Here is a 57340-nt window from a genome sequence, read left to right on the forward strand (position 1 = left end):
TTTTGATTGCAAAAAGTATTCATTAAAACCGGAAATTTGTATTTTTTTTCTAATTTTTTATCAACAGGATTTTTAAAAAGCAAAGCCTTACCATTTTCTTCTTTTTTTGCCTCAATATAAGCTAAATGTGCGATTTCAAGATCTACATCCACAGGCTCTTCGATAATTTTTAATAAATTATTTTCCTTTAAAACTTGGATAAAATTTTTCATATCATATCCTCTGCTTTTTTTAATAGTTCTTTAGCTCCTTTGCTTATAAATTCTTTGGCTAAAATTTCACCAAATCCTTTAAATTCATTTTTCTTGATCATTCTCTTATCTTTTAAAATTTCACTCCCATCAGGCAAACCAAGTATAGCACGGACACAAATCATATCTTCATTAAGTTCAGCATTGATCCCTATAGGAACTTGACATCCACCCTCTAAAGTAGCGATAAATTCTCTCTCTATAGTCGTTTCTATTAAAGTATTTTCATCATTTAAACATTTTAATAAATTTAAAATTTTTACATCTTCAATACTCTCTATACCTAAAGCACCTTGAGAGGCTGCAGGAATGAGTTCATCCTTGCTAAATTCATAGATAAAATTAACCTCTTTGTCTAATTCCAAACGTTTAATACCTGCTAAAGCAAGTATAATAGCATCAAAATCACCTTTTTTTAATTTTTCTATGCGAGAATTTACATTTCCACGTAGAGAAATAATCTCTAAATCAGGCCTTAATAACAAAAGTTGCATTTTTCGCCTAAGACTTGTAGTGCCTATTTTTGCTCCTTTGGGTAAAGAGAGAAAATTTTCATATTTTTGACTCAACATGGCATCATTACTTTTTTCTCTTTTGCTAACTGCTGCTAAAACCAAACCTTTTGGAAAAAAACTCGGGACATCTTTTAAACTATGCACCGCTAAATGCGCTTCATTTCTAAGCATACTCTCTTCAAGTTCTTTTGTAAAAAGCCCCTTACCACCAATCTTAGCCAAAGGAGAATCAAGTAAAATATCCCCTTTTGTTTTAAACCCTTGCAATACAACATCTATATTGTGTTGATTTTTTAAAATTTGCGCGATGTGCTCACTTTGCCAAAGAGCTAAAGCGCTTTTTCTTGTGGCTATGATTAATTGATTCATTTTCCATCCTCTATAATTTCAACATCAATGATTTCTTCACTCGAATTTCGATTTTGTTTATGGGTATATTTTGTTTTAGTAGCTATTTTAAAAAAAATGCCAAATAAAAAAACCAAAAACCCTAAAAAACTTGTTAAAACCCCTGGAAAAACAAGTAAAAACCCAGCAATAACAAAAGAAAATTGTGTTAGCATATTTTTAAAGCCTAAAATTTGAAATTCAAGTATATTTTTCCAAAAAACCCCTAAAAGTATTACACCAAATATCATACTTGCTAAAATAAAAATTAAAAAATTTCCAAAACCAAAAAAGACGATAAATAATAGACTAAAAATAATTTCTACAGCAAATAAAGGACTTAATTTAAGCTTATAACTCATAATATTTTCTTTTTTATAATTTCTACAATATGTTCTGTTTTAATCACTTCTTTGCTTAGATTTTTTCTTTGTATGAGTTCTATTTCATTGTTTTGCAATCCTTTGCCGATCACTAAGGCATAAGGAAAACCCATTAATTCAAAATCATTCATTTTCACACCAAAACGTTCATTTCTATCATCAAGCAAAACTTCGATACCCAAATCTTGCAATTGATGATAAATTTGATGTGCAAATTGACAAGCTTCTTCATCTTTTATATTTGAAATGATGATATCGATAACAAAAGGAGCCAAAGTTTGATTCCAAATACAACCTTTTTCATCATGACTAGCTTCAATAGCAACAGCTACTAAACGAGAAACTCCAATTCCATAACATCCCATATAAAATGCTTGAGTTTTTCCATTTTCATCTAAAAAATGCGCATTCATAGCCTTAGAATATTTTTGTCCTAATTTAAAAATATGCCCTACCTCTATACCTTTACTTTTTCTTAGCTTTGCACCACATTTTAAGCAACAATCATTTTCTTTAACCTCTACTAAATCCTTAAAACGATCTTTATTGAGATTAACAACATCAATTCCTACCAAATGATAATCTTTTTCATTAGCTCCAATAATCATTTGTTTTTCATTTTCAAGCTCTTGATCAAGATAAAAATCTATATCTTTTAGGCCTACAAATCCAATAAAACCAGGAACTAATCCCGCATTAAGTAACTCACTTTCATCCGCATCAATAAGCTCTAAAGCCTTACAAGCATTTTGCGCTTTAACCTCTTGCAAATCATCACATCCACGTATAAAAAATACAACCAATTTACTTTCATTCTCGTAAATAGCTTTTTTTACAACCGCCTTAACAGTATAAAATTCATCGATCCTAAAAAAATCAGCCAATTCTTTAATACTTTTAATATTAGGGGTGTGAAATTTACTCGCATAACTGGCTTCTGGACGCTCTTTATCACAAGTTTTTTTAGCTCTTGTTGCTGCTTCAATGTTCGCAGCATAATCACAATTTTCACAAAGCAAGATATCATCTTCCCCATTTTTTGCCAAAACCATAAATTCTTTAGAGCCGCTTCCACCTATTGCTCCACTATCAGCCTCAACAGCCCTAAAATCAAATCCCATTCTTTTTAAGATACGAGAATAAGTTTCATACATCAAATCAAATTCACGTGTCAAATCTTCTTCATTTTTATGAAAGCTATAACCATCCTTCATTAAAAATTCTCTACATCTTAAAAGCCCGAAACGCGGACGCGCTTCATCTCTAAATTTCCAACCGATTTGATACAAATGCAAAGGAAGTTGCTTATAGCTTGTAATTTTATTTTTCACCAAAGAAACCATCGCTTCTTCATGAGTTGGCCCTAAAACAAAATCATTTTCTTTTCTATCTTTAAAACGCAAAAGTTCTTTTCCAAAAACATTATAACGCCCACTTTCCTGCCACAAACTAGCTGGAGTAACAAAACTAAGATTTACTTCCTGTGCGCCAGCTTTGTCCATTTCTTCTTTAACTATGGCACGAATTTTGTCTAAAACTCTTTTCCCTAAAGGCAAAAAATTATAAAGCCCACTACCAATTTGTTCAACAAAACCAGATCGAACTAAAAAAATATGACTTGGCAAACTTGCATCTTTAGGCGTTTCTTTTGTGCTTGGTGCATATAATTGACTAAATTTCATCATTATTCTCCATGTTAAAATCGCATTTGTATTGATTTAAACCCTCAAGATTATTTTTCAAATCAAAAACATAACGCATAGCATTAATCACTGTATCGCTTTGAATTTTTCCTTGAAGGTGTTTTAAATTTACAGTTGGATTGTGTAAAAAAGCTTTAAAAACTTGATGGATCAGTTTTCTTGCTTCATTCTTATCTGAATGTTTTAAGTAACCTTTCTTTAAAGCAATGTCAAGTTGTTTATCTGCACACTCTTTTGCTTTTAAACGTATAGCTTTAATAATTGGATTTAAAGCCAAATCATTTAAATATCTAAAAAAATCCGATGTTTCTTGCCCTATAATGCTATAAGCCATACGTGCTTCATTCTCCCTTAAGGCTAAATTTTTTTGGACAACAGCTTGTAGATCATCAACGGCAAAAACAAAAATTTTATCATTTTCTTTAATATCAATATCACGTGGCACTGCAATATCAAAAAAATATCTTTTATGAGGAACTTCTTCGATTAAAGCATTAGTAATAATAGCATGAGTCGCATTAGTAGCTGAAAAAAAGAGTTCATACTGGTTTAAATACAATTTTAAATTTTCCAAACTATCGTATTGATGCAAACCCTCTAATTTTTCACAAAGTAATTTAGCCTTTTGCATATCGCGATTTAAAATAATAATCTTAGCTCCACCAGCAATCAAATGCTTAGCTGCAAGTTCAGCCATTTCTCCAGCTCCTATAACCACAGCCTTTTTTTGACTTAAATCTAAAAGTTCCTTTGCTTTAGCCACAGCAACACTAGCAACTGAAATAGGATTTTTTGAAATTTGAGTTTCTGTTCGGACTTTAGCAGCACACTTAAAAGCACAATGCAATGCCCTTGAAATATGAGTTTTACAAAATTCATTCTTTAGAGAAAATGAAAAAGCATCTTTAATTTGTCCTGCAATTTGAGTTTCACCCACAACAAGACTATCTAAAGAACTTGCTACTGAAAAAAGATGGTGTATCGCTCCGCTATCCTCAAATATATCAGCTTTTTTTAGTAACTCATCCTGATTGACACCACATAACAAAGCTAAAGTTTTAATAATATATTCTGAACAAGCATTTTTAACAAAAGCAATAATCTCCACACGATTACAGGTACTAATTATCAAACTTTCTTCAATATTTTCATGTGCATTAATCATGCGTAAAAATTCATACTTTTTTGTTTCATCTGTAAAACTTAATTTTTCCCTTAAAAAAAGATCGGTATTTTTATGAGTAAAAGAAACGCAATAATACATTAAAAATTCCTATCTATCATTGCTTTAACAATATCTTTTAATTTTTGATTAGAATATTCTTCTATAGCATCAATTGCTCTTTTGGCGTATTCTTTAACCTCCAAAATTGATTTTTCCAAAATTTCTTTTTCTTTAAATTGAGTATTTATCCATATTTTTTCTTGCTCGTTTAAATCTTTTTTAAACATTGATTTTAATTGTTTTTTTCCTTCTTCATCTAAACTTTCAAAAAGATATATATAAGGCAAAGTAACCTTTCCTTCTTTAAAATCTGCCATAGAAGGTTTTCCTAGTGTTTTTTCATCTCCTTTAATATCTAAAATATCATCAATCATCTGAAAAGCAAGTCCTAAATTTTTTCCATATTCTCCAAAAGATTTTTCATCCAAACCAGCTAAAATAGCTCCGCATCTTGCACTCGCTTCAATTAAAACTGCTGTTTTATTATAAATCATACTTAGATATTTATCTTTATCGGTGTTAAAATCCTGACTTAAATTAACATCCATAAGCTCACCTATAGAAAGCTTGACAACTGCATCAGAAATAATGTTTGCAAATTGAGTGTTCATTTGACTTAATTCATAAAAAGCTTTAGAGTATAAAATATCTCCTAGCATTAAAGCATTTTTTGTCCCAAATTCTGAATTAACGGATTTTACCCCTCTTCTTAACTCGCTCTCATCAATAATATCATCATGCAGCAAACTTGCTAAATGTATAAGCTCAATAGTCGCACAAATGCTTATTGCCTCTTTACTTTCCCCTGAAATGGCTAAAAGTAATTTAGAACGCAATTTCTTCCCTGATTTAACATGCAAAAGCATTTCTAATATAGGTTGATAATTTAGCTCTTTTAAAAATTTTTGTATCAAATCATCTATTACTTGCACACTCAATTCCTTTTTTTGCTATTTATCCCAACTTGTCAATGGTTTAACTTGTGGTTGGTTAAGATCGATCATAGGGACAACTTGATTATTTTGCGGTGGATTTGGAAGTGGTGTTTTTCTCGGATCTAAAAATTCTACCATCACACGAGACTCCTTATCTTCAATATACACTGTAAAAGTTGCTAAACCCTTATTATAACCACTAAATTCTAAAATAAGCCTTGCTCTATCTATATGTGGATTTGTATAATCAGGAATTAAAGTTTGAGTAACCCAATCTAAATTTCTTCGCAAACTCATCACAAATTGCCTTGGATATTTACGAAATTTAGATTGAACGATGATGTTTGTATTATCAAATAAAGTCCAATAAAAATCAAAATTTTGAACCTTATCCTCATAACCAACTTCTTTAATTTGCACACTTGCTCTTTGATCTTTTTTAAGAACAAATTTATAAGTATATTCAAAGACTGGAGCCGCGTTTAAATGACTCTCGCACGCCAAAATAAATAATAAGACAAAAAATAATTTTAACAATCTTTGCATTAACCCTCATGTCCTAAAATTTGGGCACCCAAATCTATGTAAATATCATCTAATCTCTGTTTAATTAAATCTCCATTTTCAAGTATAAAATTTTTAACATCTATTTCATTTAAGCCTTGTTTCTCTAAAAGCTCAATCATACTTATATATTCAGCAAAAAAATTTTCAAATACTTTTTCTAAGGCTCCCAAATTACCATTTTGTATGATTTCTAAAAATTTTTCTTTAGGGGTTTTATTAAACATTTCATCAAAGATATCCATTATTTTCCTTGAAAATAGTAAGTTTTTGATTATAAAATTTTAATCGTTAAAAGTAGCTAAATTACAAAATTTTTAATTAATAAAATTTGGGGTAAAACCCCAAAAAACTATAATTGAACAGACTTACTCTCTTTGGCGTATTTAACACCCAAATCAAAAGCTTTTGAATTCGCATCGCGAGTTTTTGGTGGAACCATATGTAACATTGTTTCTTTTAAAACATCCAAATCAATACATTTACTCATATAAGCAGCAATGGCTAAAGCTACAACAGATTGCGTTGCAACATTCCCTACCTCATCTTTAGCTATAGTAATAATTGGAATTTCAAAAATCTGCCATCTTTTATAATCTTCATTTTCAGGATGTACCAAATTAGGTTCTACAACAATAATCCCTCCTTCTTTTACACCACTACGAAAACCCTTATAGCCCTTATCAGCAGTTGAAAGCATAAAATCAACTTCTCCTTCTACAGCATAAGGAAAAAGAATTTCTTTATCATCTATAATAATATCTACTTTTGTAGGACCTCCTCTTACTTGAGAAGTATAAGTTGATGCTTTAAAAGCCTGACGTCCTTCTTTAATTGCCGCTTCAGCTAAAATTTCTCCTGCAGTGATCACTCCTTGTCCGCCTTCACCGCCAAATCTTAATTGATATTTCATTTTAAAGCTCCTAAATCAACCATTCTTTTTTCTTTGGCTGCACGACGCACTTCTTCATAAGCTTGACAATATTCTGGTTGAGAATTATCTTCATGTAAAACCCCAATTGGAAATTTATCTTTTCTTTCTTCAAAATCCATACTTTCAAATTTAGCTTTTTCTACAACACGATTTTTAATCCAATCAAGCATTGCAGTTGCTTCTCCCATTTTATTTTTTCTTCCTAGATTGATATGACAATTTGAAAAAACATCAACAAAGCTATAACCTTTGTGCGCTAAAGCTTTATAGATTAAATTTTCAAGCTTATTTGCCTCTATCACATTTCCTCTTGCAACAAATGAAGCTCCTGCAGCTTTTGTTAATTCACAAGCATCAAAATTTGGATCAATATTTCCAAATTGCGCAGTTACGGTATAAAAACCTTTTGGTGTGGTTGGAGAAGTTTGCGAATTTGTAAGACCATAGATAAAATTATTGATCACTATATGTGTTAAATCTATATTTCTACGACAACCATGTATAGTGTGGTTTCCACCAATTGCTAAAGTATCACCATCTCCACTGACCACAATTACATGTTTGGTTGGATTTGCTAATTTTATTCCCGTTGCATAAGCAATAGCTCTACCATGTGTAGTATGCACAGTATTGCAATTGACATAAGAACTCATCCTGCCACTACAACCAATCCCTGAAACAAGACATACATCATCCATGCTCCAACCAAGTTTTTCAATTGCACGGATAATACATTTTAAAACAACACCATCTCCACAACCCCAACACCATTGAGTTGGAAGTTTATCAGTTCTTAAATATTCATCATAATTAAATGCCATTTATATATTCTCCTTCACTTTAGCAATAATTTCACTAGGGGTGATAGGACGGCCATTTGCACGATGCAAACTGATAAAATCACGGCGTAAGCTCACCCTTTCAATCTCTTCAAGATATTGACCCATATTTAATTCCGTAACCATAACTTTTTCAAATTGACTCACCACTTTAGCTATTTTTTTCTCCGCTACAGGATAAAGAGTGATAGGACGAAAAAGACCTACTTTAATTCCTTCTTCCCTAAGTCTTTGGATGGCTTCTTTTACTGATCGACTTACGCTTCCATAAGCTATGATTAAAAATTCAGCATCATCAAGCATGTACTCTTCATAAGTACAAATATCTTCACGATTGTTATTAATTTTACCCATAAGTCGCTCTATATTTTTTTTCACTATGGTGCCATCTTCTGTTGGAAAACCAATATCACCATGATGAAGTCCTGTTACATGATAACGATAACCTGTAAAAAAAGGATTAAGCGTTGCAGCTTCATTTTCACCAGCCGCATAAGGTTTATAATCTTTCTTATCGCCTTCAAATTTTTTGCGATTATAAATTTTAATATCTTTTAAATCAGGTAATATCGCTTTACCATTCATATGCCCTACTGTTTCATCCATGAGTAAAAATACAGGTGTCATATATTTTTCAGCCAAATTAAAAGCTCTAATAGTTTCTAAATAAGCCTCTTCAAGCGAAGCAGGTGCAATAGCTATGCTTGCAAAATCCCCATGAGTTGGAGCCTTTGCTTGAAACAAATCCCCTTGCGCTACGCGAGTTGGTAAGCCCGTTGAAGGCCCCCCACGCATAACATTGACTATCACTAGTGGAATTTCAGCTATAAATGCAAGTCCGATTTGTTCTGCTTTTAAAGAAATTCCTGGGCCACTACTTGCTGTCATAGCTTTTACCCCACTCATTGCCGCACCAATAACAACGCTTATCCCTGAAATTTCATCTTCCATTTGTATAAAAGTTCCATCATTAGCTGGGAGTAGATGACTTAACTCATGGGCAATCTCACTACTTGGTGTAATAGGATATCCTCCAAAAAACTTGCAACCACAATCAATGGCAGCCTGCGCAATTAAAACATTACCTGTTGCTATAATTTCTCTCATTATTTTTTCCTAAGCTAATTTTTTATATTGATTATTTCTAACCGCTAAAGCCCTATCTTTAGCTTCTGGTGTAAGTTTGGCAAATTTAAATTCATCTCTTTTGGCCACCATAATAGCAAAATCAGGACAATGCGTTTCACATTCAGTACAACCTATGCAAGATTCTGGATGCACTACCTCTATCATTTGTCCTAAAACAGCATGCACATCATCACGCATGGCTAAAACTCCTGCTGGACAATAACTTACACAAATATTACAAGCTTTACATCGATGCTCATCTACCCATACTGGAGTATCTTTTGGAGCTTTTATATTCATTATTTTTCCTTTTTTAATTTTTATTCTTGATTTATTATATCCAAAATAATCCAAACTCAACTAAGAAATTTCTAAAATCACTTTTAATTTTATTCCCTATAATGATGCTTAAGTAAAGATAATTCTAATTTTTGTTTTTCCTTGGCACTTAATTCAATATCCATAATCTCAACCACGCCTTCAAGACTTAATCTCGCCATCATTCCAAAAGCTTTATTTTTAATCCCAAATTTCGCATCTAAGATTATACTCATAGGCAGAAATTCTCCACTTCTAATCGATTCTATCATTCTAATACAAGCACTAGAAGGAGCTAAATAGGCCGAAGTTTTAAGATATTTAATAACCTTGGCTCCGCCTGTTTTAACTTCATTTTCTAAATCTTCAAATTCTTCTTCATTTAAATACTCGTCTATATTTTTACCATTAATTCTTGTATGAGATTTAACTAAAACCATATCATCATTATGAAAACCTATGAGTTTGGTGTCTATACTAGGCATTTTAACATTTAATTTTTTAGCCAACTCGTATTTAAAACGCGCATTATCCAAAACTCCCGCCATGGCAATAATTTTTTTAGACGAAAAAAGATTGCTTTGATATAAAATATTAAGCAATAAATCTACCGGATTAGTTAGAATGATAAAAAGGGGATCGGGATTAAATTTTTTAATCTCTTTTGCGCAAGTGAGTAAAATATCAGAATTAAGTTTTAATAACTCTTCTCTACTTTGCCCTTCTTTTCGAGTAAAACCCGCACTAAAAATAACTATATCAGAATTTTTAGTATGTGCATAATCTTGAGTGCAAACTAACTTAATATCTAAATTAAAAGCAGCTATGCTTTGAGATAATTCTAACTCCTTTGCGATCAATAACTCTTCATTGATATCAATCATAACAATTTCATGAGCTAATTCACGCAAAATCAAACCATAAGAAAGACTTGAACCAATGTTTCCTGAACCGATAATTGTAATTTTCATTTTCATCCTAATTTTATATTGTGTATATTTTTAATTAATTTTTAATTTTTGAGTAATTTTGTAACATATAGATTTTATTTTAATCTACTTGATAAATTAAATAATCTTAAATATAAATAAAAATTAAAATAAAAAAAATTATAAAAATGCGTGATAATAATTACCAAAAACTTATATAGAGTATAGTTTTTAAATAGTTATTATCTTTAGCTATTAAAAGTATATTATAAATAGAAAAAATTGCAAAGATATATTTAAAGTTTATTTTCATTTAAAAATAAACTTTAATTAGTCGAATAAATTTTTAGGCAATTGTATAATATTTTTAATCAAGTTAAATGGGGTTTTTAAAGTATCACTTAAAATTTGGGTATGAAATTTTGGATCATCGAGCTTTCCATCCACCTTGATATTTGTACTTATTTCTTGATTTTTTCCCAAAATAACATAATTTAAAATTGGAACTTTTGAAATAGTTTCAGAAGCTGATTTTAAAGTTTTTAACTCCAAATTTAAATCTATAGTATCAAGACGTAAATTAGCACTACCTAATCCATAAATATCAACACTATCTCCATTTAAATTAATAGCACTAAAACTCAATAAATCTTTTTTTCGGTTAAAAATAACTTTTCCATTTTGAAATTTTAAACCTTTTTGATTGAAGGTTGGAGTTTTAAACATCAATAAACTAGGAACCGTATCTATAAATGATATCAATTGATTAACACCTTTTAAATCCTTCACAAAAGTATTTTTAAAATCAAATTCTCCATCAAAATAATCAACTCCACTTCCAACAACACTTAAATTAAAAATTCCATCTTGCACTGCTTGTTTTTGTAAAAATTCATTTAAATATTGATCGTTTATGTTTTTAACAAAAAGCTTTAAATCATCCGGACTATAGTAAAAATTTAAATTTGTACCTCCTCTTGAACCTTGCACATTTAAAACACTTGCATTTAGATCTGCTTCTAATTTATCAAAAGCTAAAGTTTTATTCATATCAGCCAATACTAAAGCGCAATTAGCCCCACCAAAAATAATATTTTGTTTATTTTTACTGATATCAAAACTATTTGAAGAATCTTTTTCTTTCTTATAAACATAAGTTAAATTTTTTACCTGTATTTCTTTTTTAAGTGAAGATATTGTAGCACTTATAAGATCACTTTGAGTATTAATATATATAATATCATTTTTTCTTACAACACTAAAACTATCTTTATTATAAGGTGTTTGATTATTGATAAATAAATTATGATTAAAACCTACATCTTGGGCTTGCAAATCAAAATCTTTAAAATCTAAAGTTTTAAAATAAACACTTTTAGCCTCGTTAAAACCAAAATCCTTAAGAACTTTAGAATAGGAAATTAAAATATTGGGATTATTTAAATTAATTTCTAATCCATTTTTAAAATTAGCTATCAAACTCCATTCTGGTATAGTCAATACGTCTTGATTAAAATCCAAATTAAGAGTAATATTTTGATTTTTAATATCCAACAAATCATCATCAAAATACAATTTATAAAGCTGAGTATTAAAAATTCCTTGTTTTTCTTTTAAGTTGATTTTGGCATTTATATTGGCTTTAAAGTGCTGATTTTCCACATCGGCATTTTCTATACTTAAATTATCCTGCACTAATCTAATCAACCCTCTAGAAATATTCATATCGGCTAAAGATATATTGGCATTATTTAAATAAAAAATTCCATTATGAAGAAATTGACCCTTATCATGAAAATCGATTTTAAGCTCTAAATCGGTTTTAATGGATCCACTTTTTTGATAAAAAGGCAAGTTGAGATGATAATTTTGCAAAGCTTTTTCAAGTTTTTCATCTAATTTTAAATTATCTGATTTTATGCGCAAATAAATTCCAGCCTTTTCTTTATCAAAAAAATCATACAAATAAACTTCACTTTTACTCAAATCTGATCCATTGTAAGAGGCCTTATTAAATTGAAAATCCAATTTTTGCTGACTCAAATTTAAATCAACTCTTGGAATTTCAATAGCATTCATATTATCTTCTAAACGAACTTTAACTTTATTAACATATCCTAAAGCACTTATATTGTCTAAATAATAATTATTTTGTTTAAAATCTATAAAGCCTTGCAAAAAATCCAAATGATAAAATTCCCCAACAGCATTTTTAAATATCCAATGATCTAAAGTTTTATTTAAGGTAAAATCTTTTCTAATCATAGTCGCTATATTTTGTATATTTGTTGCATTAAGATCATTAATTTTGTAAAGCAATTTATTATCTTTATAACTGATTGTGCTTTTAAAAGTCAAATTATTGCCACTCGCATTTAAATTCAAATTATAAAAATTACTTTTTGTTTTTATTTCAAAAACACCATTTAAATTCAAATCATATTTTTTAAGTTTTAAGGAATTAATCATTCCTAATAAATCACCCTTATTCACAGTGAAAGAAGCTTTCAAAAAAAGATCGTCGCTATCTATAAAATAATCACCATCTTTAAATAAAATTTTTAATTTTTGATTCTTAAAAGATAAATTCTCAATATTTACCTCTTCAACAAAATTATATAAATATTTTAAATTTTTCATTACCTTTAGTAAGGTTTTAGAATCAAAATCAGAATTATCATTTGAAGTATCATTAATATTTAAAACAATATTTTTTGCGCGAAAAATAAGTTTTTTATCTAATTTAATATATAATTGCTGAACTTTTAAAAAATCAAATTGGATACTAGAAATGAATATTCCGTTTTTCAGCACTAAAAATATAATTGATAATAATACAAATAATACTGCTAGTGTATATAATATTTTCTTTTTCATGCGTAACTTCTTATTGATATTTATTTTGGGAATTTGTTATTATTTAACTCAACCTTTAAAAAGCGATTCTGTTATTTTTATACCAAAAGGCTCTATTACTCAGATTATATCATATCTTAAAGAAAAAAAATATGAAATGAGTATTATTGACAAATATATTTTATTTTTTTTAGGGCACCCACAATCTGGATGGATTAATATGAGTACGCAAAAACTAAACAGAATAGAATTTTTATACAAATTAACCGTAGCCAAAGCTGCACTTGAAACAATCACTTTAATCCCTGGGGAAACAAGCATTGTTTTTTTAGATCAAGTTTCCAAAAAATTAGGACTTAATAAAGAAATACTTTTATCCGAATTTCAAAAACAAGCTCCTTACTTAGAAGGAGTTTTTTTACCAGAAACCTATGAAATTCCAAAAGGAATTTCAGAAAGCTTATTGATAAAAAATTTACTTGCTATTTCTGAAAAATCAAATCAAACCACTTCTAAAAAAATTTTTGGACAATATAATCCCAAAAAATGGCATCAATATATCATCACAGCTTCTGTTATTCAAAAAGAAGCCGCCAATGAATCAGAAATGCCTATAGTTGCAAGTGTGATTTATAATCGTCTTAAAAAAGGTATGAAATTACAAATGGATGGAACTTTAAATTATGGTATTTATTCTCATGAAAAAGTTACACCTCAAAGAATCAGACAAGATAAAACCTTTTATAACACCTATAAATTTGAAGGTTTGCCAAAAGAAGCGGTTTGTAATGTTTCTTTGGCTGCAATTCGTGCAGCTATTTTTCCGGCAAAAACGGATTATTTATATTTTGTACGCGATAAAAACACTGGAGTTCATATTTTTACAAGCAATTTAAACGATCATAATAAAGCCATTAATTTACAAAAAAACAGATAAAAATTTGAAAAGTTGGAACGATATTTGCTTGTTAATTTGTAAAATTATAAATAAAAAGGATAAAAGATGATTGATCCATTTAAATCAAAAGAACTTGTTACTAGTGCTTTAGCAGGTAGAAATCTTAGAAATCAATTGATCAATGCTAATCTTGCAAATGTCGATACTCCTTTTTATAAATCAAGAGATATAGAATTTGAAACTGCTCTAATACATCGTGCTAATGAAATTTTTAAAAAGAGTGATGATAAAGAATTAAAATTAGCCGTAACAGAAAAAGGACATCAAGAACCTTGGAAATTTCCAGATCCTAATAAATCAACCATTTATTTAAGAGATGGACACTTAGCAAGAAATGATGGCAATACTGTAGATTTAGATGTTGAAACTACAGAAATGAGTAAAAATACAGTTATGATTACAGCTCTTGATGGAGTTTTAAGAAAACAAAGTAGTATATTTAGCTCCATACTTGATGCAAGTTCTAAATTAAGTTAAAGGTAAATTATGGCATACTTAAGTGATTTTGATATCAGCGGATATGGTTTAAGTGCTCAACGTTTTAGAATGAATGTTATTAGCTCTAATATAGCTAATGCAAATACAACTAGAACAGCAGAAGGCGGACCTTATAGAAGACGCGAAGTGATCTTTAAAGCGACAGATTTTGATAAACTTTTAAACGAACAAATTAGCAAGGATAATAATTTTTTAAAATATGAAAATCCTTTAAATGATCCTGACTCTCCAGAAGAAGCTAAACCAGCTATTCAAAGTGTAGTCGTGGATAAAGTTGTAAGAGATGATAAAGATTTTAGAATGAAATACGATCCAAGTAATCCTGATGCAAATGCTGAAGGTTATGTGGCTTATCCTAATATTAACCCTGTAATTGAAATGGCTGATTTGATTGAAGCAACAAGAGCTTATCAAGCGAATGTCAGTGCTTTTACAAGTGCAAAAACTATCGCGCAAAGTGCAATTGATTTATTAAGAGGATAATAACGAATGAATAATATTAATGATCTAAGATTAAATAATATTTCAAAAACAAATTCAAACCAAAATATACAACAAAATAATATTGGCGATGAATTTGCCAAAATGCTTAAAAATGAAATTGATGATTTAAACAAAACTCAAAAAACCGGTGAAGCTGCTATGACAGATATTGCCACGGGACAAGTTAAAGATTTGCACCAAGCTGCTATTGCCATCACTAAAGCTGAAAGCAGTATGAAATTTATGTTAGAGGTTAGAAATAAAGCCATTAGTGCCTATAAAGAAATTACAAGAACTCAAATTTAAATTTCTATGCAAGAAAATAAAAAAAATCGCGTTTCAAAAGTCGCCTTTGCCTACTGCATGGCACTTTTGTTTATGATTATTTTTTTAAGCTCAACCTTTATACTCACTTCTAAACGCCATATTCCTAATACTGAAAAAGATCAATATTCTTTAGCTTTGCGTGGCAATATTATCACAAAAGATAATTTTACCGTTACAACCTCGAAGCAAATTTATCGTGCTGAAATTGATCTAAGGAGTATCGATAGAGATAAGTTTGATCTTTTTTTAAAACTTTTTCAAATCTATAGTGGATTTAGCGATAAAGAAATTGCAGACATAAAAAAAAGGATGCAAAATCAAAAAAAACGCTCTTATAATTTCATCCTTTCTCAAAATTTAGACTCCAAACAGGCCAACTATCTTAAGGATCTTGCAAAAAAATTATACATACAAGGATTTTTTAAAGCATTTACTAATAGTGCTGGTAAAGTTGAAACCAGAGGTTTAAATATTATCGAACATGAAGAAGATAGAATTTATATGTCACACGATGCACTCACTCCTGCCATAGGTTATACAAAAGTTGTCTTGGATCCAGAAAGTGGGATTTTAAAAAATATCGGTGTTAAAGGCTTAGAAAAATACTATGATCAATGCTTAAGCCCCTTGCAAAATGAAAAAATTCAAGGTTTAAAAGATATCGGCGGAAATATCATTTTAAATTTAAAATCACTACAACAAAAAAAAATCAATGGTTGTGATTTATATCTTAATGTTTCTTTAAAACTTCAAAAAAGTATTGAAAAAGCCATCGATGAACGCAATGAAGATCTAAAGGCTAATGAAATTATCGTAGGAGTTATGGATAGTAAAACGGGAAAAATTTTAGCCCTAGCAAGCTCAAGACGTTACGATCCCGAAAATCGCAGCAAAGATTTATCGGTATTAAATGCTAGCGCTATTGAATACGGCTATGAAGCAGGATCGGTAATCAAACCTTTTATTTTTATCACCGCATTAAGACTTAATAAAATAACTCTTGATGAAATCATTGATACTTATGGCGGATCTTATAAATTAGGACGATTTACCATTAGAGATGATCACAGAATGGATAAAATGACCGCTGAGGAGGTTATAAGATATTCTTCAAATATAGGAATGATTCAAATTGCGCAAAGACTTAGCAATTTAGAAATTATCACGGGTTTAAAAACCTTCAATTTTGGAGATAAAAGCGGTATTGATCTTCCCTATGAACAAAAAGGAGAAATTCCAAACCCTAAACATCTAAGAGAAATAGAAAAATCGGTATTAAGCTATGGCTATGGACTTAAGACTACTTTTATGCAATTACTGGCTGCGTATAATGTTTTTAACAATAATGGAGTTTATATTACTCCGCGTTTGGCAGAAAAATATTATCAAGATGGGCGTTTTGTTAATTTAGATAATGATATAAAAAAAGAGGCTATTTTAAATCCACAATCAGCTCAACTTATGCAAAGAATATTAATCGACGTTATCGAAAAAGGAACTGGAAGAAAAGCTTTCACAAAAGGAGTTACTTTAGGAGGTAAAACAGGAACAGCTAGAATTGCTGAGAGGCAAGGTTATACCTCAAACCGTTATAACGCTTCATTTTTTGGTTTTGCCAATGATGCTACGCACGCTTATACCGTAGGAGTTTTAGTGAGAAATCCTACTAAGCCTTATAGTTATTATGCGGCTCAAAGTGCTTTGCCAATGTTTAAAGATGTGGTTAATATTTTAATCAATGAAGATTTTTTAAAACCGGCACTTGATAACAATCAAACGACTAAAAATTAATCGTTTGATTTAGATTTTAATCTTTGGAATTCTTGCATTAAGAATTCTCTTAAATTTTCTGCTTCCTCTTTGCCGTTTTCTAAAAAATGAATCAAAATATTTTCTAATTTTTCTAAAAATTCAAAAAGCTCATTTTCCCAAATATTATTATTTTTATTACTCAAATTCATTGTCTGGATAAAGGTAAGTTCTCTACTTGCATCACTAAGTTTTTCTAAAAATTGATCTTTATCAGTCTGATTTTTCAATTTCATTTCTTCTATGCGATCCTTAAAAGCTCTGATTTTATCATTAATTACTTCGCAAAATTCTGGATAAATATCCATCTTTATAGGCTCCAATAACGCTTTTTTATCAACATTTAAAATTAATTTTTTCACAGCAAAATAAAGAAATAAAAAAGACAAAGCAGCTATTAATAAATATATCTCTATCATTGATTTCCTTAAAGCGCTAACATTCCGCCATCTAAATTCACGCTATCTAAACCAAGTTGATCTTTAACATACTGTGCAGCTAACATACTTCTATGGCCACTGCGACAAATAAAAGCTATTTTTTTATCGGATTTTTGTTTAGCTTGAAATTCTTGCAAAAAATTTTCATTTAAAAATCCTTTATGATCATAAAATGAAACGCACTCGGCATTAGGTAATACACCTTCTCCCCATTCCAAAGGAGTGCGAACATCAAAAATTTGATATTCGCTTAAATCTTGTTTTGTCCAAACACTAGCTGGAATATTTTCTATCATGAAAAAGCCTTCGTGATGATTTTAGCCAAACTTGCATTAAATTCAGAAGCATTTTCAATTCCCATGCCTTCGCTAAGTTTAGCCATATTTAATACCAAAATTGCAATATCGCTATAGAATGTTTCATTATTCTTAAGTCCTGAAAAAATCGCATGTTTTGGATTGATCTCTAAGATAGGCTTTATATTTTGCTCTTGTCCCATTTGCTTTAAAAGCTGCTGCATAGCAAAATCAGGTTTATTTTTATCAAAAACAATACAGCTTGGACTATCTTTTAAACGAGTGGTTAATCTTACATCTTCAACTTCATCTTTTAAAAGTTCTTTAAATTTAGCCACAAGCGGAGCATATTCTTTTTTCTCTTCATCACTTAATTCGTTTTTATCTTCAACTTGATTAATGGCTACAAATTTTAACCCTTCATACTCTCCAAGCATAGGAGTAACCAAAGAATCAATCTCATCATCCATTAAAAGTACTTCTATATTTTTTTGTTTATACTCTTCCAATAAAGGTGAATTCCTAAGTAGGCTTTCATTATTTCCTGTAATATAAAAAATTTCTTTTTGATCTTTTTGTAAGTCATTTTTATATTCTTCTAAAGAACGTAAATTTTCACCTTTAGTGCTCTTATAAAACATAAGTTTTAATAAACTCTCTTTTTCTGTTCCAAAACCGTAAAGCCCTTCTTTTAAAACTTTTCCAAAGGTTTTGAAAAAATCTAAATATTTATCTTTGTCTTTATTTTTTAATTTTTCAAGTTCACTAAGTATTTTTTTGACACTTGCTTCTTTAACTGCTTTTAAAATTTGATTTTCTTGCAAAATTTCACGACTTACATTCAATGGTAAATCTTCAACATCAATAATCCCTCTAACAAAACGCAAATAAGTCGGTAAAAGTTCTTTATCATCATCGCTAATAAAAACACGTTTTACATAGAGCTTAAGTCCGCTTTGATAATCCACTCTAAAAAGATCAAAAGGAGCATTTTTTGGAATGAAAAATAAAGAACTATATTCTAATTTTCCTTCGCTTTTGGTATGAAGATATAATAAAGGCTTATTAGAATCATGGAAATTTTGTTCATAAAATTTTTCATAATCTTCGGCTTTAAGGCTTGTTTTTTGCATTCTCCAAAGAGCATTAGCTTTATTAATTTGAGTGATTTTTACTTCACTCTTTCCTTCTGTTTCGCCCTCTTTAGCAGGGATATACTCTTCTTTTTCCATAAAAATTGGAAATTGTATATGATTTGAATATTTTTCTATAATGCTTTCAATTTTATAAGAATTAGCAAATTCATCATCTTTTAAATAAAGTGTGATTGTGGTTCCTTGCTCTTCTTTTTTAGCATCTTCAATTTCATAACCATTTGCATCAGAAGTCCAAAGATAAGCTTTATCATCCAAAGCTTTTTTACTTAAAACTTCAATTTTATTTGCCACCATAAAAGCAGAATAAAATCCAACACCAAATTGCCCTATAAGTTGAGAATCTTTCTTAGCATCACCGCTTAAATTCTCTAAAAAGCTTTTTGTGCCACTCTTTGCAATGGTTCCTAAATTATTAATCAAATCTTCTTTATTCATACCTATACCATTATCACTAATGGTTAAAGTTTTTTTATCTTTGTCTATTGTAATTTCTATTTTAGGATCAAATTTTAAGCTCTTATAAGAATCATCGCTAACGCTTAAAAAATTCAATTTATCTAAAGCATCGCTAGCATTAGAGACGAGCTCCCTTAAAAAAATCTCCTTATTTGAATATAAAGAATGAATCATCAATTGTAAAAGTTGATTAACTTCAGTTTGAAATTGCATTTTTTCTCCTTTGTATTTTTCAAATGCGTTATTTTAGCAAAAAATACATAATTGTAAAAAAATTTATTTAAAAATTACAAAACCAAGCCAAACTGCCAATAAACACAAAATGACATTAAAAACAATATTAAGAAAAAGATGAAAATAATTTCCATTTTGCAAAAGCATTAAATTTTCATAAGAAAAAGTAGAAAAAGTTGTAAAAGCTCCTAAAAATCCTGTATTGATAAAATTTTTAAGTAATGGAGATAAACCTTTATTTTGTGCATAAGAAAAACAAAGTCCTATAGCAAAAGAGCCAAAAATATTTACAAAAAGAGTACCAAAATTAATAGCATGTGGAAAAATTTTATTGATAAAATTAATACTTAACATTCTAAATACAGAACCCAAAAAGCCACCTATGCCTACAATTAAAATCATATTGGGCATGATTTCATTCTTTCTTGATCTAATATTTCTTGCATTTTTTTTCTAGTATTTTCAAGCCATCTCTCATCGCTAGTATCCACTAAATCCATGCAAATAATCTTTAAATTTCCACCACTTCCCACGCTAAAACTTTTCGTATCTAAAATTTTAGCAGAATCTACAATCAAAATAGGCTGAACTTTCAAATTCAACTTTTCAGTTAAAACTTTAGCTCCGCTTTGGAATTTAAGCATTTTTGCTGTTTTTGAACGCGTTCCTTCAGGAAAAATGGCTAAAACTCTATCTTCATTTAGTCTTTCTTTGGCTTCTTTTAATACACGCACTAAATCTCTTGGATTTTTTCTATCGATACAAAGCAATTTTGGTTTTTTTATAGTGATTTTAAAAAGTGGAATTTCTCCAAGTTCTTTTTTTGCAATCCAGCATAAATTTTTAGGGTATAATTCCTCTAAAGCAATAATATCTAGGGCGCTTTGATGATTCATTAAAATCATATTTGCGCTAGGATTAAACTCACCCACAAGCTCAGTTTTGTAAAAAATAGTATATTTTTGAAATTTAGCCCAAATTCTACGAATTTTCCAAAGGGTATTTTGCGAATTTACAAAACAAAAGCAACATACTACAATTAAAATACTAAAAATAAAAAAAAACCAAAAATATAAAGCTTTAATTTTTTTGTAAATCTTCACGAAGTACCCATCCTATTTGGCCATTTTCAAGAATTACTTTAATATAATCTAATCTTTTTCCTAAAATTTTAACTTTTTCATTAGAATGAGCTGTATAGAAAAAAGTTGAAGGCTCTGTTGGCAAAATTCTTGCTCTTGAACCTGCTTTTAAAATACCGCTTTTTACGCTTGTATCTATGAAAAAACTTAATACAAAACATACTATTGCTAAAACCAAAATGATATAATTTTTTCTCCACACAAATACAAATGCAAAAACAAATGTAAAAAACCAAAGTGCATATTGTTTATAAATATTAAAATCTTTATTGGTAGGATTTAAATCACTTTGAGTGCTAATCTCATCATCACTAATAACAAGTCTAAAACTCATATTTTCAAGACTTTTAGTATCTTTATTGAAATAAGAAAAATCAAAATGGGTTTTAGATGATGGAAATAAAGCGTAATAAAAACCAGTAGAAGCGTTAAAATCACCTTTTAAATTTTCAACTCCTTGTTTTTGAACACCATCGATATAAAAACTTTTAAGATTTGTATTGGTAGCATTTAATTCAAGCATAACAATGATGCTATTATTATCAAAATTTTTAGTTTTTATCTTTTTTACTTCCAAAGAACTTGCTACTAGGTGTGAAAAATGATTATCACTTGGTGTGATTTCATATCTGATTGGATTTAAATTTAAAGCAGATTGCTGAAAAGCTTCTCCATTTCTAAGCAACTGAATTGAAATTTGCTCTAAAGAGGCATTAGAAGTTTTAGCTTCAAACCATAAAGTTGTTACATACTCGCCTTGTATATTTTTCCATTTTGCATCAGGATTTAGAAAAAGCAAGTCATCGTTCTTTTTTAGATTAATCTTAAAATCAAAATTAGTGTTTTCAGTTGTTTTTGCATGAATGGTAATTGGAAAAGCTTCTCCAACATAAACCTTGTGCGGATACTCATCATTAGTAAGCACCAAAGAGCTTTGCGGGATAAAAGGATCTTCAACATTGCTCGTATCGATATCAGTATTTTCATCACTTGGAGCAATATTTTGATAAATTTGCTGCTCCTCTTTTGGTAATTTTTCTAATTCTTTTTGCACCTTTTGAGCATCAAAAACAGAAATTTCTTTTTGAGCAAAAAGACTGCAAGAAAATAAAAATATAAAAAATAATATTCTCACATAAAACCTTCTAACATTTTTAAACCTATTTCATTACCTAAAACACTATCACAAGCTCTTTCAGGATGTGGCATGAGACCAAAAATCTTTTTATTCTCATCACAAATTCCAGCAATATCACAAACAGAACCGTTAGGATTTGGTTGATATTTTAATGTGATTAAGTCCTTATCTTCTAATTCTTTTAAAACATCCTCTTTTGCGTAGTAATTTCCTTCTCCGTGTGCAATGGGTAAATTAATAATATCATCTTTTTGAAAATTTCTTAAAAAAACATTTTGATTTGAAACCACTTTTAAATCTTGATTTTTTGAAATAAAGCTTAGTTTTTCATTGTGCTTCATTGCGCCTTTTAAAAGGCCACTTTCTAAAAGAATTTGAAATCCATTGCAAATTCCTAAAATATAGCCTCCTTTCTTAGCGTGCTCAAAAACACCTTGCATTGCAGGAGCAAGTTTAGCAATCGCTGCACATCTTAAATAATCTCCATAAGAAAATCCTCCAGGTAAAACAACCAAATCAGCTGTAAATTCTTTTTGCTCATGCCAGATTATTTCAGTTTTAGCTCCAAGTTTGTTAAATGCATATTCTGTATCAAATTCACAATTTGTTCCAGGAAATCGAATAATTGCTACTTTCATTATTTCTCGCTTATACTCAGTTCATAATCTTCAATCACATTATTAACCAGCAATTCTTCGCACATTTTCGCAATACGCTCTTTAGCTCTTGCTTCATCTTTTTCATCTAAATCAATGATGAGTTGTTTAGCCATTCTTACTTCTTTAACTTCATTAAAATTTAAAGAATGCAAAGCCTTTTCAATAGCCTTGCCTTGAGGATCTAAAACTCCATTTTTTAAAAAAATATTTACCACTATTTTCATCAATATACCTTAACTTAAAATTCTTTTTAAAACTTCTTCGTAAGCAACTTTTACGCTACCTAAATCTTGGCGAAATCTGTCTTTATCTAGTTTTTCATTGCTAAATTTATCCCAAAATCTACAGCTGTCTGGACTGATTTCATCAGCTAAAACAAGTTCATTATCTTTAGTTAAACCTAATTCTATTTTAAAATCAATCAATCTTAAATTTTTAGAATCAAAAAATGGAGTTAAGATGGAATTGATCTTTTTAGCGATATTTTTAATCTCTTGAATTTGTGCTTCATTTTGAACTAAATTTAAAATCAAACAATGATCATCATTGATAAAAGGATCGCCTAAAGCATCATCTTTTAAGCAAAATTCAACCAAAGCAAAAGGCAAAACTTTACCATCCTCTAAGCCCAATCTTTTTACAATCGAACCTGTGGCAACATTACGCACTATTACTTCTATAGGGATGATTTTGCATTTTTTTACCAATTGTTCGGTATCACTGATACGATCAACTAAATGAGTTTTGATGCCATTTTTCTCAAGCAAATGAAAAATTTCTGTACTGATTTTACAATTTAAAGCCCCTTTGCCGCTTTCATTCCCTTTTTTTTCAGCATTAAAAGCTGTTAAATCGTCTTTAAATTCACTGATTAATAAATTTTCATCATCAGTTTTAAAAAGCTTCTTTCCTTTTCCCTCATACATTAAATCTTTTTTTGTCATAACGCACCCTCCTTAATGTTTAAAATTTTCACCGCATCAATAGCAGATTTTAATTGCGCATCTTCATAAATTTGTTTTAATGTAATGATGTTTTTATCATTTTTGATTTCTTTTTTCTCTTCTTTTTTATCATTAGTTTTTTGAAGTTCATTTTCCAAATGCTGTTTTAATTCACTTTCTTTTAGATTAAAGCCTTCTTCTTGAGTGCTTACCTTTCCAGGAAAAACTTCAATATCCGGTTTTACGCCTATAGCTTGGATGGTGCGACCACTTGGCAAATAATATCTTGCTATAGTCAATCTTAATGCTTCAGTTTTATTAATAGGAATGATTTGCTGCACACTACCTTTTCCAAAAGTATTTTCGCCAACAATCACAGCCCTTTTTAAATCTTGCAAAGCCCCGCTAACAATCTCACTCGCACTAGCACTTCCACCATTGACAAGCACCACTAAAGGGGCATTAGAAATTTTATTTTTTGCTTCTGCTTTGTATTCTTGATTTTCACTAGCTATGCGTCCTTTTTGAGAAACGATCACGCCTTTATCTACAAATAAATTAACTAATCCTATAGCTTGACTTAAAAGTCCACCAGGATTATTTCTAAGATCTAAAATAATCCCTTTAACATTAGGATATTTTTTAAGCTCTTTACTTGCAGAATCGACTACATTTTTATCAAAATTAGTCACTCTTAAATATAAAATATTTTCTTTTTGGATCAATTTTGCATAAACACTCTCAACTTTTATAATATCTCTCATAAGAGTCACATCAAAAGGCTTAGTAGAACCTTTTCTAAAAATAGTTAAAGTGATTTCAGTTTTTGGCTTACCACGCATTTTTTCTACAGCGTCATTTAAATTCATACCCAAGGTTGCTTCATTGTTTATTTTTAAAATGATATCGCCTGATTTTATTCCTGCTTTATCTGCAGGAGTTCCTTCCATAGGAGAAACAACAGTTAAGGCTCCATCTTTCATGCCTACCGTAATTCCAAGTCCTCCAAATTCACCATTGGTTTGAATTTTCATATCATTAAAATCTTTTTCATTTAAGAAAGAAGAATGTGCATCAAGATTACTCAAAAGTCCGGATAAAGATTTATCCACCAAATCACTTATATTTTCATCATCAACATAATATTGTTCAACTATAGCTAAAGTTTTTGTAAGCTTATCTAAAGCTTGCAAGCGTTGTTCTAGTTTTTTATTATCGTCAGCTTTGGCGTGTAAATTTCCAACAAAAAAAACACAAAAAGCCAAAGAGCTTATAAAACCTATTAAAGTGGCTAAAGATCGTTTTATTTTCAAGTGAAACTCCATTAAAATTTTTTCATATTTTTAAAAGTAAATTTTAATAAAAAATGCTTAAGAAATTGTAAATTAAACACATAAAAATTTACATTGCGTTTTCTTTTATTTTTTATGCTAGAATGATTTTAAAATTTTAATTTAAAAAATCAAAGGATTTTTAGGAAGATAAATGCAAAATATAAAAAAACATCAGCATTCACAAAAACATATTAAAGCGATCAGCAATAGACTTAGTCGAACAATTGGACATTTAGAAGCAGTTAAAAACATGGTAAAAAGAGATGAGGATTGTAGCAAAATTTTAATACAACTTGCCGCTATTAAAGCAGCGGTTAATAATACCGCAAAAGCTGTTTTAAAAGAACATTTAGCTCATTGCATCCATCATACATGCTCTGAAGAAAATAAACAAAGCATAGAAGATCTTAATAAAGCTATTGATATGTTTGTAAAATAGCGTTTTTACTATAACTTTATAAAAATGAACTTAAATATATTTATAAAATATTATAAAATAACTTGACATTATATGACTAAAGTTATATAATACGTTTTATATAAATTAACAAAAAAGGAATCAATATGGCAAATATACAAGATTATTTAACAGACTCTATGCTTTCAAATGTTGAAAGTGCAGCATCTTTAGCAATATATTCTAAAAATAATGAAATTGTTCCTTTGCATCTTTTTTGGGCTTTATGCGTTGATAGCTCAAGTTTGCTTAATCAAATACTTAATAAATTAAATATTTCTAAAGAAGCTTTAGAACTTGAAATTAAAAGCAAAATTTCTAAATTACCGACAAGCTCAAATGTGAGTAAAGAAAATATCAAATTTTCAAATGAATTTATCAATTCTTTGGAGACAGCCAAAGGCTTAATGAATGCAAATGGAGATAGCTATTTATCTGTAGATACTTGGCTTATTAGTGAAAGCGAAAAAGATCCGATTAAAGAAATTTTATCTAAGTTTTTAGATCGTAAAGAATTTCAAAAAGAATTACAAAATTTAAGAGCCGGAAGAAAGGTTGATAGTAAAACAAGCGATGAAACTTTAGATAGTTTAAATAAATTCGGTATTGATCTAACTCAAAAAGCAACTCAAGGAGAGCTAGATCCAGTGATCGGAAGAGAAGAAGAAATAGAAAGACTCATGCAAATTCTTATCCGCAAAACTAAAAACAATCCTATTTTGCTTGGAGAACCTGGAGTTGGAAAAACCGCAATTGTTGAAGCCTTAGCGCAAAGAATAGTCAAAAAAGATGTGCCAACTTCTTTGCAAAATAAAAGAGTCATTGCGCTTGATATGAGTGCTTTAATAGCAGGTGCAAAATACCGCGGCGAATTTGAAGATCGCTTAAAAGCAGTAGTTAATGAAGCGATCAAAAATAAAAATATCATCTTATTTATAGATGAAATTCACACCATAGTAGGAGCTGGAGCGAGTGAAGGGAGTATGGATGCAGCCAATATCTTAAAACCTGCTTTAGCTAGAGGCGAACTTCATACCATAGGCGCTACCACTTTGAAAGAATACCGCAAATATTTTGAAAAAGACGCGGCTTTACAACGCCGTTTTCAACCTGTTAATGTTCCTGAACCTAGTATTAACGAAGCTTTAGCGATGCTAAGAGGAATCAAAGAAAAATTAGAAATTCATCACAATGTCACAATCAATGATAGTGCTTTAGTTGCAGCTGCTAAACTTTCAAAACGCTATATAGCGGATCGTTTTTTGCCCGATAAAGCTATTGACTTAATCGATGAAGCCGCCGCTGAACTTAAGATGCAGATTGAAAGCGAACCTAGTTCTTTAAGAAAAGTAAGAAAAGACATTGAAACTTTAGAAGTTGAAAATGAAGCTTTAAAAATGGAAGATAACAAGAAAAATGAAAAAAGAATAGAAGAAATCATCAAAGAATTAGCCAATCTAAAAGAAAAGCAAAATGCTTTAAATTCACAATTTGAAAATGAAAAAGGTGTTTTTAATGAAATCAGTGCAAAGAAAAAAGAAATTGATCTTTTAAAAAATGAAGCCAATCTAGCTAAAAATAGAGGTGAATTTCAAAAAGCGGCTGAATTAGAATATGGAAAAATTCCAAGCCTTGAAAAAGAAGTGCAAAACTTAGAAGAAAAATGGAAAAAAATGAGCGAAAATGGCGTTTTGCTTAAAAATCAAGTGGATGAAGATTTAGTCGCTGGAATTTTGAGCAAATGGACAGGTATTAGCGTGCAGAAAATGCTTACTTCTGAAAAACAAAAATTCTTAGAGGTTGAAAAGCACTTAAAAGAAAGTGTTATAGGACAAGATGAGGCCTTAAATGCTTTAGCAAGAGCTATTAAACGCAATAAAGCAGGACTTAATGCAGACAATAAACCTATAGGAAGTTTTTTATTTTTAGGACCAACTGGAGTAGGAAAAACTCAATCGGCCAAAGCTTTGGCAAAATTTTTATTTGATGATGAAAAGGCTATGATACGCTTTGACATGAGTGAATTTATGGAAAAACATAGCGTTTCAAGACTTTTAGGAGCGCCTCCAGGATATATAGGACATGAAGAAGGTGGAGAACTAACCGAAGCAGTGCGTAGAAAACCTTATAGCGTTCTTTTATTTGATGAAGTTGAAAAAGCTCATAAAGATGTTTTTAATGTGCTTTTAGGAATTTTAGATGATGGAAGAGCAACAGATAGCAAAGGCGTAACGGTGGATTTTAAAAATACCATTATTATTTTAACCTCTAATATCGCCTCAAATGCAATCATGACGCTAAATGGAGAAGAAAAAGAAAATGCGATCAAAAATGAATTGAAAAATTTCTTTAAACCTGAATTTTTAAATCGTTTAGATGATATCATTACTTTTAATCCCCTAGGACAAGATGAGGCTTATGAAATTGTAAAGCTTTTATTTAAAGATTTACAAAATAGTTTATCAAACAAAGGTATCAAAGCAAATTTAAGCGAAAATGGAGCGCTTTTAATCGCAAAAAATGGTTTTGATCCTGACTTTGGAGCTAGACCATTAAAAAGAGCTATTTATGATATGATAGAGGATAAATTAAGCGATATGATCTTAGCTGATGAACTTAACGAAAACGATAACATTTTAATCGATGCCGAAAATGATGAAATTGTGATCAAAAAAATACAAAATTGAAAGTAGAAATTTCTACTTTCAAATTAAAACAAAATCTCATTTTCATTTAAATTAATATTATTTCTTGGCAAAGGTGATTTATCTGTATAATAAGCACTTTTACCTTTATAAGTTCCTTGATAAACTCCATTTGGAATGCTGAATTTTCTTGTTGTATTTGGGAATTTCTCTATATATTGAGTTAAAAAGTCCTTAAATACTGGCGCTGCAGTTCTAGCTCCGCTTTCTGTATAACGCATTGGCTTATTATTGTCATTTCCATACCAAATCAATGCTTCAATCTCTGGAGTAATCCCACAAAACCAAGCATCGACATTTTTATTTGTCGTTCCCGTTTTTCCAGCTATATCTATACCTTTAACCTTAGCATTACGACCTGTTCCACTTTCTACAACATTTCTCATCATATCAAGCACTAAAAAGCTTTGTTCTGGATTACTCACTCTATGTTCACTTGAGTCAAATTTCATGATCACTTTGCCATCTTTATCTTGAACTTGCCTTATAATTTGAGGTTCTTTTATCACCCCATAATTTCCAAACATAGTATAAAATTTAGAATACTCCAAAGGAGAAATTCCAAAACTTCCCAAAACTATAGATAAATTCGGTGGAATATCTTTAAAACCAAATTCCATCAATTTAGAATAAAGCACATCAAGTCCGATATCAAGTGCAAGATTAATCGTGGCAAGATTTCTAGAACGCGTTAAAGCTTCTTTAAGAGTGATCAAACCTAGGAATTTTCCACCATCATTTTTAGGTTTCCAAACCTTACCTCCACCTGAAAAAATTCTAGAAATATCCGCAATTTCACTCATAGGAGAATAACCTAAATTAATCGCCACTTGATACACAAAAGGCTTAAAAGAGCTTCCTGGCTGACGCATACTTTGAGTAGCACGGTTATAATTGCTTTTTTCATAATCCACTCCACCAACAAGCGCCAAAACATCACCACTTTGATGATTAACAACCACCATGGCACCATTTAAAGTACTTAAATTTGCATCTTTATCACGCTTTACAATTTCATCATAACCAAATTTTAAAGCATTTTGTGCCATTTCTTGAACATCTAAATCAATATTTAAAGTGATTTTATAACCACCCGTTCTTAAATCCTTAATACTAGAACTAAGTTGCTTCATCACCTCATCAACAACATAGGGAGCGGCATTTTGTGTTAAGGTATCGTTATAAATTTTAGGCACCTCTTTCATAGCACTATCATAATCACTTTTAGAAATCCAACCTAAACTATACATTCTTGTTAAAACATTATTTGCCCGTGAAATAGAAAGATCTAAATGTTTGGTTGGATCATAGCTGCTTGGTGCTTTAGGAATACCAACTAGCATTGCAATTTCTTTAAGACTTAATTCGCTTAAATTTTTATGAAAATAGCCTTGTGCAGCAGTTTTTACGCCATAATATCCATGTCCAAAAAAGATAAAATTCAAATATCTTTCTAAAATTTGTTCTTTGGTTAGTAAGGTTTCAATTTTATAGGCAAGTAAAGCTTCTCTGATTTTCCTTGTGATGGTTTTTTCTGGAGTTAATTCTGTATTTTTTATAAGTTGTTGAGTAAGAGTAGAAGCACCTTCTACAGGCTTACCAACATTTTTTATCACCTTCAATCCTGCTCTAAAAATAGCATCAATATTAACACCATTGTGCTCAAAAAAACTCGTATCTTCAATCGCTACTAAAGCTTCAATCAGACGTGGAGGCAATTCATCATACTTTGCGTAAAAGCGATGCTGTTCAAAGATATTGGCGACTAATTTTCCATTTCGATCAAAAATTTGCGTTGTAAGCGGTGGTTTATATTCTTTAAAGGTATAATCTTGAGTATCCACACTTGCAAAGAGATATCCAACATAAATAACACCTGCGATTAACAATAAACCAAAAAATGAAAAAATATATCTTAAAATTTTCATAAATAAGCCTTTAAAGTTTGGGTATCAAGCCCTAAAGCTGTACTTGAATTTCCTATTTGTTTTTTTATAAATTGCCCATGAAAGCCTTCATGCATAATGCAACCTGCCTTACCTTGAAAAAGATTATTTTCTACATAATCTTTTAAGGCATTTTTATCAAATTCTCTAAAATAGAGCGTTGTTTTAGAAAGAGAAAAAACTCTTTTTTGAGTATTAACCAATAAAAAAGCACTCAAAATACTTGCACTTTTACCATCTTGTAAAGTGAGCATTTCATAAGCTTCATTTTTATCCTTTGCTTTGGTTAAAATTTTATCTCCTATACAGACAATGCTATCAGCAAAAAGCACAGTTTCATTTAAAAAATCTTTTTCAAAAGCAGCAAGAAATTGTTTTTCCTTTTGAAGAACGACATTTTGAACATATAAACTTGCTAAAATATTTTTATTTAAATTTTCATCATAATCAAAAGCAATTTGCTTAAATTTAATATTTTCCTCTTGGAGCAATTTTGCCCTCGAAGAAGAACTTGATGCGAGAATTAACATTGAATTGCTTTTTCTATATGATCCAAGCTTTGTTTTAAAGCTTCATCAAGTTTAGTTATATCTTTACCCCCTGCTGTGGCAAAATCATCTCTTCCACCACCATTTCCACCTAAAATTTGCGCCGCTTCTTTAACCAAAACTCCAGCTTTTAAAGGAGCGTCTTTTACTCCAGCTGCAAGAAGAACTTTACCCTCTTTTACTTGAGCAAGTAAAATCACAGCTTTACTAAATTTATTTTTAAAATCATCAATCATAGCTTTAATATCTCCGTTTTGGATACTTTCAACGCAAATTTGTATCCCATTAATATTTTTTGATTTTAATTCTGTTTTATTTGAATTTCTTAATTCTTCTTTTAAGATAATAATTTCGTTTTTAAGTTTTTTTATCCCATTTAAAACATCATTATTTTTTAATTCTTCTTTGATTTTAGCCATTTCATCAAGCTGATTTTTTACAAATTTTAAAGCCGCTTTAGATACAACCGCTTCTATGCGTCTTATGCCTGCACTCACGCCACTTTCTTTAACGATATAAAAACTACCAATCTGTGCTGTATTTAAAACATGAGTTCCACCACAAAGCTCTTTACTTTCTCCTAAAGTTAATACGCGAACATTATCTTGATATTTTTCATTAAACAAAGCTATAGCTCCGCTCTTTTTTGCTTCATCTAAAGACATACTTTCAAGCACTGCATCGCTTGAAAGTATAATCATTTCATTGACTCTTTTTTCAATGCATTCTAGCTCTTCTTTACTTAAGGCTTTAGGATGGGTAAAATCAAATCTTAATTTATTAAATTCTACCAAAGAACCTGCTTGAGAAACATGACTGCCTAAAATTTCTCTTAAAGCATGATGTAAAAGATGGGTTGCTGAGTGATGACGTGCGATTTGCTCTCTTTTTTCAAAATCAATCTTTGCTTTTATATTATCATTGATTTTTAATTCTTTATTAGCATTTACAAAACTAAGATTAAGTCCAAAGAATTTTTGAGTGTCTAAAACCTCACAATCATCTAAAAATCCCACATCAGCACTTTGCCCACCACTCGTTGCATAAAAAGGAGTTTTTTCAAGCATCACCCAACCTTTACCCTGAAGGGATGAAATTTCTTTAAAATTTTCATCTAAAAGAGCAAGAATTTTAGTTTCGCATTCTATTTTTTCATAACCAACAAATTCATTTTCTCCAAATTTTTCAAGTAAAATCTTAAAATCACCGCTCGCATTTTTACTTCCACTTCCTTTCCAAGAAGCCTTAGCACGCTCTTTTTGTTCTTGCATTAAGGTTTCAAATTTTTCCTCATCCACTTTAAGATTTTTTTCTCTAAGCATATCTTGAGTTAGATCAAGCGGAAAACCATAAGTATCGTAAAGCTTAAAAGCAACTTCTCCGCTGAAAATTTCTTGAGTGTTTTTAAGCTCTTCGTTAAAGATTTCAATTCCATTTTCTATAGTGCTTAAAAATCTTTCTTCTTCAAGCCTAATTTGCTCTTTAACAAATTCTTTTTTTTCATTTAAATAAGTGTAATGATCTCCCATCAAATGACAAACTATATCAACTAATTTATACATAAAAGGCTTTTTAAATCCCAACAAATAACCATGTCTTAGAGCGCGACGCAAAATTCGTCTTAAAACATAGCCTCTACCTTCTTTATCAAAATTTGTCCCTTGGGCAAGTAAAAACACGCTAGAGCGTATATGATCAGCGATCACTCTAAAACTTGCACCACTTTCATATATATATTCTTTTTTACAAAGTTTGGAAATTTCATCAATAATTGGCATAAATAAAGAACTATCAAAATTACTGAATTTTCCTTCCTTGATCGCCATAACTCTTTCAAGACCCATTCCTGTATCAATACTTGGCTTTGGTAAAGGGCTTAAAGTTCCATCAGCACTTCTTTCATACTGCATAAAAACAAGGTTCCAAATCTCTAAAAATCTATCTCCATCCCCGCCCATATAATCTTCATCGCTATTAAAATGCTCAGCACCTTGATCATAAAAAATTTCACTGCAAGGACCGCAAGGGCCTGTATCACCCATTTGCCAAAAATTATCCTTATCTCCAAATTTATAAATTCTTTCTTTTTCTATGTGCTTTTGCCAAATTTCAAAAGCTTCATTGTCATCTTGATGAACGGTTACATAAAGTCTATCTTTAGGAAGTTTTAAAATTTGAGTAACAAATTCCCAAGCATAAGAAATCGCTTGTTCTTTAAAATAATCTCCAAAGCTGAAATTTCCAAGCATTTCAAAAAAAGTATGGTGGCGTGCTGTATAGCCAACATTATCTAAATCATTGTGTTTTCCACCCGCTCTAATACAAGTTTGACAGCTTGTTTTTCTTGGAGGATTTGGACGCGGAATTTCTCCAGTAAAAATACTTTTAAAAGGTACCATACCTGCGTTAGTAAAAAGTAAAGTTGCATCATCAGGAACTAAAGGGCTTGAAGGGGTGATTTCATGTCCTTTAGAAGCAAAAAAATCCAAATAAGCTTTTCTAATATCCATAAAGACTTCCTAAAAGAATTTTTATAAAATCATATAATACCAAAATTACTTTAAATTAAGTAAAACTAAACTACAATAAATATTTTAAAAACTCTTAAAAATGCAAAGGTATATATGAATTTCATTAATCTCAATGCACAATATTTAACTTATAAAGATGAAATTGATGCTGAAATTCAAAGCGTTTTACAAAGCTCTTCTTTTATAGGCGGATTAAAACTAAATGAATTTGAAAAGAATTTAGCCAATTTTGTAGGCATTAAACACGCCATAGGGTGTTCAAGTGGAACTAGTGCTTTGTATTTAGCCTTAAGAGCCTTAGATATTAAAGAAAATGATGAAGTGATCGTTCCTGATTTTACCTTTATTGCAACAGCTGAAGCTGTAGCATTAGTAGGCGCAAAACCTGTTTTTGTGGATATCAACCTTGATAATTACAATCTTGATTTTAAAGCCGTAGAACAAGCTATCACATCTAAAACAAAAGCGGTTATTGCTGTGAGTATGTTTGGGCAAATGAGTGATTTAAAAAATTTAAATGAAATGCTAAAAAATAAAAATATCACTCTTATCGAAGATGGGGCACAAAGTTTTGGTGCAAGTTTTAAAGGAGAAAAATCTTGCTCTATTGCACCTATTTCTTGCACCAGCTTTTTTCCATCTAAGCCTTTGGGTGCTTATGGAGATGGAGGAGCCATTTTTTGCCATGATGATGCTTTAGCACAAAAAATAAGAATTTTACTCAATCACGGACAAACCGAGCGTTACAAGCATGAATTTATAGGTATAAACGCACGTCTTGATACCCTTCAAGCAGCTATTTTAAATGTGAAATTAAAACATCTTGAACAAGAAATTGAAAAAAGACAAATTCTAGCCAAAATCTATAATGAAAATTTAAAAAACTGCGTGATTCCAAAAATCGATAGCAATGCTAAAAGTGTTTATGCACAATATAGCATTTTAGTGGAAAATAGAGCAAATATCTTGCAAAAATTTGAAAAAGCCAATATACCTTATGCTATTCATTATCCAACCCCGCTTCATAAACAACCTTGCTTTAAAGAGGCAAATCATTTAGAAGTTAAAAATTCAAGCTATGTGAGTGAGCGTATTTTATCTTTACCTTTTTCAGCTTTTTTAGGAGAAAAAGAGCAAGAGCAAGTTATTGATCTTTTCAAGGATTAAAAAATGAAAATCGGTATAATAGGCCTTGGTAAAATGGGGCAAAATCATCTCAATGAGCTTGCTAGAAATTCTCATTTTAAAATCAATGCCCTATTTGATCTTTATCAAAATTCAAATTTAAGCCAATTTGACAATATTTTTTTCGATAATCTAGATGAATTTATAAAACAAAATAATGATATTATTATTATCGCAACGCCTACAAATTCACATTTAGATATTGCAAAAAAAGTTTTAAACTCTGCAAAAGCACTGCTTATAGAAAAACCTTTGGCTTTAAATTTAGCACAAATTGAAGAATTAAAACAAATAGCACAAAATAAAAAAATAGCTGTGGGCTTTTGTGAGCGTTTTAATCCTGCTGTTTTAGCCTTAAAGCAAAATTTAAAAGATGAAAAAATTATCAGTATAAACATACAAAGATTTTCACCTTATCCACAAAGAATTAATGATGTTGGGATTTTACATGATCTAGCCGTGCATGATCTTGATTTGATTCGCTTTTTAAGCCAAAAAAATATCACAAAAACCAAGATTATCAAATGTTTTACTCAAGATAAAAATAGAGAAAGTGAAAGTATCTTAGCTTGTGAGCTTGAAGGGATTATAGCTTCTTTGCATCAAAGTTGGAATTGCTCTTTAAAGCTTAGAAAAATTCATCTTATAACAGAAAATCATTTTTTTGAGGCTAATTTGGCTGATTTTAAATTGCTTAAAGACGGCAAAGAAATTCAAATAGAAAAAAATTCTCCTTTATTTAGTGAGCATCAAGCTTTAGCGAATTTAATCAACAATAAAGAACATTTCCTAGCAAACATTGATGATGCCTATGAAGTCCAAAAAATCTTAGAGGAAGAAAATTGAAATTAGTTTTATTTTTAAACATGGGCGGAGCCACTCATTTAGAAGATTGTAAAACTTTTTTAAAAAATATGTTTAATGATCCTTATATCTTAGGAATTAAAAATAGATTTTTAAGGCGATTTGTGGCTTGGATGATAACCTTATCACGCACCAAAACCATGCAAAAAAATTATATTAAAATGGGCGGAAAATCTCCTTTAAACGAAATTACACAAAATTTATGTCACAAACTCAACTCCTTACAAAATGAATTTAATTTTGATTTTGTCAATTTATACGTCCCGCCTTACGCTAATGAGGTTTTAAAAAAATATTCCTTAAATTCAAAAGATGAAATCATCCTTTATCCACTCTACCCTCACCACTCTTGCACCACGGTAACTTCTTCACTTGAAGTTTTGCAAAGAGAAATTGAAAAATTAAACATCACTAGCAAGATTAAAATAATGGATATTTTTTATAAAGATGCAAATTATAATCAAATGATTATTTCTCATATCTTAGATAAAAAAAATCAATTTGATGCCAAAACTCTTATTTTTTCAGCCCATTCTTTGCCAATTTCTCTTATACAAAAAGGAGATTTGTATGAAAAACATATTAATGAGCATATTCAAATTTTAAAAGAAAAACTCAAAAATCATTTTGAAGAAATCATTCTTTCTTATCAGTCTAAGCTAGGGCCTGTAAAATGGCTAGAACCTAGCACAAGCGATATTTTGGCAAAACTTAAAAATAAAGCCTTAATTTATCCTATATCTTTTTGTATTGATTGCTCTGAAACTATCTTTGAACTAGGTATGGAATACAGACATTTAGCTGCTAAAGATTACTCATTAATTTCTTGTCCAAATGATAGTGATGAATTTATTGATTTTATTTTAAAATCTCTTAAAAATTAATCCTATGCTTAATTTTTAAAAAATTCAAAAGCTCTTCTTTAGCCTTTGAAATATCATCGGTATTGAGTTTAAAATCTATTTTTTCTGGCTGTTTATAAGTTTTATCATAATATTCTAAAAGCATTGTGATAAGTTTATTCCACTCTTTTTTTTCGTAATTTTGAAATAAATCTTGCTTGAAATTGGCACTAATATAAGGAGTGATTTTTGCAACACATTCTTTAAATTTTAAAGAAGTCATTTTATTTTTATAAAATTTTTCAATTCTTTTAATGCGATTTTCCAAAGAACAAAAACAATAAATTTTAAAAGCATTTTGCATACTCTCATAAAGCTTTAAAGGTAAGATTATTTCTCCGATTTTACGACTTTCACTTTCAATAAAAGCAAAATCATTAATCTTACTAATCTTATCAAAAAGTAAAGATTCAAAAGCTTTTTGAGTGGGTTGATCACCCAAAATATTTCCAAAAGAAGATCCTAAATGATTTGCCATTTTTTCTAAATGAATGGCATGAGGTAAAGATTCTAAAAGCTCACTTTTTCCACATCCAGTATTTCCACAAAGCGAAAATAACTTCAAATTTAAAGTTTGATCAAAAAAATTCAGTAAAAAAGCCCTATAAGCTTTAAAACCTCCTTTTAAACGTACTACTCTATAGCCTAATTCACTTAAAATAACCGCTATAGATTTAGAACGCAATCCACCTCTAGCGCAATAAATTCCAACTTTAGATCCTATGCGAAATTCTTGAGTGATAATAGGAATATGACAAGCCATATTGGCACAAATATAGCTTGCGCCCTCTGCTTTAGCTAAAGCCTGATTTTGTTTATAAAGTGTCCCTATTTTTTTATGTTCATCATCATTTAAAGCATAAAAATTTAAAGCTCCTTGAAGATGAGAATGGGTAAATTCTTTTGGACTTCTTGCATCGATTAAAAGATCAAATTTTTCTTGATTAAAATTTTCAAATTCTAATTCACTTAACATTGTTAAAAGCATTAACTAATTTATAATACACATCTTTTAAATCTGTACCACAAACCCTAGTTTCTCCTATAGTTGTAATAAAATTAGTATCTCCAGACCAACGAGGTACCAAATGATAATGACAATGCATCGCAATGCCTGCTCCTGCATCTTTACTTAAATTCATCCCGATATTAACACCACTTGCGTGAAGTTCGTTTTTTAAAATCTTAACGCCTTCTCTTACCCAATAACTCATTTCTTGCCAAATCGCCTCATCCAAATTTTCTATATGCTCTTCATGTAAATAAGGTATGATCATAAAATGTCCCGCAGAATAAGGATAGCGATTCATCACAGCAAAACAATGCTTAGCTCTAAAAATAACGCCTAATTTTTCATCATCATCTATTTTATTAGCACAGTCGCAAAAAGGACATTTACTCTTTTCTTTCTCAAAATATTCACTTCTCCAAGGCGCGTATAAGTATTGCATTGAATTTCCTTAATGATTTACATTGCTTATTAAAAAAGCATCTATGCCTAATTTTTGTAAGTATTGTAAATTTTCTTCATCATTTACACTAGCAATAATGATTTTAGAATTTGGAATTTGACTGATGAGTTTTTCACATACTTGCACATAGTTTGAAAAATTTTCATCCTCATTACAAATACTTACAAGATCAGCTCCAGCTAAAATCGCCTTGCTTAAATCCTCTTTATCGCAAATTTCAACCAAAGCTTCAAGTCCTAAATGTCTTGCAAATTCAAGCAATTTTTTAAGCTCTTTAGTGCTTAGCATTTTAGCGATCAATAAAATAAAATCTCCACCATAGACTAAGGTTTCTAAAATTTGATACTCATCGATAATAAAATCTTCTCTTAATAAAGGAATTTGAGTGTAGCGACGTATCATACTTAAATTTTCAAGCACGCCATTAAAATGCGGCCAAGTAGATATAGAAAGAGCAGCCGCTCCTTTTTTTTCACTCTCTAAGGCTAAGGGTAAATTTTGATTTAAATCCTCTTTAATTTGAGGGATCAATTTTATCTCTTGATCTATTCTTTTTAAAGCCTTATGCACATCTTTAGGAAAAAAAGGATTTGAAGCTAAAGATCGACCCAGCATATCATAGGGTAAAATCTTTTTTCTCTCTTCAAGTTCTTTTTGAATTTTTTTATAAATTTCATCTCGTTTTATAGCTTTAAACATTTTTTTATTGCCTTTATATGAGCTTTACTTTCTTTAGAATTTGAAAACTCTTTATCTTTAAAAGTTTTTTTCAAAATTTCCCAAGCCTTATGACAATCTCCAAGCTTATAATATCCCCAAGCCAAAGAATCCAAATAATACAAATTCTGTGGATCTTTTTTCAAAGCAAGTTCTACAAATTTAATCCCTTTTTTAACATCTAAATCATAATCAATCAGTAAATATCCATAATAATTTAAATACAAATCATTAGTATTTTCATCAATCGCTTTTTCAAATTTTTCCTTTACAGCTTGTATGATTTTGGGTGTAATTTTTTTCTTTAAACTCGCATCTTCAAATTCAAAAACTGCAGCACGCAAAAGGTATTCTTTATTGTGAGTGCGTTGATAAACCTGCATACTTAAATCTTTAGCTTGATTATAATATTTTAATTTTTGATATAAATACAATTTAATATCATCATCCAAATTGTATTCTAAAGCGATATTTAAAGCTTGTTTGACTTGATTTTCAGAATTAAGCAACTCAACCGCTGATAAAATAAAATTCTTGCTTTTAGTGATTTCATAAAGCTGAAGATAAACCTCTACTAAAGCTTTATAATCTTTTTCATCGTTATAAATTTTTGCAAGCAAAATACAAGTTTTTAAAGTACAACCATTTGTTTTTCTAGAATTTTCTAGCAATTCTTTAATGCTAGCTGTATTATTTAAAATCGCATAAACGCTTACAAGTTTTAATAAAATTTCCTCATTTGAAGCATAATTATAAGCTAAACGATAGTATTTTGCAGCATTTTTAAGATCATTTTGCTTCACTAAAATATCACCATATAATTCTAAATTTCTTGGATCATTATTTTCTTTTTTTAAAAGCTCTTGCACTAATTTTTTAGCATTTTTAAGATCATGAGAGTTAAGATCATAAAGGGCACTAAGACGCTTAAGATTATCATTTTGATTTAAATAAGGCTTTGCTATTTTGTTGATTTCTTTTTTTTGATCAAGATCATTGACTAAAGTAATTAAAAATGCATTTTCTAAAAAATGAGTATTATTATAATCCTTAAAAAGCTTTAAAAACTCATCTCTAGCTTCTTTATTTTGGTGAAAATACTCATAATTATAAGCTTTCATCACCCTTAAATCAAATTCATTACTTTTAAATTTTTTATAATCAGGATAAACAACGACGGTTTTAGAACCAGCACAAGCACTCAATAAAATAGCGATTAAGATAAATAAGTAATTCCTATACATTCTTTTTTTAATTCCTCTTGATGTGTTTTAAAATATTCCCAAAAAGGAAAGGTGCGACATTGCATTGGACGATAATCATAAATTGAACAATTTCTATTTATAGGATCAAAAAAGATACACGCGTATCCGCCTTCAAATTCAACCTCTTTAAAACTCATTTTAAAACCCACTTTTCTAAGATATTTTAAAGCAAATTCTTCCTCACTTAAGCCTAAATATTCTCTTAATTTTTTAAGCTCCTCTTTACTTGCAAAAATATTACCGCTATCTCCAATGCAACATTTTCCGCCACATTTTTGACACGCATTTTCATCAAAGCAATAAGAAAAATCTTTTTTAAAAATCATAACTTTCCAATATAAACCTAGAGTGAATTGTTTGCATTTTTTGACTCAAATTTCCATTTTCATAAACAAAAAATGGGGGCAATATCTCGCAAAAAGACTTTACGCTTTTTCTAGCCTCAATCAAAACAAGTCTAGCTTTTTCATTTTTATCACTATGCACAAAACAAATTTTAGTCATTTTTAGCTTTTTCTTTTCTAAAGTCACACAAATTTTATCAAACGCTAAAACCTCATAGCAAAAATACAAAATACCCCTAGGTTTAAGCATAGAATTTGCCTTAGAAATAAATTCATCCAAAGGTAAATAGGATTGAAATTTACTGATATTTTTATGTAAATTTTGACTCTTGTAAGCTTCTTGTCTATAAAAAGGAGGATTAGACACTATAAAATCGAATTTTTTTTGGGTATTAAAATTTAAAAAATCATCGCAAAAAACCTCAGCTTCTATGTGATTGGATTTTAAATTTTGCTTGATGAGTTGCATGTTTCTTTCTTGGATATCGATCATTGATAGCTTGATTTTTTCATTAAATTTTTTAAGTAAAATGCCTAAAATTCCACATCCAGATCCAACATCCAATAATTCATTTTTTATCCCACATTTTAAAATAAAATCAGCTAAAATTAAAGAATCACTATTGTAACGATAGCCATCTTTTAATTGTGCTAATAAAATATTTTCTTGTTTCATTTTAATGAGTAGGAATTTTAATACGTTTTGTAGGATTTTCTTGACTTGTATTTTGTTCTTTTTTAATATTGTTTTTAGCAAAATCTAAAAAATTTTCCGCTAAAAGATTAAAATTTAAAAATAAAATAAGAAACAATAATCTCATTAATAAACCTTGAAATTTTATTTTCTTAAAATCATACACTAGAAATTTAAAATTTATGCTAAAAAATTTAAAGAAAGATTTGTAAAAAGAAAATGGTGGTTAGAGGCAGAATCGAACTGCCGACACGCAGATTTTCAGTCTGCTGCTCTACCGACTGAGCTATCCAACCAAAAAATATTTTCGCTTTTCTAAAGCTGAAGTTTAAAAAATGTAATTTTATCTTTTTTTCTTTAATCTAAGTTTAAATATAAGATTAAAATTTATTTGCCTTAAAGTTTTTATCAGATAGAATTCTTGCTTTAAAATTTAGAATGAGGATTTTTTTGAAACAATTTGGACTGGATAGGCGAACTTTTAAAATTTTATTAGCTGGTTATGTTATTATCGCTTTAATTGGAGCTGCCTTTTTGTATTCAAGTTGGGCTCATACAACTCCTATTAACTTTCTTGATGCCTTTTTCACAAGCACTTCAGCGATCAGCATGACAGGACTAGTTGTAAAAAATACCGCGACAGATTTTACACTTCTTGGACAAATTATTATATTAATACTCATCCAAATTGGCGGTTTAGGATATATGAGTATAGGTTTTTTTGTATATTTACTCATAAGAAAAAAAGTGGGATTTAGTGGTAGAAATTTACTAAAAGAATCCCTATTTTATCCGAGTATGGATGGACTTTTTAAATTTTTTAAAAAAGTTTTACTTTTTATTTTTATTATAGAATTAGCAGGTGCTTTGCTTTTAACCATGCGATTTGCCCTTGATATGAATTTTAAAAAAGCTCTTTGGTTTGGGATATTTCACTCCATTAGTGCGTTTAATAATGCTGGTTTTAGTATTTTTGAACATGGAATTTCCACCTATAAAAATGATATTGCGATTAACTTCATTATTACTAGTCTAATTATCATTGGAGGTCTTGGATATTTTGTTTTAGTGGAGCTTTATTTTTTTCAAAAAAAACGTTTGCCTAGCCTTAGTTTGCATACAAAAGTTGTTGTTTTATCGACTATTATTTTAATTATTTCCTCAACTTTAATCATCTTTGCTCTAGAATATTCTAATCCTAAAACAATGGGGCATTTTTCTTTGTTTGATAAAATCTTAAGTTCATATTTTACCGCGATCAATTACCGTACAGCAGGTTTTAACACTCTAAATATCAATCATTTAAACGATGCAAGTTTATTTTTTGGTTCTTTATTTATGGTTATAGGTGGGGCACCTGGAGGCACAGCTGGAGGGATGAAAATCACTACAGTCATCACACTTTTACTCTATGCATATTGGAGTATTAGAGATGGAAGGGTAAGGATCTTTGGATATGAAATTTCACAAGAAACTATATCAAGAGCTTTTGTTATAGCAATAGGATCAGCAGTTTATATCATAGTCGCTGTTATTTTGCTTTCTTTATTAGAATCTCATTTTAATTTCCTTCCTTTATTATTTGAAACCTCGTCAGCGTTTGCAACCGTTGGAATTTCAGTTGGCAATGGAGGAACACTTTCTCTTTGTGCCTTGTTTTCCAATCCAAGCAAAATCATTATCATTATTATGATGCTTAGCGGAAGGATTGGGGTTTTTGCATTTTTACTCTCTGTTTTTAAACAAGATAAAGCAATGCATATTAGATTTCCTGAAGGAAAAATCAACCTATAAAGGCAAATTATGAAAAATAATAGTTATGGAATTATCGGTCTTGGAAAATTTGGATCAGTCGTTGCAGAAGAATTGATCTCTGCAGGAAATACTGTAATCGTTGCTGATAAAGATGAAGAAGCTTTAAAAAATATATCTAATCCTGCAAGTTATGCGTATATACTTGATTCTACAAATGTGACAGCTTTAAAAGAAGCAGGGTTTCACGATGTTGAGGTGGTTATTGTAAGTATTGGAGATAATGTTGAAAAATCAATTCTTACTTTAATGGCTCTTAAAGATATAGGGGTTAATAATATCATCGCAAAAGCTACTTCAAATATCCATGGGCAAATTTTATCCAAACTTGGAGCTACAAAAGTCATTTATCCTGAAAAAGAAAGCGCAAAAAGATTGGTTAAAGAATTTCTTGTTAGAGAAAGTGAATTTGAAGTGTTTGATTTATCAGCAAATACCATTCGAGCTATTAAAATCAATGTAGATGAAAAATTAGCTGGAAATTCACTTAAGCATATTGCACAAAATATGAGAGTGATCGCTTATAAAAAATTAAATAATGATTGGGAAATATTGCCTGATTTTGAAACAACAATAGCCTATAGTGGGGATGTGATTATACTACTAGGAACGGTCAAGGAATTAAGAAATTTTGAGTATTAAATTTCTTTTTTAAATTTAACCGCATCAACAAAACGTTTTAAGGCCTTTTTTTCCTTATGAGTTATATTATAATAAATAATCTCACTTAAATAATATCTAATATCTTTAGCTGATATTTCCTTTTTTTGAGCATATTTTTGAAGTATGTATTGTGGAATTTTGATTTTTTCTCTAGCAAATTTATTTAAAATTTTAGAAAAATAAATCTTTTTTTGCATACATGAAAAACGGGCAAAAACAAAAGGTAAATTAGTCTTTTTATACCACAAATCACACAAATCTATATAAGCATTAGGATCTTTTATATAAAGTTTTAAAGCCTTATCACCTATGATAACCCTACCCTTTAAGCCTAAAACTTGAGAAAGCGCATTTGATGTAGCCGAGCTAGGATCTTTAGCTTTGAATGAATTTCTTTCAACCAAAACACTTAAAACTTTTTTATTAGCACAAATTCCAACATCTAAATTTTTATATTTTTTTCTAACGCTTTCAATGCTTGAAGTCATAGCACCATCAACTCTGCGATAGAATAATTCCTTATTAAAATGACTAGGCTCACCTTTTTTATAAAAAAGCGTTGCTTTAAAGCCATTAGGTAAAGGATATTTTTTAAGATAAACACTTAAAGGCAACAAATTAATATAATCAAATTTACCAAAAATCATAATTAGCCTAGAGTGTTAAAAACTCTATCTCCTGCATCTCCAAGTCCTGGTACTATATAACCTTTTTCATTTAAATTTTCATCAATAGCGGCCACATAAATTTCTATATCTTCATGCACTTTTCTAAAATTTTCAATTCCTTTAGGCGTGGCAAGTATTGAAATAAATTTAATTTTTTTCACGCCTTTTGATTTTAAAAATTTACAAGCCTCTATTGCGGTTCCACCCGTGGCAAACATAGGATCTATAACAATAGCTACGCGTTTAGCTGCATCTTGTGGAATTTTTTCAAAATAAAAATCCGCCTCAAGAGTTTCTTCATTTCTTGCAAAACCCAAAAAACCTACACTAGCATCAGGAATCAATCTAAAAACACTCTCAAGCATACCCAAAGCAGCTCTTAAAATAGGACAAATCATAATTTTTTCATTTAGCTTTTTTACCTTAGCATTTGAAACAGGAGTTTGGATTTGAATTTCTTTTAAATTCAAATCCTTAGTTGCTTCAAAAAGTAAAAAAGTTGAAATTTCATCAATCAACATTCTAAATTGAAAAGGCTTAGTACTTTGATCACGTAAAAGGCCTAATTTATGTTCTATTAAAGGATGATTTGTGCAAAAAACTTTATTCATTTTAGACTTTCAAAATAGGCTTTTTCGTCAAACTCCTTAATCAAAGTCACCCCATCTTTAACCGCTGCTGCAGCTACTGCAGTGCTTACTGCTGCCCTTACTCTTTCATCAAAAGGTTTTGGGATCACATAATCTCTACCAAATTCTAAAAAGTCAATTTCATAAGCCTTTTTAACCGCATCACTCACAGGCAATTTTGCCAAATCAGCCAAGGCTCTTGCTGCAGCTATTTTCATATTTTCAGTGATCTTAGTCGCTCTTACATCCAAAGCACCTCTAAAAATAAAAGGAAAACCTAAAACATTATTGATTTGATTAGGGTAATCACTTCTTCCAGTGCCTACGATCGCATCTTTTCTAAGCCTTGCAACATCTTCAGGCATAACCTCTGGAATAGGATTTGCCAAGGCAAAAATAACAGGATCTTTAGCCATTGATAAAATCATCTCATCATCAAGAATTTTTGGAGCACTAAGTCCTAAAAATACATCCGCTCCTTTTAAGGCCTCTTTTAATGTCTTTTCTTTAGAATCCACAGCAAATTCAAGTTTTTGCGGGGTTAAATCATTTCTATCTTTACTAACCACACCTTTGCTATCGACTAAAACAATATGTTCAACTCCTAAATTTCGATACATTTTAGCACTAGCAATTCCAGCAGCTCCGGCACCACTTACCACCACTTTAATATCTTTAAATTTTTTTCCGCTAATTTCCATCGCATTCATAAGTCCAGCGGTCGATATAATCGCTGTTCCGTGCTGATCATCATGCATGACAGGAATTCCAAGATCTTGTAAAGCCGCTTCTATCTCAAAACATTTTGGTGCTGCAATATCTTCTAAATTAATTCCACCAACTGTTGGGGCTAAAGCTTTACAAAAAGTAACAATTTCATCAACACTATGAGCATTAATTTCTATATCGTAAGCATTAACATTAGCAAATTTTTTAAACAAACAAGCCTTGCCTTCCATAACTGGCTTAGAAGCTTGTGCTCCAATATTTCCAAGTCCTAAAACCGCAGAACCATCACTTACAATAGCCACCAAATTTGCCTTATTTGTATAAAGATATGCTAATTCTTTATCTTTAGCAATTTCCAAACAAGGCTCAGCTACACCTGGGCTATAAGCTAAAGATAAATCATGACTTGTGTCCATTGGTTTTAAAGGAGTGATACTAACTTTACCACCCAAATGATATTTTAAAGCCTCTTCTTTTAAATTCATTTTATTATCCTTTTTGAAAAAATTTCCATTCTCTTTTTACATTCCTCAACCCCTAAAAACTCTAAAACCTCAAAAATACTAGGGCTTACAGCCGTACCGGTTAAAGCAATGCGTATAGGTTGGGCAAGTTCTTTTAATTTTACATCATTTTTTTGTAAGAATTCATTAGTAAAACTTTCAAAATCACTCGCAAGACTTTGGCTGCTTAACTCATTTGCATATTTTTTTAATAAATCAAGATTTTTTTCATTTACAAATTTATTGACGGCTTGCTCATCATAACTTTTAGGAACTTCTATAATGCTTTTAGCCCCGCTGATAATTTCAAGTAAAGTTTTAGCACGTTCTCTTAAAAGATCAAGTAAAAATTCTGCTTTTTCATAAACTGACAAATCAAATCCAAGCTCTTTAAGTTGGTGATTGATCTCTTCAAAAGGCAAAGTTTTAATATAATGTGCGTTAAGCCACTCTAACTTTTTAAAATTATAGCAAGATGCACTTTTATTGATGTGATTTGGATCAAAAAGTTTTTTTAAATCTTCAAGTGAAAAAATTTCATCATCTCCATGGCTCCAACCCAAACGCACAAGAAAATTCAGTAAAGCTTGAGGCAAAATTCCCATAGCTTTATACTCCATAACATCAGTAGCTCCATGACGTTTTGAAAGTTTTTTTCCATCTTCTCCGTGAATCATAGCCACATGATAAAATTTTGGAATTTTAAAGCCTAAAGCTTCATAAAGAATGATTTGTTTTGGGGTATTAGAAAGATGATCATCCCCGCGAATAACATCACTAACTCCCATTAAAGCATCATCAATGACAACGGTAAAATTATAAGTAGGCGTTCCATCACTTCTTGCAATAATAAAATCATCTAAAATATCCTCGACCTTAAATTTAACCTCACCCTTAACGCCATCCATAAAACAAATTTCTCCACTTTGCGGTGCTTTTATGCGAACAACAGGCTCTATTCCTTGAGGCGGCGTACCTTTAAAATCTCTATATCTTCCATCATACTTTGGACGCTCTTTAGCTGCTTCTTGTTTGGCGCGTAATTCTTCTAATTCTTCTTTACTCATGTAGCAATAATAGGCCCTGCCTTCATCTAAAAGCTTTTGAATATATTTTTTATAAATATCAAAACGTTCAGACTGATAAGTCACTTCTCCATCATGATCAAGCCCGCACCATTTAAAAGCCTCAAGAATTGCTTGTGTGGCTTCTTTAGAATTTCTTTTAAGATCGGTATCTTCGATACGAAGTAAAAATTCACCCTTATTTTTTCTAGCATACAAATAACTATAAAGCGCGGTTCTTAATCCTCCTATATGCAGATATCCAGTAGGACTTGGTGCAAAACGAGTTACAAGTTTTTCTTCCATTTTTTGCCTTTTCTTAAATTTTTATTGATATAATGCGATATTTACACTTAAATAAAGGTTTGAAATGAAAAAAATTTTATTAAGTTTTTGTTTTTTTGCAAATTTAGCAAGTGCAAACACTATTGATGCTATTGCCATAGTTGTTGATAAAGAGCCAATTACAACTTATGATATCAATGAAAAAATGGAAAAATTGCATCTTTCTAAAAATGAAGCCTTGCAAGTTTTAATCAATGAAAAAATGGAAAAATCTCAAATGAAAAAATTTGGAATTTTTACAAGTGAATTAGAGCTTGATAATGCTATTAATAACATGCTTTCTCAAAACAATATTACACTTGATATGCTTAAGGCTGATCTAAAAACTAAAGGGCAAACTTACGAACAATTTAGAGAAAATTTTAAAAAAGATTTAGAAAAAAGAAAATTATACGATCAAATAATTAGCACAACTAAGATAGATTATAGCGATATAGGTGCTAAAAAATTCTTTGAACAGCATCAAGATAAATTCAGTATTTTTACAGAAATTGCTGTAAAAATTTACACCTCTAAAAATATAAAATTTTTAGAATCTTTAAAAAGTAGTAAAAAAACTATGCTTAAAGGTGAAAATGCTATTTTAACTCCAGAAAATGCAGATCCTAGACTTTTAAGCCTTTTATCTCAAGTTTCTACGGGTGATTTTTCTCCGATTTTAAATTCTAAAAATGGCTATCAAATTTATAAAGTAGAAAGCAAAAGTGGCATACAAGCACCAGAATTTGAACAAGTTAAAAATGATGTTTTAAACGCTTATGTTAGCGAACAAAGACAAAATTACATTCAAGATTATTTTGATAAATTGCGTTCAAAAATAAATATAGAATATTTAAGATGATTAAATTTAGGATTAAATCCTAAATTTAATCAATGTCTAGAGAGATAATTTGTATCGTAATTGTTTTTAATAAAATCTTCATTATCCATCATAGCAAGATGAAAATCTTTAGTCGTTTTAATACCCCCAACGATAAGCTCATTTAAAGCTACTTTCATTTTAGAGATGGCTTTATTGCGATCTTCTGCCCAAACTACAAGTTTTCCTATCATAGAATCATAATAAGGTGGCACAGAATAATCCTGATAGCAATGACTTTCCATTCTAACATTACGTCCAGCTGGAGCGATGTATTTTGTGATCTTACCTGGGCAAGGTAAAAAGGTTTGAGAATCTTCAGCGGTAATTCTACATTCTATAGAATGTCCTTTAAGAATAATATCCTCTTGTTTTGGCAATGTATAACCTTCCGCAACTCTAATCATTTGTTCAATAATATCAATACCACTAACCATTTCACTCACACAATGTTCAACCTGCAAACGTGTATTCATTTCTATAAAATAAAAATCTAAATTTTTATCCACCAAAAACTCAAAAGTTCCTGCTCCTTCATAACCAATCGCTTTAGCCGCCTTAATTGCGGTTTCATGAAGTCTTGAACGTGTTTTTTCATCAAGTAAAATTGCTGGAGATTCTTCAATTAATTTTTGATGGCGTCTTTGCATAGAGCAGTCTCTTTCTCCTATGTGGATCACATTTCCAAAACTATCTCCGATCACTTGCACTTCTATATGGCGTGGATTTTGGATATATTTTTCCATATACATAGTGCCATCTCCAAAAGCCGTCATCGCTTCACTTTCAGCAGACCAATAAGCTTTCTCAAGATCCTTTTCATTTTCAACAACCCTCATTCCGCGGCCACCACCACCCGCTGCAGCTTTTAAAATCACAGGATAACTGATTTCTTTAGCAAGTTTTTTAGCCGCTTCAGCACCTGCTAAAGCTCCATCACTTCCTGGAATTACCGGCACACCTGCTCTTTGCATCACTTGTTTTGCTTTACTTTTATCACTCATTAAATTCATAGCCTCTACAGAAGGACCTATAAATTTAATATTATGTTTAGTACAAATTTCAACAAAATTTTGATTTTCACTTAAAAAACCATAACCTGGAAAAATGGCATCTGCTTCAGCAATTTCAGCTGCGGTAATAATAGCTGGAATATTTAAATAACTTTCAGAGCTTCTTGCTTTTCCTATGCAAATACTCGCATCAGCATATTTTAAATATAAAGCATCCTTATCCGCTTCAGAATACACACAAATCGCTTTTTTACCCATTTCTTTAATGGTTCTTAAAGCTCTTAAAGCAATCTCTCCCCTATTGGCTATTAAAACGCTTTTAATTTCCATAATTATAATTTCTCCACTGTAAATAAAGGCATACCAAATTCTACAGGCTGTCCATCAGCAACTAAAATTTCTACAATTTTACAATCAAATTCAGCCTCAATTTCATTCATAATCTTCATAGCTTCAATAATAGCAATCGCATCGCCTTTTTTTACAGTACTACCTACTTTTACAAATGGAGCAGCACCTGGGCTTGGAGCTTGATAAAATGTCCCTACCATAGGGCTATTAATGGTTGGATTATTGGATTTTGTATGATTAGAAGAATGTGTTTCATTCACAACATTCACATTGATAGGTTGTGGAGCTGGAGTCGTAGGACAAACCGGCGCTGGAATATCACAACACATATCCCTTTCAAGTTCAATTTCAAAACCATCTTGTTCTTTAATCTTAATTTTACTGATATTAGCTTCTGCAAATAAATTGACTAATTCTTTAATCTCTTCTTTTGTCATAAATTTCTCCTGATTTTAAGAACTTAATCTAGTATTATATTGAAAAACTTAAAATTTAACTTTAAAAAAACAAAAAATTCCTAAAAATATAAAAAAATAAGCTATAATCTCTTAAAAGAATTTAATTAAGGTTAAATATGGGTTTAAAAGCGGATAATTGGATCAGAAAAATGGCGCTTGAGCATAAAATGATCGAGCCATTTTGTGAAGCAAATATAGGCAAAGGGGTTGTGAGCTACGGACTTTCAAGCTATGGGTATGATATACGCGTGGGACGTGAGTTTAAAATTTTTACTAATGTTAATTCTACAGTGGTTGATCCTAAAAATTTTTTAGAGGAAAATGTGGTTGATTTTGTAGGTGATGAATGCATCGTTCCGGCTAATTCTTTTGCATTAGCAAGAACAATAGAGTATTTTAAAATGCCTGATGATGTTTTGGCTATTTGTCTTGGCAAAAGCACTTATGCAAGATGTGGAATTATAGTCAATGTAACCCCATTTGAGCCTGGCTTTGAAGGGCATATCACCATAGAAATTTCAAACACTACTCCTTTACCTGCTAAAATTTATGCCAATGAAGGTATAGCCCAAGTTTTATTTTTACAAGGTGATGAAGCGTGTGATACAACTTATCGCGATAAAAAAGGTAAATACCAAGCCCAAACAGGTATAACCTTGCCTAGAATTTTAAAATAAATTTTATGGAACATTTATTGCTTAAAATTCTTAAAAAACATTGAAATAAAAATATTTATAAAGGAGGATAAATGTTTAACGGAAAAAATATTCTTATAACAGGTGGAACAGGAAGCTTTGGAAAGGCTTATACTAAAATTTTACTCCAAAATTACAAGCCGAATAAAATCATTATTTTTTCAAGAGATGAATTAAAACAATTTGAAATGGCAATATCTTTTAATCAGCCTTGTATGCGATATTTTATAGGCGATGTAAGGGATAAAGAAAGACTAAGTTATGCTATGAATGATGTTGATTTTGTTATCCATGCAGCTGCTATGAAACATGTTCCTGTGGCTGAATATAATCCTATGGAATGTATAAAAACCAATATCAACGGTGCACAAAATGTTATCGATGCTTGTTTAGAAAATAATGTTGAAAAATGTATCGCACTCTCTACGGATAAAGCATGCAATCCGGTTAATTTATATGGTGCAACCAAGCTTGCAAGTGATAAGCTTTTTGTTGCGGCTAACAATATCGCGGGAAATAAAAATACAAAATTTAGCGTCGCTAGATATGGAAATGTCGTAGGTTCTAGAGGCTCTGTAGTGCCATTTTTTAAAAAGCTGATTAAAGAAGGCGCTAAAGAATTGCCTATTACGGATGAGAGAATGACAAGATTTTGGATCAGCCTTGAAGATGGGGTTAAATTCGTTTTAAACAATTTTGAAATTATGCATGGTGGAGAAGTTTTTGTTCCAAAAATTCCATCAATGAAAATTACAGATTTAGCCCACGCCTTAGCACCTGATTTGAAAACAAAAATTATAGGCATTAGACCTGGAGAAAAACTGCATGAAACAATGATTTCAAGCGATGATAGCCATTTAACTTATGAATTTAACAAATACTATGTCATTAGCCCAAGTATTCAATTTACAAATGTTAAAAGTGATTTTAGCGTTAATGCTAAAGGAGAAAAAGGACAAAAAGTTAAAGATGGTTTTTCTTATAGCTCTGATAACAATAAAGAATGGGTGAGTGAAAAAGATCTTTTAGATATCATCGATCATACGGAATTTGAATAATGCTTACCTATTCTCATCAAAATATCGACCAAAGCGACATTGAAGCGGTTATTGATGCCTTAAAGGGAGAAATTTTAACCGGTGGAAAAAAGGTTGAAGAATTTGAACAAGCTTTATGTGAGTATGTGGGTGTAAAATATGCTTGTGTTTTAAATTCTGCCACCTCAGCTTTGCATCTAGCCTATAGTGTTTTAAATGTAAAAAATAAAACCGTTCTTACCACACCTCTTACTTTTGCGGCAACAGCCAATGCAGCTTTAATGGCTGGAGCAAAGGTTGAATTTATCGATATTAAAAGCGATGGCAATATCGATGAAAAAAAAATAGAACAAAGATTAAAAACAAAAAGCGATGATATAGGGGTGATTTGCGTTGTTGATTATGCGGGCAATAGTGTCGAAATGGATGAAATTTATAAGCTTTGTAAAAATTATAATATTCCCTTAATCGATGATGCAAGTCACGCCTTAGGGGCTTATTATAAAGGCGAAAAAGTCGGTAAAAAAGCCGATTTAAGCATTTTTTCTTTTCATCCGGTAAAACCTATCACTACCTTTGAAGGCGGTGCTGTTGTAAGTGACAATGAAGAGCTTATAAAAAAAATCAAACTTTTAAGAAGTCATGGCATAGTTAAAAAAAGACTTTGGAATAGCGATATGATCGATCTTGGTTATAATTACCGCTTAAGTGATGTCGCTTGTGCTTTGGGGATCAATCAACTTAAAAAATTAGACCACAATTTAGAAAAACGAGAGGAAATTGCCCAATTTTATGATAAAGAATTTGAAAGAAATCCTTATTTTTCTACTATTAAAATCAAAGATTATAAAAAAAGCTCAAGGCATTTGTATCCTATTTTGCTTTTTCCTGAATTTTATTGCCAAAAAGAAGATATTTTTAAAGCTTTACTAGATAAAGGTATTGGTGTGCAGGTGCATTACAAACCTACTTATGAATTTAGTTTTTATCAAAAACTTTTAGGGCAAATAAGACTTGAGAATGCGGATAATTTTTACAAAGCAGAACTTAGCATCCCTTGTCATCAAGAAATGAATTTGCAAGATGCTAAATTCGTAAAAGATACTTTATTTGATATACTTGAAAAAACTAAAAAGGAATATTGTGGATAACCTTGATTTTAGAAGTGCTGATTTTGAAGATACTAGCAAAGCGATGTATGAACTCGCTAAAGAACTTTTCCCAATCTGCAGAAGTATAACAGGACAAGGCTTTAGAGATAGTTTGCAAATTTTAAATGATGCTCTGGGGGGGGGTATTTTACAAATTCACTCGATCCAAAGTGGAACAAAAGTTTTTGACTGGATAGTTCCACCTGAATGGCATATAAAAGATGCTTTTATCATCACTCCTGATGGAGAAAAAATTTGTGATTTTAAAAAGCATAATTTACATATTTTAAACTACAGCGAAGGTATCGATAAAGAAATAGAGCTTGATGAATTGCAAAATCATCTTTACTCACTTGAAGAAAAACCTGATGCTATTCCTTATATAACGAGTTATTATAAAAAGCGTTGGGGATTTTGCATCACACACAATGAAAGAAAAAAACTCAAACAAGGAAAATATCGCGTTTTTATTGATGCTAAGCACGATGAAAATGGTGTTTTAAATTACGCAGATTTTATCATCCCTAGCACTCAAAACTCTAAAGAAGAGATTCTAATCTCTACTTATCTTTGCCACCCCTCTATGGCAAATAATGAATTAAGCGGCCCGATAGTAGCGATCTATCTTGCTAAATGGCTTTTAAATTTAAAAGAAAGAAAATATAATTATCGTTTTGTCATCGTCCCTGAAACCATAGGCTCTATCGTTTATATCCATAAACATTTAAAACATTTGCAAAAACACACTAAGGCAGGTTTTGTGCTCTCTTGCTTAGGTGATGATAACACTTACTCACTTGTGCATTCACCTTCTCAAAACACCCTTTCAGATAAAGTTGCTTTACACACTTTAAAAAATAAAGAAAATTTTAAAGAATATAGTTTTTTAGATCGTGGATCCGATGAAAGGCAATACAATGCTCCTCTTGTGAATTTAGGTGTTGTAGGAATATGCAGATCAAAATATGCAAAGTATCAAGAATATCACACTTCTAAAGATAATTTAAATTTCATCAGTCCTAAAGGTTTAATGGGTGGGCTTAAAACTATGCAAGAAATCATTTTAAATGTAGAAATCAATGAAATTTATGAAAATACTATTTTTTGCGAACCCAATCTTGGAAAACGAGGACTTTATCATACTTTAAATGCTTCCATAAATCGCCCTCCTTTGACCGCTAACATCTTGGCTTATTGCGATGGTAAAAACGATATCATCGATATCGCTGAAATTTTAAATATGCAAGCTTACGAATTTAAAGATCTTTTGGAGGAAATATTAGAATTTAAACTTTTAAAAACATCAAATATGAAGACTTGATTTACATCTAGAGGAACTCTTATGAAAGATTTATTTAAATATCAAGATAAAAAATATACCCAAGATGATTTGATTAAAACCCTATACAATTTAGGCATAAAAAAAAGTGATATTATCTGTGTTCACAATGAAATTTATAGTTTTGGCATACCGCTTTTACCTATTAAAGATTTTTTAAATGCTCTAATAGAATGTCTATTTGAAGTTATAGGAGAAAATGGAACCTTAATTATACCTACTTTTACCTATAGTTTTTGCAATAATGAAGTTTATGATAAATTAAATTCAAAATGCACAGTAGGAGCTTTAGGAGAATTTTTTAGAAAACAAACTGGGGTAAAAAGAACCAATGATCCTATTTTTTCCTTTGCAATTAAAGGCGCTAAAGAAAATTTATTTTTAAATCAAGAACAAGAATCTTGTTTTGATGAAAATTGTCTTTATGCTATTCTTGTAAAAAATAAGGGTAAAATTTTAAATTTTGGAAATAAAGATTGTTTTACCTTTGCACATTATCCTATGGAAAAAGTTGGAGTTGATTATAGATATTTTAAAGAATTTAAAGGCTTAATTATTGATGAAAAAGGCCAAAGTTATCACAAAAGCATTCAATATTATGTAAGAAAACCCGATGCTTATGAAACGGACGAAAAAGTGATTAAATTTTTAGAAAAAAAAACTTATTTTAATAAAATAGCCTTTGGTGGAACTTTTTTAAATTTAATTGATGCTCAAGCGTTTTATGAAGATTTGATTCAAGCTTATAAACAGGATGGTCATATTTTTAGAGCTAATTAATACAAAACTCTGCCACCATCCATAACAATGCTTTGCCCACTCATCCAAGCACTTAAAGGACTGAGTAAAAAAACACATAGATTAGCAATATCATCTTCTTTACCTACACCCAAAGGATATAATTTTTCAAGCTCTAGATTATAACCATCGCTTCGGATGCTAGAAGCCTTATGAGTCATTTCTGTATCAACATGAGCAGGTAAGATGCTATTAATCCTAAAGTTAAATTTCGCAAAATCTTTCACTAGACTAGTAGCAAGGGTATTAAGAGCACCTTTTGAAGCATCATAAACACTCATTGAGGATACGCTCATTTTTAAAGAAGCCGAGCCGATTAAAACGGTACTTAAATTTTCTGATTTTCTTTTATCATAAAGACATTTTAACAATTCCAAACAACTAAAAAAATTTACATCAAATACTTTTTTCGCCTCTTCTATATCAATCATTCTTAGCGGTTTAACGCATGAAGTTCCAGAAAAATAAGCCATAGCATTAATTTTTCCATGCTCTTTTACAATATCATCTACCAAATTTTTAATCCCATCTTGAGCATAGAAATCATAAATTTTATATTCTAAATTTTTACATTCTTTTTGCAATTGCTTTAAATTTTCTTCACGTCTTGCTATAGCTATAACTTTAGCCTCAAGAGAATCTAAAATTTTACATGTTTGTTTGCCTAAACCACTACTTGCCCCCGCAATTAAGCAAATTTTATCTTTTAAATGAAAAAAATCTTCTCTCATTTTTCCTCCTTCATTGCCTTTTCATATTGTTCATGGAAATATAAAATCCTTTTTTCTGAATTTCTAGCATAATTGAATTTTAAATCATCCAAAAATAAACTTCCTTGTATCAAATTAGTCGCTTGCGCATCTTCTTTAAAAATCGTTTTATTCATCGATATAACTTCATTTGCAAAAAGCTCAACATCATGCTTTGCTTTTGCTATATAATTTCTTGAAATAAAATGCGTTTTATTGAAAGTGTGAGGAAAATAATGTTGTATAGAATAAGCATAACCAAAAGTAGAACTAATGATAGTAAATGGAAACAAATGATAAGAAAAATATTTATCCTCAAAGTAATTATCCTCTAAAAAAATAGCTTGATTTCTTTTTAATTTAGAATAAATTTTTTCATCTTTAATTTCTCCACAAGTTTTAGAATTAAAACCTATAAATTTTGGATTGTCTTCTAAATTTAAAATTCCTAAAGATTTTGGGTGTACACAGTCTACATGATAAATTTCTAAACTATTTTCTACACCCACTTTCCAATTAGAATGATAATTAATTGGAGCGTTAAGACCATTAAAACGATCAATGCTTTTACTGATTTGTTCCAATTCTTCATAAAAGCCTTTAAGTTGTTCTTTTAATCGTATTTTTGGATTATGAGAAAAAAAGATAAAATCTCCGCAAAATGCAAGTTTAAGCTTAAAAAGATCGATCTTTTCATTTTCATCAAATTCGCTTTTCATCGCAATAGAAAGTTTTTGATTTTTATAAGTCCAATGATGATAAAAACATTTTATTTCTCCATTGGATTTGAAAATACTTTCATTATTTCCAAAATTTAAAAGTTTAGCTCCACGATGAGGACAAATATTATAAAAAGCGACAATACTACCTTTATCGTTATAAATTACGACTTCAAAGTCATAAATTCTTAAGATAATATAATCTTTATCATTTTTAATTTCTTCCTTATGGCAACCAAAAATCCAAAATTTTTTATATAAATTTTCACATTCTAATTTTTCAGTGTCAAAATGGATATAATCATTAACTTGTTTCATCTTTTTTCCAATTCATTATTTTTTATAAATTAAACTACAAGAACAATCCAAATTTTCTAAGATGCAAGTTCCTATAGAAAAGCCGACTCCAAAACCCATAAGCATCACATTTTTATAATCTTGATCCTTAGTATCGCTGATAAGTAAAGGGATAGAATTTGAACTTGTATTTCCAAAATTTTTCATATTATTTGGAAGCTTTCCTTGAACGCCTAGTTTTTCCTCTAAATAAGAAAGCAAAAAAGTATTAGCCTGATGAAAATACAATTTAGTAAGTTCTTCTTTTTTTAAAGAAGCAAACTCTAGTATTTTTTTAAATTCTAAAGGCAAGTATTTAAGAGTAAAATCGAAGACTTCAACCCCTTTCATTTGCATATACCCCCCCCCAATAAGGAGCTATGATGCAATCATATCCTTCACCCAAAGTCTTAAAACAAAAATAACTCTGACAAGCTTTGTTTTCAATTGCAGTACAACTTACACCATCTCCAAAAAGAAAAGCAGTGTCTCTAGCATTGAAATCCACCACATCACTACTTACATCACCAGTAAAAAGCAAGATTCGTTTTAAGCCATTAGCGATATAATTGTAAGCGATATTAAGCCCATAAACATAACCACTACAACCCAAATTCACATCAAAAGCTAAGAAATTATCCTTCCTTAATCCCAAAACTCCCTGTAAATAACAAGCCATAGCTGGAAAGCGAAATTCATTACTTTGAGAAACCACTATAATAGCATCAATACTATCTTTATCCCAAGAAAGAGTTTTTAAGGTTTCATCAGCTGCCATTAAATACAAATCACTGATTTTTTCTTTATCTTTATTAAGAATATATCTTTGCTCAACGCCGATTTGCTTAATGATCTTTTTCTTATCTTTTTCATCAAAATTGTCAATTTGAGAATTTACAATTTTTTTACTTGGCACAACAGAACAAATATGTGCTATGCTTCCTTGATGA

Annotated in this window: 62 protein-coding genes and 1 tRNA gene (2 of these 63 only partly in view); 18 read left to right on the forward strand and 45 right to left on the reverse strand. The window is 30.2% G+C overall.

The features are described 5' to 3' along the window. The 14 genes from CQA75_RS02775 to CQA75_RS02840 all read right to left on the reverse strand — a co-directional run. On the reverse strand, positions 1-212 hold the 5' end (the start) of the coding sequence (locus CQA75_RS02775) for a menaquinone biosynthesis decarboxylase (protein WP_137623539.1). 1594 nt of this gene lie to the left of the window's left edge; only the first 212 of its 1806 coding nucleotides appear in the window; it begins with the start codon at positions 210-212; its stop codon lies beyond the left edge, outside the window. Continuing rightward, positions 209-1135, reverse strand: coding sequence for a hydroxymethylbilane synthase (gene hemC / locus CQA75_RS02780; protein ID WP_137623540.1), 927 nt, complete (start codon positions 1133-1135; stop codon positions 209-211). Before hemC ends, CQA75_RS02775 begins: the two co-directional genes overlap by 4 nt. Beyond that, complete coding sequence (locus tag CQA75_RS02785) at positions 1132-1515, reverse strand: integral memnbrane protein (RefSeq protein WP_137623541.1); 384 nt, start codon at positions 1513-1515, stop codon at positions 1132-1134. Before CQA75_RS02785 ends, hemC begins: the two co-directional genes overlap by 4 nt. Next, positions 1512-3221, reverse strand: a complete 1710-nt coding sequence (locus CQA75_RS02790; RefSeq protein WP_137623542.1) for a proline--tRNA ligase — start codon at positions 3219-3221, stop codon at positions 1512-1514. The genes CQA75_RS02785 and CQA75_RS02790 overlap by 4 nt, the downstream gene beginning before the upstream one ends. After that, positions 3208-4503, reverse strand: coding sequence for a glutamyl-tRNA reductase (gene hemA, locus CQA75_RS02795; RefSeq protein ID WP_137623543.1), 1296 nt, complete (start codon positions 4501-4503; stop codon positions 3208-3210). Before hemA ends, CQA75_RS02790 begins: the two co-directional genes overlap by 14 nt. Next, entirely contained in the window at positions 4503-5396 is an 894-nt protein-coding gene (locus CQA75_RS02800) for a polyprenyl synthetase family protein (RefSeq protein ID WP_137623544.1), read from the reverse strand. The genes hemA and CQA75_RS02800 overlap by 1 nt, the downstream gene beginning before the upstream one ends. A gap of 18 nt (positions 5397-5414) precedes the next feature. Next, entirely contained in the window at positions 5415-5945 is a 531-nt protein-coding gene (locus CQA75_RS02805) for an exporting protein (RefSeq protein WP_137623545.1), read from the reverse strand. Then, on the reverse strand, positions 5945-6208 hold the full coding sequence (locus tag CQA75_RS02810) for a DUF2018 family protein (protein WP_137623546.1): 264 nt from the start codon (positions 6206-6208) through the stop codon (positions 5945-5947). Before CQA75_RS02810 ends, CQA75_RS02805 begins: the two co-directional genes overlap by 1 nt. Before the next feature lie 107 nt (positions 6209-6315). Continuing rightward, a complete protein-coding gene (locus CQA75_RS02815; RefSeq protein WP_137623547.1) occupies positions 6316-6876 on the reverse strand; it encodes a 2-oxoacid:acceptor oxidoreductase family protein in 561 nt (186 codons plus the stop codon). Then, on the reverse strand, positions 6873-7718 hold the full coding sequence (locus tag CQA75_RS02820; RefSeq protein WP_137623548.1) for a 2-oxoglutarate ferredoxin oxidoreductase subunit beta: 846 nt from the start codon (positions 7716-7718) through the stop codon (positions 6873-6875). Before CQA75_RS02820 ends, CQA75_RS02815 begins: the two co-directional genes overlap by 4 nt. Beyond that, positions 7719-8843, reverse strand: a complete 1125-nt coding sequence (locus tag CQA75_RS02825; RefSeq protein WP_137623549.1) for a 2-oxoglutarate synthase subunit alpha — start codon at positions 8841-8843, stop codon at positions 7719-7721. Positions 8844-8852: 9 nt separating this feature from the next. Next, on the reverse strand, positions 8853-9164 hold the full coding sequence (locus CQA75_RS02830) for a 4Fe-4S binding protein (protein ID WP_137623550.1): 312 nt from the start codon (positions 9162-9164) through the stop codon (positions 8853-8855). 89 nt (positions 9165-9253) lie between these two features. Next, positions 9254-10153 carry a malate dehydrogenase gene (locus CQA75_RS02835; protein WP_137623551.1) on the reverse strand — a complete coding sequence of 300 codons (900 nt, stop codon included), beginning with the start codon at positions 10151-10153 and terminating at the stop codon, positions 9254-9256. 288 nt (positions 10154-10441) lie between these two features. Beyond that, positions 10442-12988: a YhdP family protein gene (locus CQA75_RS02840; RefSeq protein ID WP_137623552.1), complete on the reverse strand. Its 2547-nt coding sequence runs from the start codon at positions 12986-12988 to the stop codon at positions 10442-10444. On the opposite strand from CQA75_RS02840, the gene mltG reads away from it, so the two are divergent. From mltG to CQA75_RS02865, 5 genes are all read left to right on the forward strand, one after another. Continuing rightward, positions 12903-13904 carry an endolytic transglycosylase MltG gene (mltG, locus tag CQA75_RS02845; RefSeq protein WP_137623553.1) on the forward strand — a complete coding sequence of 334 codons (1002 nt, stop codon included), beginning with the start codon at positions 12903-12905 and terminating at the stop codon, positions 13902-13904. The genes CQA75_RS02840 and mltG overlap by 86 nt on opposite strands. A 66-nt stretch (positions 13905-13970) precedes the next feature. Next, positions 13971-14402, forward strand: coding sequence for a flagellar basal body rod protein FlgB (gene flgB / locus CQA75_RS02850; protein WP_137623554.1), 432 nt, complete (start codon positions 13971-13973; stop codon positions 14400-14402). 9 nt (positions 14403-14411) lie between these two features. Further along, positions 14412-14906: a flagellar basal body rod protein FlgC gene (flgC, locus tag CQA75_RS02855; protein ID WP_137623555.1), complete on the forward strand. Its 495-nt coding sequence runs from the start codon at positions 14412-14414 to the stop codon at positions 14904-14906. Between the two features lie 6 nt (positions 14907-14912). Beyond that, positions 14913-15212, forward strand: a complete 300-nt coding sequence (fliE, locus tag CQA75_RS02860) for a flagellar hook-basal body complex protein FliE (RefSeq protein ID WP_137623556.1) — start codon at positions 14913-14915, stop codon at positions 15210-15212. Between the two features lie 6 nt (positions 15213-15218). Next, positions 15219-17024 (forward strand): peptidoglycan D,D-transpeptidase FtsI family protein, encoded by a 1806-nt coding sequence (locus CQA75_RS02865; RefSeq protein ID WP_137623557.1) that lies wholly within the window; start codon positions 15219-15221, stop codon positions 17022-17024. Here the strand turns inward: CQA75_RS02865 and CQA75_RS02870 are convergent. From CQA75_RS02870 to CQA75_RS02915, 10 genes are all read right to left on the reverse strand, one after another. Further along, the gene (locus CQA75_RS02870) at positions 17021-17461 is read right to left on the reverse strand and encodes a hypothetical protein (protein ID WP_137623558.1); all 441 of its coding nucleotides are present in this window, start codon (positions 17459-17461) and stop codon (positions 17021-17023) included. The two genes, CQA75_RS02865 and CQA75_RS02870, sit on opposite strands and share 4 nt — an antisense overlap. Positions 17462-17469: 8 nt before the next feature. Beyond that, the gene (locus CQA75_RS02875; RefSeq protein WP_137623559.1) at positions 17470-17778 is read right to left on the reverse strand and encodes a rhodanese-like domain-containing protein; all 309 of its coding nucleotides are present in this window, start codon (positions 17776-17778) and stop codon (positions 17470-17472) included. Continuing rightward, a complete protein-coding gene (gene htpG / locus CQA75_RS02880) occupies positions 17775-19604 on the reverse strand; it encodes a molecular chaperone HtpG (RefSeq protein ID WP_137623560.1) in 1830 nt (609 codons plus the stop codon). Before htpG ends, CQA75_RS02875 begins: the two co-directional genes overlap by 4 nt. Before the next feature lie 63 nt (positions 19605-19667). Continuing rightward, positions 19668-20036: a fluoride efflux transporter CrcB gene (gene crcB / locus CQA75_RS02885; protein ID WP_137623561.1), complete on the reverse strand. Its 369-nt coding sequence runs from the start codon at positions 20034-20036 to the stop codon at positions 19668-19670. Further along, positions 20024-20728 (reverse strand): lysophospholipid acyltransferase family protein, encoded by a 705-nt coding sequence (locus tag CQA75_RS02890; RefSeq protein WP_137623562.1) that lies wholly within the window; start codon positions 20726-20728, stop codon positions 20024-20026. Before CQA75_RS02890 ends, crcB begins: the two co-directional genes overlap by 13 nt. Then, positions 20706-21902 carry an SH3 domain-containing protein gene (locus CQA75_RS02895; protein ID WP_171000069.1) on the reverse strand — a complete coding sequence of 399 codons (1197 nt, stop codon included), beginning with the start codon at positions 21900-21902 and terminating at the stop codon, positions 20706-20708. The genes CQA75_RS02890 and CQA75_RS02895 overlap by 23 nt, the downstream gene beginning before the upstream one ends. After that, positions 21899-22543 (reverse strand): phosphoribosylformylglycinamidine synthase I, encoded by a 645-nt coding sequence (gene purQ, locus CQA75_RS02900; RefSeq protein WP_137623563.1) that lies wholly within the window; start codon positions 22541-22543, stop codon positions 21899-21901. Before purQ ends, CQA75_RS02895 begins: the two co-directional genes overlap by 4 nt. Then, the gene (gene purS / locus CQA75_RS02905; RefSeq protein WP_137623564.1) at positions 22543-22788 is read right to left on the reverse strand and encodes a phosphoribosylformylglycinamidine synthase subunit PurS; all 246 of its coding nucleotides are present in this window, start codon (positions 22786-22788) and stop codon (positions 22543-22545) included. The genes purQ and purS overlap by 1 nt, the downstream gene beginning before the upstream one ends. Positions 22789-22797: 9 nt before the next feature. Then, on the reverse strand, positions 22798-23508 hold the full coding sequence (purC, locus tag CQA75_RS02910) for a phosphoribosylaminoimidazolesuccinocarboxamide synthase (protein WP_137623565.1): 711 nt from the start codon (positions 23506-23508) through the stop codon (positions 22798-22800). Next, entirely contained in the window at positions 23505-24821 is a 1317-nt protein-coding gene (locus CQA75_RS02915; RefSeq protein WP_407920019.1) for a S41 family peptidase, read from the reverse strand. Before CQA75_RS02915 ends, purC begins: the two co-directional genes overlap by 4 nt. Before the next feature lie 172 nt (positions 24822-24993). On the opposite strand from CQA75_RS02915, the gene CQA75_RS02920 reads away from it, so the two are divergent. Beyond that, the gene (locus CQA75_RS02920) at positions 24994-25281 is read left to right on the forward strand and encodes a metal-sensing transcriptional repressor (protein ID WP_246023734.1); all 288 of its coding nucleotides are present in this window, start codon (positions 24994-24996) and stop codon (positions 25279-25281) included. A gap of 125 nt (positions 25282-25406) precedes the next feature. Beyond that, entirely contained in the window at positions 25407-27986 is a 2580-nt protein-coding gene (locus CQA75_RS02925; RefSeq protein WP_137623567.1) for an ATP-dependent Clp protease ATP-binding subunit, read from the forward strand. Positions 27987-28009: 23 nt separating this feature from the next. Here CQA75_RS02925 and CQA75_RS02930 read toward each other — a convergent pair whose 3' ends face one another. From CQA75_RS02930 to alaS, 3 genes are read right to left on the reverse strand one after another with little or no spacing between them, the layout of a single operon-like run. Then, a complete protein-coding gene (locus tag CQA75_RS02930) occupies positions 28010-29932 on the reverse strand; it encodes a penicillin-binding protein 1A (protein ID WP_137623568.1) in 1923 nt (640 codons plus the stop codon). Next, entirely contained in the window at positions 29929-30480 is a 552-nt protein-coding gene (gene maf, locus CQA75_RS02935) for a septum formation inhibitor Maf (protein ID WP_137623569.1), read from the reverse strand. The genes CQA75_RS02930 and maf overlap by 4 nt, the downstream gene beginning before the upstream one ends. Then, the gene (gene alaS / locus CQA75_RS02940; RefSeq protein ID WP_137623570.1) at positions 30474-33008 is read right to left on the reverse strand and encodes an alanine--tRNA ligase; all 2535 of its coding nucleotides are present in this window, start codon (positions 33006-33008) and stop codon (positions 30474-30476) included. Before alaS ends, maf begins: the two co-directional genes overlap by 7 nt. Before the next feature lie 114 nt (positions 33009-33122). On the opposite strand from alaS, the gene CQA75_RS02945 reads away from it, so the two are divergent. The 3 genes from CQA75_RS02945 to hemH are packed head-to-tail and all read left to right on the forward strand — an operon-like array spanning position 33123 to position 35962. Further along, on the forward strand, positions 33123-34196 hold the full coding sequence (locus CQA75_RS02945) for a DegT/DnrJ/EryC1/StrS family aminotransferase (RefSeq protein ID WP_137623571.1): 1074 nt from the start codon (positions 33123-33125) through the stop codon (positions 34194-34196). A 3-nt stretch (positions 34197-34199) separates the two neighbouring features. Continuing rightward, on the forward strand, positions 34200-35060 hold the full coding sequence (locus tag CQA75_RS02950; RefSeq protein WP_137623572.1) for a Gfo/Idh/MocA family protein: 861 nt from the start codon (positions 34200-34202) through the stop codon (positions 35058-35060). Then, the gene (hemH, locus tag CQA75_RS02955) at positions 35057-35962 is read left to right on the forward strand and encodes a ferrochelatase (RefSeq protein ID WP_137623573.1); all 906 of its coding nucleotides are present in this window, start codon (positions 35057-35059) and stop codon (positions 35960-35962) included. Before CQA75_RS02950 ends, hemH begins: the two co-directional genes overlap by 4 nt. Here the strand turns inward: hemH and mnmH are convergent. From mnmH to CQA75_RS02990, 8 genes are all read right to left on the reverse strand, one after another. Beyond that, a complete protein-coding gene (mnmH, locus tag CQA75_RS02960) occupies positions 35952-36956 on the reverse strand; it encodes a tRNA 2-selenouridine(34) synthase MnmH (protein ID WP_137623619.1) in 1005 nt (334 codons plus the stop codon). The two genes, hemH and mnmH, sit on opposite strands and share 11 nt — an antisense overlap. Then, positions 36946-37431, reverse strand: coding sequence for an HIT family protein (locus CQA75_RS02965; protein WP_137623574.1), 486 nt, complete (start codon positions 37429-37431; stop codon positions 36946-36948). Before CQA75_RS02965 ends, mnmH begins: the two co-directional genes overlap by 11 nt. A 9-nt stretch (positions 37432-37440) precedes the next feature. Beyond that, the gene (locus CQA75_RS02970) at positions 37441-38151 is read right to left on the reverse strand and encodes an indole-3-glycerol phosphate synthase TrpC (protein WP_407920020.1); all 711 of its coding nucleotides are present in this window, start codon (positions 38149-38151) and stop codon (positions 37441-37443) included. Then, positions 38136-39413, reverse strand: coding sequence for a tetratricopeptide repeat protein (locus CQA75_RS02975; protein ID WP_137623575.1), 1278 nt, complete (start codon positions 39411-39413; stop codon positions 38136-38138). Before CQA75_RS02975 ends, CQA75_RS02970 begins: the two co-directional genes overlap by 16 nt. Then, the gene (locus tag CQA75_RS02980; protein ID WP_137623576.1) at positions 39386-39760 is read right to left on the reverse strand and encodes a YkgJ family cysteine cluster protein; all 375 of its coding nucleotides are present in this window, start codon (positions 39758-39760) and stop codon (positions 39386-39388) included. Before CQA75_RS02980 ends, CQA75_RS02975 begins: the two co-directional genes overlap by 28 nt. Further along, on the reverse strand, positions 39750-40454 hold the full coding sequence (locus tag CQA75_RS02985) for a tRNA1(Val) (adenine(37)-N6)-methyltransferase (protein WP_137623577.1): 705 nt from the start codon (positions 40452-40454) through the stop codon (positions 39750-39752). Before CQA75_RS02985 ends, CQA75_RS02980 begins: the two co-directional genes overlap by 11 nt. A gap of 1 nt (position 40455) precedes the next feature. After that, positions 40456-40599 carry a hypothetical protein gene (locus CQA75_RS09130; RefSeq protein ID WP_171000070.1) on the reverse strand — a complete coding sequence of 48 codons (144 nt, stop codon included), beginning with the start codon at positions 40597-40599 and terminating at the stop codon, positions 40456-40458. Positions 40600-40692: 93 nt separating this feature from the next. Beyond that, positions 40693-40768: transfer RNA gene (locus CQA75_RS02990), tRNA-Phe, on the reverse strand. A gap of 154 nt (positions 40769-40922) precedes the next feature. Here CQA75_RS02990 and CQA75_RS02995 point away from each other — a divergent pair. Both CQA75_RS02995 and CQA75_RS03000 read left to right on the forward strand, forming a co-directional pair. Next, positions 40923-42266, forward strand: coding sequence for a TrkH family potassium uptake protein (locus tag CQA75_RS02995; protein WP_137623578.1), 1344 nt, complete (start codon positions 40923-40925; stop codon positions 42264-42266). Between the two features lie 9 nt (positions 42267-42275). Further along, positions 42276-42926 (forward strand): potassium channel family protein, encoded by a 651-nt coding sequence (locus CQA75_RS03000; RefSeq protein ID WP_137623579.1) that lies wholly within the window; start codon positions 42276-42278, stop codon positions 42924-42926. On the opposite strand, the gene CQA75_RS03005 is transcribed toward CQA75_RS03000, so the two are convergent. From CQA75_RS03005 to gltX, 4 genes are read right to left on the reverse strand one after another with little or no spacing between them, the layout of a single operon-like run. Continuing rightward, positions 42923-43594, reverse strand: a complete 672-nt coding sequence (locus CQA75_RS03005; protein WP_137623580.1) for an MqnA/MqnD/SBP family protein — start codon at positions 43592-43594, stop codon at positions 42923-42925. The genes CQA75_RS03000 and CQA75_RS03005 overlap by 4 nt on opposite strands. A gap of 2 nt (positions 43595-43596) precedes the next feature. Continuing rightward, positions 43597-44226: a uracil phosphoribosyltransferase gene (gene upp, locus CQA75_RS03010; RefSeq protein WP_137623581.1), complete on the reverse strand. Its 630-nt coding sequence runs from the start codon at positions 44224-44226 to the stop codon at positions 43597-43599. After that, positions 44223-45458, reverse strand: coding sequence for a malic enzyme-like NAD(P)-binding protein (locus tag CQA75_RS03015; protein WP_137623582.1), 1236 nt, complete (start codon positions 45456-45458; stop codon positions 44223-44225). Before CQA75_RS03015 ends, upp begins: the two co-directional genes overlap by 4 nt. Continuing rightward, complete coding sequence (gene gltX / locus CQA75_RS03020) at positions 45455-46846, reverse strand: glutamate--tRNA ligase (protein WP_137623583.1); 1392 nt, start codon at positions 46844-46846, stop codon at positions 45455-45457. Before gltX ends, CQA75_RS03015 begins: the two co-directional genes overlap by 4 nt. Before the next feature lie 64 nt (positions 46847-46910). On the opposite strand from gltX, the gene CQA75_RS03025 reads away from it, so the two are divergent. Beyond that, entirely contained in the window at positions 46911-47726 is an 816-nt protein-coding gene (locus CQA75_RS03025; RefSeq protein ID WP_137623584.1) for a hypothetical protein, read from the forward strand. A 29-nt stretch (positions 47727-47755) separates the two neighbouring features. Here CQA75_RS03025 and CQA75_RS03030 read toward each other — a convergent pair whose 3' ends face one another. Then, positions 47756-49087 (reverse strand): acetyl-CoA carboxylase biotin carboxylase subunit, encoded by a 1332-nt coding sequence (locus tag CQA75_RS03030; RefSeq protein WP_137623585.1) that lies wholly within the window; start codon positions 49085-49087, stop codon positions 47756-47758. A gap of 2 nt (positions 49088-49089) precedes the next feature. After that, a complete protein-coding gene (accB, locus tag CQA75_RS03035) occupies positions 49090-49545 on the reverse strand; it encodes an acetyl-CoA carboxylase biotin carboxyl carrier protein (RefSeq protein WP_137623586.1) in 456 nt (151 codons plus the stop codon). Positions 49546-49682: 137 nt separating this feature from the next. Between accB and dcd the strand changes: the two genes are divergently transcribed. The 5 genes from dcd to CQA75_RS03060 all read left to right on the forward strand — a co-directional run bounded on the left by dcd (position 49683) and on the right by CQA75_RS03060 (position 54568). After that, entirely contained in the window at positions 49683-50243 is a 561-nt protein-coding gene (gene dcd / locus CQA75_RS03040; RefSeq protein WP_137623587.1) for a dCTP deaminase, read from the forward strand. Between the two features lie 71 nt (positions 50244-50314). After that, positions 50315-51319, forward strand: a complete 1005-nt coding sequence (gene pseB / locus CQA75_RS03045; RefSeq protein WP_137623588.1) for a UDP-N-acetylglucosamine 4,6-dehydratase (inverting) — start codon at positions 50315-50317, stop codon at positions 51317-51319. Then, positions 51319-52449: a UDP-4-amino-4,6-dideoxy-N-acetyl-beta-L-altrosamine transaminase gene (pseC, locus tag CQA75_RS03050; protein WP_137623589.1), complete on the forward strand. Its 1131-nt coding sequence runs from the start codon at positions 51319-51321 to the stop codon at positions 52447-52449. The genes pseB and pseC overlap by 1 nt, the downstream gene beginning before the upstream one ends. Beyond that, complete coding sequence (locus CQA75_RS03055) at positions 52442-53770, forward strand: DUF4910 domain-containing protein (protein WP_171000071.1); 1329 nt, start codon at positions 52442-52444, stop codon at positions 53768-53770. Before pseC ends, CQA75_RS03055 begins: the two co-directional genes overlap by 8 nt. 21 nt (positions 53771-53791) lie before the next feature. Then, complete coding sequence (locus CQA75_RS03060; protein ID WP_137623591.1) at positions 53792-54568, forward strand: AAC(3) family N-acetyltransferase; 777 nt, start codon at positions 53792-53794, stop codon at positions 54566-54568. Here CQA75_RS03060 and CQA75_RS03065 read toward each other — a convergent pair. The 4 genes in view from CQA75_RS03065 to CQA75_RS03080 are tightly spaced (at most 15 nt apart) and all read right to left on the reverse strand, a layout consistent with a single transcriptional unit that may run on beyond the window. Next, positions 54565-55317: an SDR family NAD(P)-dependent oxidoreductase gene (locus tag CQA75_RS03065; protein WP_137623592.1), complete on the reverse strand. Its 753-nt coding sequence runs from the start codon at positions 55315-55317 to the stop codon at positions 54565-54567. The genes CQA75_RS03060 and CQA75_RS03065 overlap by 4 nt on opposite strands. After that, positions 55314-56372: an aromatic ring-hydroxylating oxygenase subunit alpha gene (locus CQA75_RS03070; RefSeq protein WP_137623593.1), complete on the reverse strand. Its 1059-nt coding sequence runs from the start codon at positions 56370-56372 to the stop codon at positions 55314-55316. The genes CQA75_RS03065 and CQA75_RS03070 overlap by 4 nt, the downstream gene beginning before the upstream one ends. Before the next feature lie 15 nt (positions 56373-56387). Continuing rightward, the gene (locus tag CQA75_RS03075) at positions 56388-56747 is read right to left on the reverse strand and encodes a 3-oxoacyl-[acyl-carrier-protein] synthase III C-terminal domain-containing protein (RefSeq protein WP_137623594.1); all 360 of its coding nucleotides are present in this window, start codon (positions 56745-56747) and stop codon (positions 56388-56390) included. Beyond that, on the reverse strand, positions 56728-57340 hold the 3' portion of the coding sequence (locus tag CQA75_RS03080; RefSeq protein WP_137623595.1) for a beta-ketoacyl-[acyl-carrier-protein] synthase family protein. Its footprint extends 11 nt past the window's final position; only the last 613 of its 624 coding nucleotides appear in the window; its start codon lies beyond the right edge, outside the window; it ends in the stop codon at positions 56728-56730. Before CQA75_RS03080 ends, CQA75_RS03075 begins: the two co-directional genes overlap by 20 nt.

Origin of the sequence: Campylobacter taeniopygiae, from assembly GCF_005406225.1 — a bacterium.
GTDB lineage: Bacteria > Campylobacterota > Campylobacteria > Campylobacterales > Campylobacteraceae > Campylobacter_D > Campylobacter_D taeniopygiae.

Coding starts and splice junctions, on each gene's coding strand:
- hemC (WP_137623540.1), bottom strand. CDS start 1,135: ATGAATCAATTAATCATAGCCACAAGAAAAAGCGCTTTAGCTCTTTGG.
- CQA75_RS02785 (WP_137623541.1), bottom strand. CDS start 1,515: ATGAGTTATAAGCTTAAATTAAGTCCTTTATTTGCTGTAGAAATTATT.
- CQA75_RS02790 (WP_137623542.1), bottom strand. CDS start 3,221: ATGATGAAATTTAGTCAATTATATGCACCAAGCACAAAAGAAACGCCT.
- hemA (WP_137623543.1), bottom strand. CDS start 4,503: ATGTATTATTGCGTTTCTTTTACTCATAAAAATACCGATCTTTTTTTA.
- CQA75_RS02805 (WP_137623545.1), bottom strand. CDS start 5,945: ATGCAAAGATTGTTAAAATTATTTTTTGTCTTATTATTTATTTTGGCG.
- CQA75_RS02810 (WP_137623546.1), bottom strand. CDS start 6,208: ATGGATATCTTTGATGAAATGTTTAATAAAACCCCTAAAGAAAAATTT.
- CQA75_RS02815 (WP_137623547.1), bottom strand. CDS start 6,876: ATGAAATATCAATTAAGATTTGGCGGTGAAGGCGGACAAGGAGTGATC.
- CQA75_RS02820 (WP_137623548.1), bottom strand. CDS start 7,718: ATGGCATTTAATTATGATGAATATTTAAGAACTGATAAACTTCCAACT.
- CQA75_RS02825 (WP_137623549.1), bottom strand. CDS start 8,843: ATGAGAGAAATTATAGCAACAGGTAATGTTTTAATTGCGCAGGCTGCC.
- CQA75_RS02830 (WP_137623550.1), bottom strand. CDS start 9,164: ATGAATATAAAAGCTCCAAAAGATACTCCAGTATGGGTAGATGAGCAT.
- CQA75_RS02835 (WP_137623551.1), bottom strand. CDS start 10,153: ATGAAAATTACAATTATCGGTTCAGGAAACATTGGTTCAAGTCTTTCT.
- mltG (WP_137623553.1), top strand. CDS start 12,903: ATGAATATTCCGTTTTTCAGCACTAAAAATATAATTGATAATAATACA.
- CQA75_RS02840 (WP_137623552.1), bottom strand. CDS start 12,988: ATGAAAAAGAAAATATTATATACACTAGCAGTATTATTTGTATTATTA.
- flgB (WP_137623554.1), top strand. CDS start 13,971: ATGATTGATCCATTTAAATCAAAAGAACTTGTTACTAGTGCTTTAGCA.
- flgC (WP_137623555.1), top strand. CDS start 14,412: ATGGCATACTTAAGTGATTTTGATATCAGCGGATATGGTTTAAGTGCT.
- fliE (WP_137623556.1), top strand. CDS start 14,913: ATGAATAATATTAATGATCTAAGATTAAATAATATTTCAAAAACAAAT.
- CQA75_RS02865 (WP_137623557.1), top strand. CDS start 15,219: ATGCAAGAAAATAAAAAAAATCGCGTTTCAAAAGTCGCCTTTGCCTAC.
- CQA75_RS02870 (WP_137623558.1), bottom strand. CDS start 17,461: ATGATAGAGATATATTTATTAATAGCTGCTTTGTCTTTTTTATTTCTT.
- CQA75_RS02875 (WP_137623559.1), bottom strand. CDS start 17,778: ATGATAGAAAATATTCCAGCTAGTGTTTGGACAAAACAAGATTTAAGC.
- htpG (WP_137623560.1), bottom strand. CDS start 19,604: ATGCAATTTCAAACTGAAGTTAATCAACTTTTACAATTGATGATTCAT.
- crcB (WP_137623561.1), bottom strand. CDS start 20,036: ATGCCCAATATGATTTTAATTGTAGGCATAGGTGGCTTTTTGGGTTCT.
- purQ (WP_137623563.1), bottom strand. CDS start 22,543: ATGAAAGTAGCAATTATTCGATTTCCTGGAACAAATTGTGAATTTGAT.
- purS (WP_137623564.1), bottom strand. CDS start 22,788: ATGAAAATAGTGGTAAATATTTTTTTAAAAAATGGAGTTTTAGATCCT.
- purC (WP_137623565.1), bottom strand. CDS start 23,508: ATGACAAAAAAAGATTTAATGTATGAGGGAAAAGGAAAGAAGCTTTTT.
- CQA75_RS02920 (WP_246023734.1), top strand. CDS start 24,994: ATGCAAAATATAAAAAAACATCAGCATTCACAAAAACATATTAAAGCG.
- CQA75_RS02925 (WP_137623567.1), top strand. CDS start 25,407: ATGGCAAATATACAAGATTATTTAACAGACTCTATGCTTTCAAATGTT.
- CQA75_RS02930 (WP_137623568.1), bottom strand. CDS start 29,932: ATGAAAATTTTAAGATATATTTTTTCATTTTTTGGTTTATTGTTAATC.
- maf (WP_137623569.1), bottom strand. CDS start 30,480: ATGTTAATTCTCGCATCAAGTTCTTCTTCGAGGGCAAAATTGCTCCAA.
- alaS (WP_137623570.1), bottom strand. CDS start 33,008: ATGGATATTAGAAAAGCTTATTTGGATTTTTTTGCTTCTAAAGGACAT.
- CQA75_RS02945 (WP_137623571.1), top strand. CDS start 33,123: ATGAATTTCATTAATCTCAATGCACAATATTTAACTTATAAAGATGAA.
- CQA75_RS02950 (WP_137623572.1), top strand. CDS start 34,200: ATGAAAATCGGTATAATAGGCCTTGGTAAAATGGGGCAAAATCATCTC.
- mnmH (WP_137623619.1), bottom strand. CDS start 36,956: ATGTTAAGTGAATTAGAATTTGAAAATTTTAATCAAGAAAAATTTGAT.
- CQA75_RS02965 (WP_137623574.1), bottom strand. CDS start 37,431: ATGCAATACTTATACGCGCCTTGGAGAAGTGAATATTTTGAGAAAGAA.
- CQA75_RS02970 (WP_407920020.1), bottom strand. CDS start 38,151: ATGTTTAAAGCTATAAAACGAGATGAAATTTATAAAAAAATTCAAAAA.
- CQA75_RS02975 (WP_137623575.1), bottom strand. CDS start 39,413: ATGTATAGGAATTACTTATTTATCTTAATCGCTATTTTATTGAGTGCT.
- CQA75_RS02980 (WP_137623576.1), bottom strand. CDS start 39,760: ATGATTTTTAAAAAAGATTTTTCTTATTGCTTTGATGAAAATGCGTGT.
- CQA75_RS02985 (WP_137623577.1), bottom strand. CDS start 40,454: ATGAAACAAGAAAATATTTTATTAGCACAATTAAAAGATGGCTATCGT.
- CQA75_RS09130 (WP_171000070.1), bottom strand. CDS start 40,599: ATGAGATTATTGTTTCTTATTTTATTTTTAAATTTTAATCTTTTAGCG.
- CQA75_RS03000 (WP_137623579.1), top strand. CDS start 42,276: ATGAAAAATAATAGTTATGGAATTATCGGTCTTGGAAAATTTGGATCA.
- CQA75_RS03005 (WP_137623580.1), bottom strand. CDS start 43,594: ATGATTTTTGGTAAATTTGATTATATTAATTTGTTGCCTTTAAGTGTT.
- upp (WP_137623581.1), bottom strand. CDS start 44,226: ATGAATAAAGTTTTTTGCACAAATCATCCTTTAATAGAACATAAATTA.
- CQA75_RS03015 (WP_137623582.1), bottom strand. CDS start 45,458: ATGAATTTAAAAGAAGAGGCTTTAAAATATCATTTGGGTGGTAAAGTT.
- gltX (WP_137623583.1), bottom strand. CDS start 46,846: ATGGAAGAAAAACTTGTAACTCGTTTTGCACCAAGTCCTACTGGATAT.
- CQA75_RS03025 (WP_137623584.1), top strand. CDS start 46,911: ATGAAAAAAATTTTATTAAGTTTTTGTTTTTTTGCAAATTTAGCAAGT.
- CQA75_RS03030 (WP_137623585.1), bottom strand. CDS start 49,087: ATGGAAATTAAAAGCGTTTTAATAGCCAATAGGGGAGAGATTGCTTTA.
- accB (WP_137623586.1), bottom strand. CDS start 49,545: ATGACAAAAGAAGAGATTAAAGAATTAGTCAATTTATTTGCAGAAGCT.
- dcd (WP_137623587.1), top strand. CDS start 49,683: ATGGGTTTAAAAGCGGATAATTGGATCAGAAAAATGGCGCTTGAGCAT.
- pseB (WP_137623588.1), top strand. CDS start 50,315: ATGTTTAACGGAAAAAATATTCTTATAACAGGTGGAACAGGAAGCTTT.
- pseC (WP_137623589.1), top strand. CDS start 51,319: ATGCTTACCTATTCTCATCAAAATATCGACCAAAGCGACATTGAAGCG.
- CQA75_RS03060 (WP_137623591.1), top strand. CDS start 53,792: ATGAAAGATTTATTTAAATATCAAGATAAAAAATATACCCAAGATGAT.
- CQA75_RS03065 (WP_137623592.1), bottom strand. CDS start 55,317: ATGAGAGAAGATTTTTTTCATTTAAAAGATAAAATTTGCTTAATTGCG.
- CQA75_RS03070 (WP_137623593.1), bottom strand. CDS start 56,372: ATGAAACAAGTTAATGATTATATCCATTTTGACACTGAAAAATTAGAA.
- CQA75_RS03075 (WP_137623594.1), bottom strand. CDS start 56,747: ATGCAAATGAAAGGGGTTGAAGTCTTCGATTTTACTCTTAAATACTTG.